The organism is Sphingomonas sp. TX0543 (genome assembly GCF_048565505.1).
Lineage (GTDB): Bacteria > Pseudomonadota > Alphaproteobacteria > Sphingomonadales > Sphingomonadaceae > Sphingomonas.
Map to the genome: position 1 here is coordinate 446,237 of NZ_JBLZUS010000002.1, position 53,775 is coordinate 500,011.

Here is a 53,775-nt window from a genome sequence, read left to right on the forward strand (position 1 = left end):
GCTGCGCGCTTCGAGCTGTGCGAGCTGACTGGCAAGCGCCATGATGCGGGCGGACGGATCAAGCGTCTCATTCAACTGCAACTGTCGCGCATGGAGATCGAGACGCCGCAACAGATCCGGCATCACGTCCGACGGCAGGATGCGGATCGACAGGCCGTGCTTGACGCGCAGCCGCTCGACCAGGGCTGCATAGAGATCCGCGCCGACCAGCCGCAGCTCATCCGCCAGGATTTCGGCCGCCGCATCAAGATCCGGAAAGTGATTGCGCCAGCGCTCTATCTCGCGGCGCACGGCCGTCATCACATCGTCCTGCGCGGATCCGCCGGCCACCGCTCCGGCAACGCCCGCTCGATCGAAGGCGCGCGCGAACGCTTCGGCGCCGCCCGGCGACGTTGCGAGCCATTCCTCCATTTCGTGGCGATCTATTTCCAGATCGGCGAATAACGGGTCCGCCAAACGCCGCCGGATCGCCGCAACACCGCCGCCCGGCTCCCCCGCGGCCAGCGCGCGCGGGTCAAAATCGAACTGCTCCGCCATCTTGACCAGCAGGCCGGCCGGTAAGGCGCGCTGGTTGCGCTCGATCAGATTGAGGTAACTCGGGGAAACGCCTAGCATTTCCGCCATTGCGGCCTGCGTCAGGCCAGTGCGCCGTCGCAAGCGCCTGACCGCGTGACCCGCCAGCAATTTGTCCCGCGCCATCCGTGGTCTTTCTGTCAATTAATTTACAATATTACCGATATTAACTTGTTTCGTGCGACCGCGCGACACTTTTAGCGCGCGAATATGGCTGATCGCACCACCGTTCGTGGATTATCGCACTGCCATCCGGCGAACACGCCGAACGAAGCAGGAGCCACGACATGACGAAGGAACCCCAGCGCAGCCGCGCAGTGTTCTCGACTGAAGATTTCGGGCTGATGAAAGAAGCGGTCGCAAATTACGTGAAGCAGATCGCGGACGATCCGCGTTCGGCCAAATTCTCCAATCTCTATCATCGCCTCGGCCGGCTCGGCTGACCCGCGACTTCCTGGGGAGGAAGGTGTCCGCCGACGTGCCTCGGCACGCCGGCGGACATTCCAGCACCCCCGATTTATCATCCAAGGAGCATCATCCGTGACCTATCAGGAAAAAATCGCCGGCGCCGACGCGCTGATCCGTGGCTTCAACGGCACATGGGACGGCATCGATGCCGAAGCGGTCGCGCGGATGCAATTGCAGAACCGGTTTCGTACGGGCCTTGATATTGCGCGTTACACAGCTGGTATCATGCGGCGCGACATGGCGGCCTATGATGCCGATCCGGCGGCGTACACGCAGTCGCTCGGCTGCTGGCACGGCTTCATCGGGCAGCAAAAGCTTATCTCGATCAAGAAGCATTTCGGCTCGACCAAGGGCAAATACCTCTATCTTTCCGGCTGGATGGTAGCGGCGCTACGCAGCGATTTCGGCCCGCTGCCCGATCAGTCGATGCACGAAAAGACCAGTGTGCCGGCGCTGATCGAGGAACTCTACACTTTCCTCAAGCAGGCGGACGCCCGCGAACTCGGCATGATGTTCCGCGATTTGGATCATGCGCGGGAGACCGGCAACGAGGTCGAGGCGCAGCGGCTCGTCAACGCTATCGACAATTATGAGACGCACGTCGTGCCGATCATCGCGGACATCGACGCGGGCTTCGGCAATGCAGAGGCGACCTATCTGCTGGCCAAGAAGATGATCGAGGCGGGTGCCTGCGCGCTGCAGATCGAAAATCAGGTTTCCGACGAGAAGCAGTGCGGCCACCAGGATGGCAAGGTCACCGTGCCGCATGAGGATTTCCTCCAGAAGGTTCGTGCCTGCCGCTACGCTTTCCTCGAACTAGGGGTGGAGGACGGCATCATCGTCACCCGCACCGATTCGCTCGGCGCCGGCCTCACCAAGCAGATCGCCTATTCGCAAGAGAAGGGCGATCTGGGCGACCAGTATAATGCGTTTCTCGATTGCGAAGAGGTCAGCGACCTTTCCACGCTGCGCGGCGACGTTGTGATCGAGCGCGACGGCAAGCTCATGCGCCCGAAGCGGCTCCCGTCGAACCTGTTCCAGTTTCGCGAGGGCACTGGCGCTGATCGCTGCGTACTCGATTGCATCACCAGCCTGCAGAATGGCGCGGACCTGCTGTGGATCGAAACCGAGAAGCCGCACATCGAGCAGATCGCCGGCATGGTGGATCGCATCCGCGAGGTGATCCCGAACGCCAAGCTCGTCTATAACAACTCGCCGAGCTTCAACTGGACGCTCAATTTCCGCCAGCAGGTCTATGATCGGTGGTCGGGAGAAGGAAAGGATGTGTCAGCCTTCGATCGCGCACGGCTGATGAGCGTCGATTACGACGGCACGGAACTGGCGGCGGAAGCGGACGAGAAGATTCGCACCTTCCAAAAGGATGCGGCGGCGCGGGCTGGCATCTTCCACCACCTTATCACGCTGCCGACCTATCACACCGCAGCGCTGAGCACCGACAACCTGGCGAAAGAATATTTCGGCGAGGCTGGAATGCTGGGCTACGTCAAAGGTGTGCAGCGGCAGGAAATCCGCCAAGGCATCGCCTGCGTGAAGCACCAGAACATGAGCGGCTCGGACATCGGCGACGACCACAAGGAATATTTCGCCGGGGAAGCCGCGCTGAAGGCGGGTGGCGCGCACAACACGATGAACCAGTTCGCGGCCTGATCCCGCGCGCGGATAGCAAAGCTATCCGCGAGGCGGCCAGGCACGGGCGTCGGCGGGTGCTTCATCACCCGCCGACCGCTTACGGCGCGGCATCGCCGCGTCCGTATTCAGGAACGATACTTCTCTCAACATTCCACCACGTTCACCGCCAGGCCGCCAAGGCTGGTTTCCTTATACTTAGAGCGCATATCCTCGCCGGTCTGGCGCATCGTCTCGATCACCTGATCGAGGCTGACGATGTGCCTCCCGTCGCCGTGGAGCGCGAGATAGGCAGCGTTGATCGCCTTGATCGCGCCCATCGTGTTGCGCTCGATGCAGGGAATCTGCACGAGCCCGCCGATCGGATCGCAGGTAAGGCCGAGGTTGTGCTCCATCCCGATCTCAGCCGCATTCTCGATTTGCGCGTTGCTGCCGCCGAGCGCCGCGACCAGCCCGCCCGCGGCCATCGAACAGGCGACGCCAACCTCGCCCTGACACCCCATCTCAGCCGCCGAGATCGACGCGCGCTTCTTGTAAAGCATCCCGATTGCGGCCGCGGTGAGCAGCAGCCGGCGCATGCCGTCGCGCGTCGCACCATGGACGAATGTCTCGTAATAGCGCAGCACCGCTGGAATCACGCCCGCCGCGCCGTTGGTGGGTGCAGTTACCACGCGGCCGCCAGCGGCATTCTCCTCGTTCACCGCCAGCGCCCACAGGCTGACCCACTCGAACACCAGGCCCGGATCGCTGCGCGGCCCCCGCTCCGCCAACTTCTCGCGGATCGCGCGCGCGCGGCGCTGCACCCTGAGGCCGCCGGGCAGTTCGCCGGTCGCTGCGCAACCGCGCTCGATGGAGGCGCACATCGCATCGCGAACGCGGTCGAGGAAGGCGTCGGTTTCCACATCCCCGCGCCAAGCGCCTTCGTTCGCGCGGACGATATCGGCGACGCTCATCGCCTCCGCCATCCCGATCGCAAGCAGTTCAGCCGCAGAACCGAAAGGATGACGCAGCCGGCGGTTGGCACGATCCGGCTCCGCTCCCTCCTGCCGGATCACGCCGCCGCCGATCGAATAATAGCGCCGCGCCAACTCGCTGCCATCGTGAAACGTCGCGGTGAACACCATCGCATTGGGATGCGCAGGCAGGAAGCTGGGGCGAAACAAGAGGTCGCGGGTGACGTCGAACGCGACCGGTGCGCGCGCGTCCAGGGTCAGCCGACCCTCCGCCACGATCGCGGCGATCATCGCGTCGATCATCTCGGGATCCACTGTCTCGGGGGTTTCGCCCGCCAGGCCAAGCAATACGGCACGATCGCTATGATGCCCGCGCCCGGTCAGCGAGAGCGAGCCGAACAGCTCGCATTGCACCCGCACCGGCATAATGCCCGCATCCACCATTTCGCGTGCAAACGCCTTGGCGGCACGCATTGGGCCAACGGTGTGCGAGCTGGACGGGCCGATGCCGATAGTGAACAATTCGGTGATGCTGACCGCTGACGGCTGGTCGGACGACATGAACACTTTTCCTGACGCAAAGCCGCGTCTTAATGACCATGATGCGCCCGGTCTACGCCAGCGGCGTCGGGTCCAGTCGAAGCCGAAGCAGCGCGCCGCCTGCGGCGCTGCGGCCGGTTTCGAGGCTTCCGCCGCAGACGCCGACGATGCGTTCGACGATCGAAAACCCAAGTCCCGCGCTATCGCTTCGCGCCGTGTCGCCGCGGCGGAACCGGCGTGCAGCGGGGTCGCGCGCATCCACGGCCAGGCCCGGGCCGTCATCCTCCACCGTCAGGCTGCCGTCCGCCGCCGCAGACACCACGATAGCCGATCCGGCCGGGGTATGGCGTACTGCATTGTCGATCAGGTTCGTGACCGCGATTGACAACAGTTCAGCCACCCCGCGCACGCGACAGGGCGGCTGCTCCGGCTCCTCGAACGCGATGCTGTGGCCCGAACGATAGACGATCGGCACCATCCCCTCCACCGCTTCGCGCGCAACCGCCGCCGGATCGACCATGCCCAGCTGCGGGTGCAGCCGATCGATCGCGGCGAGATCGATCAGTTGCCGAATGACGTGATTGGCCTGATCGACCGACCGCCCGATCTGCTCGCGTTCCGGCGAGACGGGAAGCTGCTCCAGCCGAAGCGAGATCAGCGCCAGCGGAGTCCGCAGCTCGTGCGCGACGTTGCCGACGAAATCGCCCTGCGCGCGATAGCCCGCCTCCAGCCGATCAAGCGCGCGATTGGTGGCGTGGACGAGCGGCATCGCCTCGCTCGGCATCCTTGCCTCATCAATGCGCCCATCGAGGCGGGAAAGGCCGATCGCGTCGGCATCGGTCGCTGCATCACGGAACATACCCGTCACGTGGCGCAGCACGATAAACGACAGCAGCAGCGAGCCGAGCAGCGCTGCGGCGATCACCCAGGCAAAGCGCCGCAGAAACGAGCGGACGATATCGTCGACGATCTCCTCTGGATGGGTGCGGTCCTGCGCCACCACCATCCAGCCCGATCGGCCGCCTGACAGCTTCACCGGCCGAGTGAGCAGATCATAACGCCCCCAGGTGGCGAAGGTTTGCTTCGCGCCGTGCGGGAGATCGGCGAGATCGAAAGGCAGCACCTGTGGTCGCGCGATCAGCACCGTGCCGCCGCCATCGAACAAGGCGAAGAAGCGGTTGCCACGGTCGCGCAAAACCGGCGGACCATCAGCCATGCTGCCGTTCAGAAAGGTGTTCGCCTCGTGCTCCAGCCGCGCCGCGACGAAGGCGTCCGCCGTATCGTTGAGCATACGGGACAACAGCAGCGGCAGCGCAACCGCGATCACCACCACGATCACGATCTGCCCCAGCAACAATTTGCCGAAAAGGGAGCGGGGAAGTCGGCGCATCATGCGGTGGATAGCATGTATCCGATTCCGCGCACCGTCTGCACCTTTACCGCAGCGCAATCCTCGAGCTTGCGGCGGACGCGGTGAACATAGACGTCGACGGCGTTCGAGCCCAGCGCGTCGCTCGCGCCGAACAGTTGATCCGCCAGCACGCGTTTGGGCACGACATGGCCGGTGCGTCGCATAAGCAATTCAAGCAGCTCGATCTCGCGAACCGACAGCGAGAGCGGCTCGGCACCGGCACGAACTTCTCGGCTGCGCGTATCAAGCGTGAGGTTCGCGGTGCGCAATACGTCCTCGATGTAGCCGCCCTGGCGCCGCAGAATAGCGACGAGCCGCGCGTGCAGCTCCACGAACAAGAACGGCTTGACGAGGTAATCGTCCGCGCCGCTTTCCAGCCCCAGCACGCGCATTTCGCCTTCGCTGCGCGCGCTGAGCACGATCACCGGAAGGTTGCAGCGACGCGCACGCAGCCTTCTCAATAGCACCAGGCCGTCCTCATCGGGCAAGCCGAGATCAAGCACGGCCGCCGCGTAGTCAACCGTCGCGATCAGATGCTCGGCGTCCTGCGCGGTGCCCACGATATCGCAGCGTATATCGCGCCTCAGGAATGCCGCTGCCAGCGCTTCCGCCAGCTCGGCATTGTCATCGACAATCAGCAGGCGCACGGCCAGGCTCCCACCAGTCCGGGCCGCCGCGGAGCGACCGACAAGACGAAAAACAACTCGCGGTAAGCAGCACAGCGGCGCCAAGCGCGGTTTCTCCAGCGAAAGAATGCGCGCCGTAAGCCGTAACCTTCAGCCCGGTGATGATGACGAACGCCACCCACAACAAGTTGGAGGCGCCGTTCAGGATGTGATGGCTGCTGCCCATCGCCGGCGGCATGCCGCCGACCTGTGCCGGCGGCCGCCGCGCGTCGTTGGTCTGCATCGATCAGGCCGGTCCTTTCGTCCACACCAGAACGCCCCGCCCGATCAATGGGGCGCAAAGGTCGCGTTGAGGCTGCCTCCACCCGGCACCTGGCACTGGCCCTCGCCACCGCCGCTCATTCCGCTGGACGGGCGGATCAACGTGAAGCGGCAACGCATCCGCCCGTCAGGCCCGACGAGATTTGCGAGCACCTTGCCCGAATAATGCGTCACGAAATCCTGCGACGGGCCCCAATAACCCCAGCCGCCACCCCAGCCCCAACCGCCGCGCCGCCAGCCGCCACGATAGGGACCGATCGGACCCCAGCCGGCCCACAGCGGCCCCAGATCATCGACCCGTGTTTCCTGGGTGATCTGGAAGAAGGTGCCCGTGTAGGTTTGGCCGTTGCTTAGCTGTGCGGTCATGTCACCGGATCGCGAACCCTGCGCTTTCCAGGTGAAGGTGGCCGTAAGCCCCGATTTGTCCGAATCCCCAACGCCCGTGCCGGTGGTGGTGCATCCTGCCATCAGACCGATGGCCACCAGCGCCATCAACGGGAGGGCCGTTCTCTTTGAAACCGTGGTCATGGCAATTTCTCCTGCAACCCCGGTGACACGCGGATCAGCGCGTCAGCGCAGCCGTTGTTCCAGACGATGCTGACACATGCCTTACGGATAATGGCGCGATCCCGGCATTCGCGATTGCCTCCGCCGGACGCACACCCTAGGCCCGCACGCCGTAACCCCAAGGAGACTTCGCCCATGCGCCCCAGCGGCCGCACCCCCGATCAGATGCGCGCAATCACCATCGAACCTCGCTTCACCCGCCATGCGGAAGGATCGGTGCTGATCGGCTTCGGCGATACCAAGGTGATCGTCACCGCCAGCATCGAGGAGCGCGTGCCACCGTTCCTGCGCGGCAAGGGGCAGGGCTGGGTCACCGCCGAATATGGCATGCTCCCCCGCGCCACCCACACACGCGGCAGCCGCGAAGCGGCGAAGGGCAAGCAATCGGGCCGGACGCAGGAAATCCAGCGCCTGATCGGCCGCTCGCTGCGCGCCGTGACGGATCTCTCCGCACTAGGCGAGCGCCAGATCACGCTGGATTGCGACGTTATCCAGGCCGATGGCGGCACCCGCACCGCCTCGATTTCGGGCGCGTGGGTCGCCTTGCGACTCGCGGTCGATGGGTTGCTGCGCGAGGGCAAGTTGACGAGCGACCCGATCGGCCAGAAAGTCGCGGCGGTGAGCTGCGGCATCTTCAAGGGCAACCCGGTGCTCGATCTCGATTATGACGAGGATTCGAACGCGGACGCCGATGCCAATTTCGTGCTGCTCGAAAACGGCCATATCGCCGAGGCGCAGGCCACCGCCGAGCACGCCACCTACGACGAGGAAGCGCTGCTCCGTCTGCTCCGTCTCGCGCGGATCGGCTGCACCGAAATCTTCGCGGCACAGGCGAAGGCGATCGCATGAGCGGCGAGGGCAACGAGCCGCAGGCAATCCGCAAGCTGGCCGCGGGCAAGCTGGTGATCGCCAGCCATAACCCCGGCAAGGTGCGCGAAATCGCCGCGCTGCTCGAGGGCCATGGGCTGGAAGTCATCTCCGCCGCAGCGCTCGACCTGCCCGAGCCGGAGGAAACCGGCACCACGTTCGTAATGAACGCCGAGTTGAAGGCGCGCGCGGCGGCTGACCTTTCCGGCCTGCCAGCGCTCGCCGACGATTCTGGGTTGTGCGTCGCTGCGCTGGGTGGCGATCCCGGTATCTTTTCCGCGCGCTGGGCGGGCGAGACGAAGGATTTCGATGAGGCGATGCGGCGGATCGAGGACAAGCTGGCCGCGATCGACGGCGCGCCGCGCGACGCGCATTTCGTCTGCGCGCTGGCCCTTGCGTGGCCGGACGGCCATGCCGAGTGGTTCGAGGGCCGCGTGGATGGCACCTTGGTGTGGCCGCCGCGGGGCGACAAGGGTTTCGGCTACGATCCAATGTTCCTCGCCGATGGCGAACGCGAAACCTTTGGCGAGATGGATCAGGCGCGCAAGCATGCCATCAGTCACCGCGCCGACGCCTTTCGGCAATTGGTCGACGCGGTGTTCTGATCCGCTCAGCGCGTCGGCACCGGCGCGCTGCCCGAATAATCGTAGAAACCACGCCCGGTCTTGCGGCCGTACCAGCCCGCCTCGACATATTTCACGAGCAGCGGCGCGGGGCGGAACTTGGGGTCTCCGGTACCCTCGAACAGCACTCGGGTGATTTCCAAACAGGTGTCCAGCCCGATGAAATCCGCCAGTGTGAGCGGCCCCATCGGGTGATTGAGCCCGAGCTGGCACGCCAGATCAATGTCGCGGATGGTCGCGACGCCCTCGCCGAGCGCGAAGCACGCCTCGTTGAGCATCGGCATCAGGATACGGTTGACGATGAAGCCGGGCGCGTCATTCGCATGCACGACCTGCTTGCCGAGCGCCTGCGCGAACTGCTCGACCAGCGCGACCGTCGCATCGGCGGTCGCAAGCCCTCGGATCAGTTCGATCAGCCCCATCACCGGCACGGGATTGAAGAAATGCACGCCGACAAAGCGCGCGGCATCGGGCGCTGCCTGCGCCAGCCGCGTGATAGGGATCGAAGAAGTGTTGGAGGCGAGCACCGCATCCTTGCCTAGCACCTTGCCGACCTCGGCGAAGATGCCGCGCTTGATTTCCTCACGTTCCGTCGCCGCCTCGATCACCAACGCGCAAGGCGCCATCGCCGCGAGCGTACCGACCGGCTCGATCCGCTCCAGCGCGCGATCGCGCCCGTCCGCGTCGATCTTGCCCTTCTCCACATCACGCGCGAGCCGCTTGGCTATGCCGGTCTTGCCCGCTTCGGCGCGCGCCTGATCGACATCGGCAAGCAGAACGCGATAGCCCGCCTGTGCCGCAACCTGCGCGATTCCCGCACCCATCTGCCCCGCACCGATCACGCCAACTGCCTGCATCTATCGCCTCCATGGAATTACGTACGGTCGCATAGCCGCTTTCACGCGTGAAGCCAGCCGCGCAGAAGCACCCCGTGCCAACGATGGGCCGTGATATAAGCTGTGCTGCTGATCGCCGGCGGCTCGAACAAATTGACGGCCGACGTTTTCGCGACCGTTCAGCGGCCGAACACGCCGGCGCGATAGAGCAGCGTGATGGCGACACGGCGATTGCGCGGATCGGCCGGGTCGTTGGCGATCATCGGCTCGCGATCGGCGACGCCCTCGATCCGATTGAAGCGCGCCTCCGGTATTCCGGCGAGCGCGAGCCGGCGGCGGGTCGCCTCGGCGCGGCCGGTGGCGAGCGTCCAGTTGTTCATCGCGCGCGGATCGCCGTAGGGTACCGAATCGGTATGGCCACGGATCATGATCGGGTTGCCGGTGCGCGTGATGCTGTCGCCGACCATCCCGATAAGTTCGGAAGCGGCCGGCTCCAGCACGGTCGTGCCGAGCGCGAACATCGAGTAATTGGCATCGTCGATCAGATCGATGCGCATCCCGTCCTGCGTCATCACGAACCGGATATGGCGCGACAGCTTGCTGAGATCCGCGCGCGCGGCGATCCGCTCCAGCACCTGGCGACGCAGCGCTGCGAAATTCTTGCGATCTTCCGCGGCGACCGATTCCGGACTGCGCAGCGAGCCTTTCTTGCCCGCGCCCATCATCTTGCCGCCCGCCTCGTTATCGATGCGCGCGACGAGCGTCGGGAGCCGCGAATTGCCGTCGTCCGGCCCGGTCTTCTGATCGCTGACGACGGATTTGCCGCCGAACAGCCCCGAGCCGCCGATCCCCAGCGACTTGGTGTTGAGAATCGTGGGCGCGAAATAATCCGCTATGCCCTTGCGCTGCTTCTCGGTCGTCGCCCCGAGCAGCCACAAAAGCAGGAAGAACGCCATCATCGCCGTCACGAAATCGGCGTAGGCAACCTTCCACGCGCCGCCGTGATGGCCGCCGTGCCCCTCGATATAGATTTTCTTGTAGATGATCTTCGGCGGCTGGTTCGAGCCGTGCGGCGCGCGCGCGGCCATGCTACTTGCCCCTCAGGCCGTCGAAAACCTCGGCGAAGCCGGGCTGGTTCTTGTGCGCGATGCCGGAGCGTGCCGCCTCGATCACCAGCGGCTGCGGATGACCGTGCAGCGAGGCGACGATGATCTGCTTCACCACATGATAGATGGCGGCATCGGCCTCGATCACCTGCTTCAACCGGTTCGCGAGCGGATTCACGATGCCATAGGCCAGCAGCACACCCATGAACGTGCCAACCAGTGCCGAGCCGATCATCGCCCCCAGGACCGACGGCGGCTTGTCGATCGAGCCCATCGTCTTCACGATCCCGAGCACCGCGGCAACGATGCCGAGCGCGGGGAGCGCATCGGCGAGGCTGCTCAGCGTGTGCTGCGGCCCCTCAACCTCGTGGTGGTGCGTCTTGATCGCATTGTCCATCACCTCCTCGACCGCATGCACGTCGAGCGTCCCGGATGAGACGACGACGAGCCGCAGCGTATCGGCAATCAGGTTTACGAGCGTATGATCGGCCTGTAGGCGCGGATATTCGGCAAAGACGGCGGAGGATTTCGGATCCTCGACATGCGGCTCCAGCGCGATCGGCCCTTCCATGCGAAGCATCTTCATCAGTTTCGAGACGAGGAAGATCGTGTCGAGATAATCCTGCTTCTTGTACTTCGGGCCCTTGAACACCTTGGCGAGGCCCCCGCCCATCGCCTTGAGTTCCTTGCCCGAATTGCCGATGATCAGCGCACCGGCAGCGGCGCCGCCGATGATGAGCATCTCGTGCGGGATCGCTTCGAACACCGGTCCGAGCGCGCCGCCGGTGATGGCGAAACCGCCGAAAACCATGCCAAGGAGGACAACAAGGCCAATGGCCGGAAACATTTTTGCACCCCCGCGGCAAATCGTGTGTTGGCTTGTGGTTACCGCCCGTTCGTCGCCATCCGGTTAACCACCATTGTTTTTAGTCAGGCGGCATCCGCCATCATCACTTCAGATAATCGAACAGCGACATGCTTGAGAGCTTCGTGAAGCTCGCCTGCGTCGCGGACAGCACCGTCATCGTCTTCTGAAGTTCGGCGATCGAGGTGGCATAATCGAAGCCGTCAACATCGGTGCGCGCCTGCGAGCGATCCACCGTCGCGGAGCTGATCTGCCCCGCGACGATATCGACACGCGCAGCACGCGCGCCGATCGACGCCTGTGTTGTCGTCACCTGATCGGATATCTGCTGAAGCGTATCCTTGGCCGCGGCGGGGACATCGGTGCCGGCGTTGAGCGCGGCCATCATCGCGGTGATCGCCTGCCCCAGGTCACTCGCTCCCGTCTTGAGAAACGTCGACGCGTTGTTGCTAGGCTGAACCGACTGGTTGTCACCGATCGGGATGACGGCCGCATTGCCGGTCGTGAACGATAGCGACCCGTCGGCGTTCTGCGTCACCGCGGTCGTGCCGGTGCTGCCGCCGAACAGCGGGCCGCCGCGCATGTCGGTGGCGTTTGCGGTGGCGAGGATCGAGGTGAGCAGGTCGGAAAGTTGCGTCGCCATCGTCGCGCGGGCGCTGGCCGGCAAGGTGCCGTTGGCCGCCTGCGTGACGAGCGTCGACATCTGCTGAAGCTGGTCGCCGATCTGGCCGAGCGCGCTGTCCGCCTGTTGCAGCACCGATTTCGCGACCGACACATTGCCGCTGTAGGCGGTGTCGTTGGCATCGGCGAGCGACAGCCCCTGCAGCCGCGACCACGCAACGCTGTTGTCCGAAGGCGAGAGGATGTTGCTCTGCACCGTGATCTGCTGATTCAGCCGATCCGCCTGCGCGGTGAGCGATTGCATCGAGGATGCCGCGCGGTTGTAAAACAGGTTGGTGGAAGGTGCGATCGTCATCAGCGGATATCCAGAATGGACTGGAAGGTATCGCGCGCCACCTGAATGACGCGGCTGGAAGCGGAATAGGCCTGCTGGAAACGCAGCAGATCGACCGCCTCCGTATCGAGATCGACGCCGGTCACCGCATCGCGCGCGCTGACCGCGCTGTCGCGGATCGCGCCCTGTGCGGCGGCGACGGTATTCTTGTTCTGCAAAGCGGCGGCGTTGGCGGATACCATCGTCGTTACCTTGGCCTCGAACCCGCCAGTCGAACGCAGCGTATCGAATTGCAGGATATTGCCGTTGTCGCGCGTGCCGCCACCCACCGCCGCTGCTGCGATGCCGCTGGGATCGGTAAGCGCGAGCGAGATATCGGTGGGCGCCGCGCCGACATTGAACATCGGCTGGCCGGCGGCATTATTAAGATCACGGCCCTGTGCCTGGAGCGCGTTGACGCCGTTGACGAAATTGGTCGCCAGCGTGTTGAGCTGATCGCGGGTATCGGCGATCCGCTGCGCACCGTCGACGATGCCGCCCAGCGCGCCGCCGCCGGGGGTAAGCACCGAATAAGTCCCGTTGTTCTGCACCGCGAAAGATACAGTGCCGGCAGCGTTGCGGGCGTAGGTGACGGTCGCGGCGTCATTGCCTGACACCAGCACCGGGCCGCCAGCGCCGCCCGCGCGCACCGTTGCGCGGCCAGCCGCATCGAAACTGACATTCACATCGACCAGCGCGCTCATCTGATCGAGGATCGAATCGCGTTGATCGGAGAGGTTGGCCGACTGTGCACTATTCGACCCCACACGCCCCAGCCCGTCGTTCACCTTGGCGAGCGCGGTGGCGAGCGAACTGAGACTGGCGGTGGCCTGATCTGCGTTGGCATCGAGATCGGCGGTCACCTGCGCCAGTGCATTGCCGGTCGCGCTGAAGGCGTTGGCGGCGGTGGTAGCATTTTCCAGCATCGTGGCGCGGGGCGTGGGAGAGGCTGGATCGGCCGCCACCGATTTGGCGGCGTTGAAGAAATTGGTCAGGCTGGTCGCAAGATCGGGGCCGGTGAGCGCGGACTGAATGCGATCGAGCCACACTGATCCGGCCTGGGTGCGCGCAAGATCGGCGCCGGCGCTGCGCACTGCTTCCGACTTGAACATGTCCGACGCGCGATTGACCCCGGCAGCGATCGAGCCATAGCCGTTCATCGCATTGGCGGCAGTAAAGATCGTGGTGGGCGCCCCGACTTCCTGCACGTTGATCGCGCGGCGCGAGTATGACGAATTGCCGACGTTCGCGATGTTCTCCGACACCGTCGACAGCGCCGTCTGATACGTGCGCACGCCCGAAGCGCCGATGGAGAGCAGGTCAGCCATCAGCTTTCCGTGGCAGAACCGTGGTTAAGATCGGGTTGCGAGCGCGAGAGGAAATCGGTCATCGCCTTGCCGATGCCGAGCGGGGTATGTTCGGCCATCTGCTGCACGACCTTCTGATCCTGCATGTCGCGGAACGTATCGAGCGCCTGGCTCTGGAACAGCGGGTCGGCGAGCTTCGCCTGCCGCATCGATTTGAGCATCATCCCGGTGAAAACCGCTTCGAACTGCTTTCCCGCCTTGGCGAGATTTTCCTTCGACGCGGTGCGCGCGAGGCCGCTATCGAGGCCGGTGGCGCCGGTGATCTGCGTCTTGGCGACGGCGCTGGCGACATCGGCCGTCATAGCACCACCAGCTCGGCCTTCAGCGCGCCGGCCTCCTTCAGCGCCTCCAGGATCGCGACCAGATCGGCCGGCGACGCGCCTATGGCGTTCACCGCCTTGACGATATCGGCAAGCTTCGGTCCTGGCGAAAGCAGGAACATGGGGCGACGCTCCTCATCGATCGCCACGCCCGATTTCTGCTGGAGCGCGGTCTGACCCTGGCTGAACGGGCCCGGCTGGCTGACCCGCTGGTTCTCATCGATGCGCACGGTCAGCTTGCCGTGCGTCACCGCGGCCGGACCGACCCGAACCGCAGAGTTTATAACGACCGTTCCCGTCCGGGCATTAACAATTACTTTTGCGGGCGGCTCGGCGGAGGTGACGTCGAGGTTCTCGATCTGCGACATCAGCGCCGCGCGCACGTCCGCGCCGAGCGGCGCCTTCACCGCGATCGACACGCCATCTTTCGCTTCCGCCGTGCCGAAGCCGAGCCGCTTGTTGATCGCGGTGGCGACGTTCTGTGCCGTGGTGAAATCGGCGCGAGCCAGGTTGAAGGTGAGAAACGGCGTCTGCTCAAATCCCGTGGCCACCGCGCGTTCGACCGTCGCGCCTTCGGGGATACGACCGGTGGAAGGAACGTTGACGACGATCTTCGATCCGTCCGCGCCTTCGGCACCCAGGCCGCCGACCGCGAGATTGCCCTGCGCCATCGCATAGACCTGCCCATCCGCACCGAGCAGTGGCGCCAGCACCAGGCTGCCGCCGCGCAGCGACTTCGCCTTGCCCATCGAGGCGACCGTGATGTCGATCCGCTGGCCGGGCTTCGCGAAGGCGGGAAGCTCCGCCGTAATCATCACCACGGCGGCATTCTTGAGCCCAGGATTCACGTTCGACGGCAGTTGCAGCCCGAAGCGCGAGGCCACCGCCTTCACCGATTGTACGGTGAATTCGAGATTGTCGTCGCCCGTACCGGGCAAGCCGACCACTATGCCGTAACCGGTCAACTGGTTCGATCGGATGCCCTGGAAGCCGCCGAGATCCTTGATGCGATCGGCCGACGCCGGGCTCGCGGACAGTATCGCGACCAACAGCGCGACAAGTGCGAGCCACCAGATTTCGCGATCCGAGCGGATCGATCGGCGCGCGCGCGCGGCAGGGGATGCCAGATTCTGCATCAGAACGGACTCACCACCTGGAAGAAGCGGCTCAGCCAGCCCTGGCGGCTGGCGCGGGCGACATCGCCCTTGCCGGTGTAGGCGATCTGCGCGTCGGCGACGCGTGTCGAGGGCACGCGATTGTCGAGATCGACGTCGGCGGCGCGGACGATGCCCTTGATCTGGACGAATTCATCGCCGCGATTGAGCGTGACGCGCTTCTGCCCCTGCACCAGCATCGTGCCGTTGGGGAACACCTGCGCCACCGTCACGGACATCTCGCCGGAGAGCGAGTTGGCCTGATCGGTCGTCCCCGCGCCGTTGAAGTTGCGGGTCCCGCTGGCCGAGGCATCGGTAGACTTGAACAGCGAGAGCGGGCCGGTGGTCGGCGGCGTGATGCCGAAACCGCCGCCAGAATCTAGCTTCGAGGAGGCGGATTTGGACGCCGCGGTGCGCTCCACGAGCACGATCGTGAGCGGATCGCCCACGCGCCGCGCACGCCATCCTTCGTGCAGCGCGGCATAGCCGCCTGCCACCTGAAAGATCGCGCCATTCGGCTGTGCCGCAGGCTCCGCCGGCGCCATTGGCGCCAGGCGTACTGCGGAAAAGTCCTCGACCGGCGCCTTCTTGCCGAGCAGCTTCGCATCCGCGGCCGGGGCGGCCAGCAGCGCGGCCGCGGCGATGGTGATGGAAAAAGATACGCGCGTCATGTCCGGTCCCGGCATCAGAGGTTCTGGTTGACGTATTTGAGCATGTCGTCGGTGGCCGAGATCATCTTTGAATTGACCTCATAGGCACGCTGCGTCTCGATCATGTCGACGAGCTCCTCGACGACATTGACGTTCGACGCCTCCAGCATCCCCTGCCGCACCGAGCCGCGTCCGTCCTCGCCTGGCACGCCCATATTGGCGGCGCCGGAGGAGGCGGTTTCCTTGACGTAATTGTCCCCGGCGCTTTGCAAGCCCGCCGAATTGGGGAAGTTCGCGATCTGGATCTGCCCCAGCGTCTGCGGATTGCTCGAGCCGGGGACGGTGGCGGAGACGGTGCCGTCGGTGCCGATCGTGATCGATGTCGCGCCCTGCGGCACGGTGATCCCCGGCATCACCTGATAGCCGTCGCTGGTAACCAGCTGCCCTTCCGGCGAGCGCGAGAAATTGCCCGCGCGGGTATAGCCGAGCTGGCCGCCGGGCATCTGCACCTGGAAATAGCCGTCGCCGTCGATCGCGAGATCGAGGCTGTTGCCGGTGGTGTTGAGCGAGCCGGTCGTATCGATCCGCGCCGTACCCTGCACGCGCACGCCGGTGCCCAGGTTCAGCCCGGTGGCATATTGCGTCGATTGCGTCGACTGCGCCCCCGGCGCGGTGACCACCTGATAGCCGAGCGTCGCGAAAGCCGCGCGATCGCGCTTGAACGCGGTGGTATTCACGTTCGCGAGATTGTTCGAAATGACGCGCATGCGCATGTCCTGGGCGTCGAGCCCGGTGCGCGCGATATGCATGGCGGCGGTGGTCATCGTTCAGTTTCCTCAGGCTGGAAGGCGCATGACGGATGCCGCGCCCTCGTCCATATCCTTGGCGTTCTTGAGCATGCTGGCCTGCACCTCATAGCTGCGCTGATTCTCGATCATGTCGACCAGCGCCTGCGTCATGTTGACGTTCGACCCCTCGAGCGTGCCGGACGCGACCTGCGCGTCGAGATTCTCCGGCAGCGATCCGCCGCCGCGCACGTGAAGCAGGTTATCCAGCCCCTTCACGGTATCGGCGCCATTGTCCGAAACGAGCTTTATCTTGTCGATCACCTGCGGCTTGCCCGATGCCTCGCCCTGCGGGACGATCGAGATCGAGCCATCCGAGCCGATCGTCAGCGAATTGTATGGCGGGATGGTGATCGGGCCGGACTGACCCATCACCAGAAAGCCGTCCCCCGTCTGCAATGTGCCAGATGCGGTGACCGACAGATCGCCGCGCCGCGTATAGGCTTCCCCCCCGTCGGGTGCCTGCACCGCGATCCAGTCCTTGCGGTCGGTGACCGCTACATCGAGACTGCGCCCGGTGGAGATCAGCGTGCCCTGCTGGCGATCAGCGTCGGTCACTTCCGACGAGGTCGGCGCGCGCGCCATCAGCGATGCGCCCCCACCCGTCAGCTGGATCTGATCGAACACCACGCGATCGGCGCGAAAGCCGGTGGTGGAGGCGTTGGCCATATTATTGGCGATCGCGGCCTGGGCCTGCATATGCGCCCGCAGCCCCGTCGCCGCCGTATAGACCAGCTTATCCATCTACGCCTCCCGCGCGCTCTTCGCGATCACGACCGGATGTTGAAGATCGTCTGGGAAATCTGATTGTCGGTATCGAGCGCCTTGGCATTCGCCTGGAAGTTGCGCTGCGCCGCGATCAGATTGACCAGCTCTTCGGTGATATCGACGTTCGAGCGCTCGATCGTACCCGTCATCAGAGAGCCAAGGCCGTTCTGGTTCGCCGATCCGGCGACCGGATCGCCCGAAATGCCGGTGGCCTGCCAATAGCTGGACCCGATCTGCCGCAGGCCCGAAGGGTTGGCGAAATTGATGATCGCCACCTTGCCGAGATTGCGGACATCGCCGTTCGAATAGCTCGCCTTGACGAGGCCTGTCTCATCGATGGTCACGCCGGAAATCTGCCCGACGGAGGAGCCGTCCTGCGTCCGCGCCGAAACGTTGAAGGGCGACGCGATCTGCGTGGTGGACGCACCGAAATCGACCGTGACCGTCTGCGCCGCGGTAGCGCCCGATGGCGTGACCGGATCGAACGTGGTGGTGTTGCCGCCGGTGAGCTGGCCCGCGCTGTTGAAGGTCATCGTCGTGCTCGGCGCGCCGCCGGCGGTAAGCTGCTGGTCGCCGATGTAGCTGAACGCGCTCCACGTGCTGTTGCCGGATGCGTCCGGCGTGGTGTCGCGCCGGAAATAGGTGGTCATGGTGAGCGCATTGCCGTTCGCATCGAAAACGGTGCTCGACGTGGAATTGTTGTAGCTGGTCGGATCGAAGCGATCGAACGTCGCGTTGCTGGGCAGGCCGGCGCTGGACGACAGGTTGAGCGTGTATTTCACGTTCGATGTGGCGACCGCGACGCCGCTGGTGGACGGAAGCTGCAGCGACACGGTGGAATCGAGGCCGGATGCGACGACCGCGCCGGAGCCGTCGACCGGATAGACCTGCAGATGGCCGCCGTTCGAATCGACCACATAGTGGTTCGCATCGACGCTGAAGCCGCCGTTGCGCGTGAAGTTCACCTTCGCCGCCTCGGGATCCGGCTTCACCGCGAAGAAGCCGTCGCCGGAGATCGCGAGATCGAGCGCGTTGCCCGACTGCGTGAAGCTGCCCTGCGTGAACTGCTGGATGTTGCCCTTCACGATCGTGCCGGAGCCTACCATCGAGGTGGGCGAGGTGGAGATGTTGCTCGCGATCACGTCGGCAAATTCCGAGCGCGACTTTTTGAAACCGTTCGTTGCGACGTTGGCCAGATTATGGCTGATGACCGACATATCGGTCTGCGCCGCCTGAAGGCCGGTGAGCGAAGTGTAGAAGGCCATGGGGGATTACTCCTGTGAAATTCAGCCGATCTGGCGGACGGCGGAGGCATTGGTATCGCCAAGGCCGGGAAGCGAGAGGACGGTGCTGCCGCTGGTGGTCGACACCGACGTGACCGGCGCCCAGACGAGCCCGGTTGCGGCAACCGTGGCGCCGCTGTTCTGCGCGGAAACCGCGATCGTGAACGGGCCGGTGCCGGCGGCGGCGCCCTGATCGGTCGTGCCGTCCCAGTCATAGGCGACGGTGCCCTTGGACTGCGGCCCGAGCTTCATCGTCTTCAGCACCTCGCCATTGGCGTCGCTGATGGTGACGTTGACGTTGGTGGCATCGCCGCCCAGTTCGATCGATCCGGTGAGGCCGCCGGAGGTGCGGCCATAAGCGACATTGCCAGGCACCAGCACGGTCTTGCCGATATAGCTCACCGCGTCCGATGTGGTGGCGGCGCCGAGCTTGTCGGCGATCGCCTTCAGCGTCGTCGACATGTCCGAAATGCCGGCGAGCGACGAGAATTGCGCCATCTGCGCGACCATCTGCGTATTGTCGACGGGCGAGAACGGATCCTGATTCTGCATCTGCGCCGTCATCAGCTTCAGAAAATCCGCCTGGCCGAGCGTCGTCTGGCCGGTGTTGGCGGTGGAGGAACTGGTGGTCGATCGGGCGATGCCGAGCGATGCCAGCGTAGAATCGAACGTGCTGTCGGTGGTGGTCATCTATCAGCGCCCCAATTTGATGGTGTCGAGGATCAAAGACTTTGCGGTGTTCATCACCTCGACGTTGTTCTGGTAGCTGCGCGCCGTCTCCATCATGTCGACGAGCTCGCGGGTTTCATCGACGGCGGCTTCGTAGATATTGCCGTCCTTGTCGGCGATCGGATTACTGGGATCGTACCGCTTCGTCGGCGTGCTGCCGGCGGTGACGACCTGCACCGCATCGACCGTCGACAGGCCGGAGGCGGCGTCGAAGGTGGTGCGGAACACCGGCTTGATCGTGCGATAGGCATCCGCTTCCGAACCGGCGATGCCGCCTGCGTTGGCAAGGTTCGACGCGGTCGTGTTCATGCGCACGAGCTGCGCGGACATCGCGCGCCCCGCCACCTGGAAGATCGACATCGGCGTGGCCATGCTCACTCTCCCTTCAGCGCGCGGGTGATCTGGCTGATCCGCCCGTTCAGGAAGGAAAGCGTCGTCTGATACTGGACGGCGTTTTCGGCGAAGGCGGTCTGCTCCTGGCTCAGATCGACGGTGTTGCCGTCCATCGAGGGTTGCAGCGGCACGCGATATTTCAGGCTCGCGTCAAAGCCGGTGTCGCCACCTTGCTCGACCGCGCCAAGCGCCTGCTGGAAGTTCACGTCACGCGCCTTGAAGCCCGGCGTGGAAGCGTTGGCGATGTTCGACGCGAGCAGCCCCATGCGCTGCGAGCGCACCGTGAGCGCGGCGCCGTGAACTCCGAACAACGTGTCGCTGGCCATCGGCCGGGTCTCCTGCACGGGAATGTGCGGTGAAGGATCAGCAAGCAGCGTGCCAATTGCCGGCACAGCGCGGGTCAAGCGTCGTCCGCCGCGCCGGGCGGCAAGATCTTGCCGGTTGGCCGGCAACGATTGCCGCCGAGGCGCGCGGTACTGGCAACCCATCGCTCGCCGATCGCAGCGGAAGCGACATAGGCGGAAAACTGGCCCGAGCCTTGCAGAACACGCAGGCATGACCCCAGGCACGTTCCTCGACCCCTATGCCGCGATCATCGTTGGTGGCGGCACGTTCGTCGCGGCGATGCTGCGCACGCCGTCGGCGGATCTTGGCCGCGCGCTGAAGGCGCTCGTCACATTGCCGAGGCGTGATTTTTCCGCAGAACCGCTGATCGAGCAGGTCAACGCCTTGTCCCGCATCGCCAGGCGGCATGGCACGATCGCGCTCGACCGCTCGGTCATCGCCGATGCCGATCTTGCCGCCGGCATCGCGCTGATCGTCGATGGCGAAGGTGCGGACGCGGTGATCCGCGAGATGCGCCATCGCCGGCGCGCGCGGATCGAGCGCCATGCCGCCGCCGCCGAGATGTGGAGCGGGATGGCGGAGGTAGCCCCTGCGATGGGCATGGTCGGCACGCTTGTCGGCCTGGTCGCGATGTTCACCCAGATGCGTGATCCGCGCGCGATCGGAGTCGCGATGGCCGTGGCGCTGCTCGCGACGCTCTATGGCGCGATCATCGCCAACCTCGTCGCCATGCCGATCGCCATGCGCCTGCGCGCCGCCGCGCGGATCGAAGCGTTCGAGCGTGCCCGGCTGGAGGCGCCGCTCGCCGCGCTCGCCATGCGCGAGGCGCCGCGCACCGCCGGCCCGGTCACCTTCTCGCCGATGCGGGAGGAGACGAAGTGACCGGTGAGACTGCCTTCGACGAATTTCCCGCGCGTGCGCCCGCGCGGCCGCTGTGGCTGATGACGCTCGCCGATCTCGCGCTGCTGCTCGTCGGCTTTTTCGTGCTGCTCCAGGCGAACCAGACGCTTGATCCGCACAAGCTGGCCGATGGTCTGCGCGAAGGGTTCGGCGGGAAGGCCGCCGCCGCGCCCGCCGCCCGCCCCAGCCCGCCCGCGATCCCGCTGGCCGCCAATATCGTGGCGGGTTTTGCGCCTGGCTCCGCCGGGCTTCCCGCCGCCCCCGACGCGCTGATCGCTTGGGCGACAGACGTGGCGCGCGATCCACGCGTTGCTCTCACCGTTACGGGCGGCACCGATGGCACGGCTGCCGACGTCGATCCGGATACCGGCAGCGCCGCCGTGCTCGCCACCGATCGTGCCCGCGCGGTCGCCGCCGCGCTGGGAAAGATCGCGCCCGGCCGCATACTGGTGGCCACCACCAATCGCGCTGGCCACCGCCAGGTCACCGTTACGCTTGCGTTCGCAGGCGAAGGAAATCCACAATGATCGCTCTCGCGCTGCTTGCCGCCGCCTCGTTCCAGGATATTGCCGCGCTTGATCGCGGCGTCTCCGCCTTTACCGGACGGCCGATCGGTGAGGAGGGCGGCGCGCGCGCGGCGGTCGATCCGCGCCTGCGGCTCGCGCAATGCCCGATGGTGTCGATGGCGTGGCGGACCGACGCGCATGACGCGGTGGTCGTCACCTGCACCGGGCCGGAATGGCGCATCTTCGTGCCGGTGGTGATGCCCGCGCGCACCACCGTCATCTCGTCGCCCGCCAGTGCGCAGGCCCCGGCACGCAACGCCGAGAAGATCATCAAGCGCGGCGATCCGCTGATGATCGAGGCCGGATCGAACGGCTTTTCCATCATGCGGGAGGGCGTTGCGATGGGCGACGCAGCCGTCGGCGAACGGCTGATGGTGAAGGTCGATACTGCGCGGATGCCCGTCCAGGCGGTCGCCGTGGAGCCCGGCCGCGCGACGCTTCCCGGCTGGGGCGAACAATGATGCTAAAAGTTTCCCGCGCCCGGTCGTTTAAGCCCATGTCAGCGAAACCGGGAAGGTGCGGACATGGTGGATTCTATCGGCTCAAGGCCTGTCACGACGAACGACCTGCCGGTCGCGCCGGTCGTGCGCGTCCAGGCGCCCAGCGCTGTTCCGGCGGTATCGAACCAGTCGGACACGGCGGTATCGCAGAGCCAGCAGTCACCCACGCTCGCCTCCCAGCTAGCGGCGAAGCCGCCCGTCGACGCCGAACGCGTGCGCCGTATCAAGGAGGCGCTGGCGAACGGCACCTTTCCGCTCTCTCCCGCAACGCTGGCCGATCAATTGATCGCGCTTCGCTACGATTGGCTTGCCAATGACAAGGCGTGACGCGCTGATCCGCGTGATCGATTCGCTTCACGCAGAGATCGCGGCGCTGAAAGACAATGACATCGGCGCCCTCGAGCGCGCGACAGCGGAAAAGCTGGCCACGATCGAAACGCTGCGCGCGCTGGGCGACGGCCCCGCCAGCCCCGAATTGCAGGAGCTGGCGAGCGAGGCAAACCGGCTGAACGAAACCTGCCGCATCTATGTCAACCTGATGGCGGCAAATGTTCGCCGCCGGCTGCAGCTGCTTACCGGCGAGGGCGGCAATGCCTATCGCCGCGGGCCCGTCACCGCCTACGCCTGACGGGCGGCCTTCCAGCTTAACCGCTACTGGCACGGTTTTTGCTGAGGTATTCCCGAACAGGGAAACCAACGTAGCTGATGACCGTCAACGCCATCACCGCCAATGCCGGCCGCATCCAGTCCGCGATCCAGCGGGCGGCAGCGCGCACCGGCATCGATTTCGACTATCTGCTCGGCCAGGCGAAAGTCGAAAGCGGGCTGAACGCGACTGCCAGCGCAACCACCTCCTCTGCGCGCGGGCTGTATCAGTTCGTCGAGCAGAGCTGGCTGTCGGTGATGAAGCAGCACGGCAGCGAATACGGCCTCGGCTGGGCCGCGGGCGCGATCGGACGCACTGCATCGGGCAAGCTTTCGGTGAGCGATCCGGCGACGAAGCAGGCGATTCTCGCGCTGCGCAACGATCCCGAGATCGCCGCCGCGATGGCCGCCGAACACGCATCCGACAACAAGGATGCACTGGAAAGCGCGACCGGCCGCACCGCCACCGGCACCGATCTCTATATGGCGCATTTCCTCGGCCTGGGGGGCGCGCGCCGCTTCCTCACCAACATGCAGAACAATCCGGATGCCAGCGCGGCCAGCCTGTTTCCCGCCGCCGCGCGCGCCAATCGCAGCGTGTTCTATAACGGCGACGGCAGCGCGCGATCGCTTTCCGACGTCTACCAGCGTTTCGCGAGCAAGCTTGGCGATGGCGCCGGCAATGCCGGCAACGGCGGCAATAGTTTGCCGCCCATGCAGTTTGCAGCGCAGGCGCTGGACCTGGATGGCGCGACCGTCGTCACCGGCGCGAACCAGACGGCGAGCGACGCGCTCTCATGGGCGAGCAATGCGCTCGGCGCGCGATCGGGCCAGACGCAGGCGGCCAGCCTGCTGCGCCCCACGCCGGATACGGCGCGGCTCGCCTACATGATGCTCGCGCGGATGGGGGGCTAGCACCTGATGAAATTGCTCGCCAACGCCCGCAGCGCCGCGCTCCCGCTCGCGATCCTGCTGCTCGTCGTCGTGATGGTGGTGCCGATCCCGGCGGCGCTGCTCGACGTGTTTTTCGTGGCAAATATCGCGATCAGCCTTGCGGTACTGATGGTGGCGCTGAACGCGCAGAAGCCGCTCGATTTCTCCGCCTTCCCCACGGTGCTGCTGTTCGCGACGCTGTTCCGCCTCGGCCTGAACGTCGCCTCCACCCGCGTTGTGCTGGTGCACGGGCATGAGGGCGAGGCGGCCGCCGGCCATGTGATCGAATCGTTCGGCACCTTCCTGATCGGCGGCGATTATGTCGTCGGCATCTTCGTCTTTGCGATCCTGATGATCATCAACCTGATCGTGGTGACCAAGGGCGCAGGCCGGGTATCCGAAGTGTCGGCGCGCTTCACGCTCGATGCGCTGCCCGGCAAGCAGATGGCGATCGACGCCGATCTCAACGCCGGCCTCATCACGCCGGACGAAGCCAAGAAGCGCCGCGTCGAGGTATCGACCGAGGCGGATTTCTACGGCTCGATGGATGGTTCGTCCAAGTTCGTGAAGGGCGATGCGATCGCGGCGATCCTGATTCTGGCGGCGAACATCATCGGCGGCCTGATCCTCGGGCCGATCAGCCACGGCATGTCGCTGGGCGCGGCGGCCAAGGGCTACACCCTCCTCGCGATCGGCGACGCGCTCGTGGCGCAGCTTCCCAGCCTGATGCTGTCGATCGCCGCCGCCGCGATCGTCACCCGCGTCTCCTCCGAGAAGGATCTCGCCGGGCAGATCGGCAGCCAGTTCGGCGCGGCGCGCACCTGGACGCCGGTGGCCGGCATCCTCGCGCTGCTCGGCGTATTGCCCGGGATGCCGCACATGGTGATCCTGCCCGCCGCCGCCATCGCCGGATTCGCGGCGTGGAAACTGCGCCAGATCGCCAACCGCCCCGCGCCCGTGGTGGAGGTCAAGGCCGAGCCGGTCGATCAATCCCGGATCGGCTGGGACGAGGTGACGGACGGCATGATGGTCAACCTCGACATCGGCTACGGGCTGGTGCCACTGGTCGATGAGCGCAAGGGCAGCCCGCTCATGTCGCGCATCACCGGTGTTCGCCGCCAGCTTTCCAAGGATCTCGGCTTTGTCGTGCCGCAGGTGAAGGTGCGCGACGACATCAATCTTGCGCCTTATACCTATCGGCTGCTCGTCGGCGGCGTGGTTGTTGGCGAGGATCAGGTATCGCCCGACGAGATGCTGGCACTGGATACGGGCACCGGCTTCGGCGAGCTGCACGGCAAGAAGGCGAAAGACCCGACCTTCGGGCTGGACGCGACATGGATCGTGCCGGGGGATGCCGATGCGGCGACCGGCGCGGGTTATCTGGTGGTCGATTCCGGCACCGTCATCGCGACCCATCTCAACCATGTGCTCGGCGCGAACGCTGCCGATCTGCTGAGCGCCGACGAAGTGCAGGCGCTGCTCGAGGGGCTGAAGGAGCGCAATCCGCAGCTCGTTGCTTCGCTGTCTCCGCAACCGCTGTCCGTCACGACGCTGACGACGGTGCTCAAGAGCCTGCTGGCCGAAGGCATTTCGCTCAAGGAATTCCGCCGCATCGCCGGCGCCATCGCGGTTATCGCGCAGAAAACGCAGGACGCCGAAGAAATCGTCGAGCTGATTCGCCCCGAACTCGGGCCGCTCATCATCCAGAAACTGTGCGGCGTGCGCGAGCCGCTGCGCGTGATGACGCTCGAGGGCCAGCTTGAAGGGCTGCTTGGCCAGGCGGTGCGCAGCGATCCGGCGCGACGGCACGTGATCGAGCCTGATCTCGGCCGCCGCATCGTCGACGCGCTGCAACGCGCCGCGCAACCGCTGGTCAACGAAGCGAAACCGTTTGCGCTGGTCGTCCAGCCCGCGATCCGCGTCGCGATCCGCAAACTCGTCAAAACCGTGCTGCCGGATACCCCTGTCATGAGCTTCTTCGAAGTACCGGAAGACAAGGCCGTCGAAGTTGTCGCCGTGATCGGCGCGCAAGAGGCGCTGCCGGCATGAGCGCGGAGCCGCATCGCGATGCCTTCGCGAACGCCGCGCCACTGACGTATACGCCCCGCGCACGCGCGCGGGACGAGACGGCGCTGGTCAAGGAGCATCTGCCGCTCGTCCGGCGGCTGGCGTGGCATGTCCACGGCAGTGTCTCGACCGCGGTGGAGGTCGAGGATCTCGTGCAGGTCGGCCTCGTCGCGCTGGTCGAGGCGGTCGCGACGTTCGAGGACCGCGGACAGGTGACGTTCAAACAGTATCTCGCCACCCGGCTGCGCGGGGCGATGATCGACGAGCTGCGCCGCCATGCGGCCATGACACGGGGCGCGATCCGCCGCCGCCGCGAGTATCGCCGCGTGACCGCGCAACTCGCGACCGAGCTTGGCCGCGCGCCGACCGATGGCGAGGCGGCCGAGCGGCTCGGCGTGACGCTGGAGAAGCTGCGCACCGATTACGTGGCGGCCGAGGCGGTGCGCTTCGACCCGCTCGACGAAGTATATGCCGATGACCAGCCATGGTTCGCCAGCGACGAGCCAGATGCTTTCGACCAGCTCGCGGATGGCGAGCTGCGCGATATGCTGATCGCGGCGATCGAGGCGCTGCCGGAGCGCGAGCGGATCGTGATACACCTCTATCACGTCGAGGAACTGAACCTCGAGGAGATCGGCCAGACACTGGGCGTAGGCGCTGCGCGCGTGTGCCAGATCAAATCGGCCGCCCATGCGAAGCTCAAAAAGGCCCTGCTGCCGCGCTGAGCGAGGCCGCGCGCCGCCCCACGACCGCGAACACCAAAGCGCCGGCCATCGCGCCGGCGCCATCTTTTTGGGAACACGGACAAACGAAACCCCGGTGGCCTGTCGGTCACCGGGGTCCGTAACAGGCTCCGACACCCTGTGGGGGGGCGGCGCCGAAGCCGGGCGGCTGATTACTGAAGCAGCTTCAGCACGCTCTGCTGCGACTGGTTCGCCTGCGCCAGCATCGCGGTCGACGCCTGCGACAGGATCTGCGCCTTGGCGAGGTTCGTCGATTCGGTCGAGAAATCTGCGTCCTCGATCCGGCTCTGCGCGTCGGACAGGTTGGTGACGTTCGAAGTCAGGTTGTTGACCGCCGACTCGAGCTGGTTCTGCGACGCGCCGAGCCCGGCGCGGGTGTTCGCGATCTCGGTGATCGCATCATCGAACTGCGACAGATCGGTGATCGGCGTCGTCGCGCTCGCAGCGGCCGTAACGGTCGTCGTCTTGCCGGCGGCGGCGGTGAGGTCGGTGGACAGGTCGAGCGTCACCGTGTCGGCGCTGTTGGCGCCGGCCTGGATCACGACCTTGCCGTCGCCTGCCGAGCCGGCCGAGCCGTCAAACAGGTTCTGACCGTTGAACTGCGTGTTCTTCAGCACCGAATCGATCTGCGTCGCGAGCGCCTTCTGCTCGGCGGCGATATTCTTCTTGTCGGCCGTCGAATACGTGTCGTTGCCGGCCTGGACCCCCAGTTCACGCATACGCTGCAGCATGTTCGTCACTTCGTCGAGCGAGCCTTCTGCCGTCTGCGCCATCGAGATGCCGTCGTTGGCGTTGCGGATGCCCTGGCTCATGCCGCGGATCTGCGAGGTCATGGATGCGGCAATGGCGAGGCCGGCGGCGTCGTCCTTGGCCGAGTTGATACGCTTGCCGGTCGACAGGCGCTCCATCGCGGTCGACAGCGCGCTGTTGGCGCTGACCGATGCGGCAGTCGCGCGCATCGCGTTGGTGTTGGTTGCGATAACCGTCATGTTCATTCTCCGTCGTGGCTGACGGGTCCGCCGCCCCCCGAAGTGCGGATGGCCGAGCCGTCAACCATCGAAACGACCGGCCGCCGCCGCGTTTTAGTGATCACCGGAAAAATTTCGCGTTCGCCGGGGCCAATGCGTGCGCAGTCGCGCCCGATCGCGCTCGCATGCGCTACGCGCGCGTGCGCCCGGAAAAAATCTGCCGGCCGGCAAATTCCTATACTTGCCGTTAACCTTTTTCTCTCATTCTGGGCTGACCGAAACACCGGGGGGAAAATGCGGTCCATCGTTCCGTCAGCGGCAATCGCCGAACGCCATGTCGCGCTGCTATCGTCGCTGCGCGCGCAGGGCTTCGCGGTTGAGAAGCCCGGCGCCCGCGCCACCGCCGACATGATGTGGCTGGCCGCGCCCGGCGAAATGAGCCCTGCCCCGGCGCGCACCGTGCTGATCGGCGAGGGCGTTCGCGCGGTCGTTCCGGCGAACGATGGTGCACCGGCGAGAATCACCTTTGATCGCGCGGATGCCGTGGTCGGCAACGCTTTCGCCCGCGCGCTGATCGCCGGCCCGGATGCCCCCACCGCTGCCGATCCCGAGAGCCTCGCGCTGTTCGCGCTTGCCGAGCGCGTCGCCGAGGCCGACATCACCGTGCTCATCAATGGCCCGACCGGCACTGGCAAGGAAGTGCTGGCGCGGACCATCCACCAGAATTCCGCACGCCGCGACGGCCCGTTCATCGCGCTCAATTGCGCCGCACTGCCCGAAACCATGCTGGAAGCGATGCTGTTCGGCCATCAGAAGGGCGCTTTCACCGGCGCCTCTTCCGGCGGCGAAGGCTTTTTCCGCGCAGCACATGGCGGCACGATCCTGCTCGACGAAATCGCGGAAATGCCGCTCGCGCTGCAATCCAAATTGCTGCGCGTGCTGCAGGAGCGCGAGGTGGTGCCGATCGGTGCGACCCAGCCGATCGCGGTGGATGTGCGTGTCATCGCCTGCGCCAATCGCGATCTCCAGACCGAGGTAGCGGAAGGCCGATTCCGCGCCGATCTTTATTACCGGCTGTCGGTTTTCCCACTCGCCACCAAAGCACTGGCGGACCGCCCGCAGGATATTCCCGCGCTCGCCGCGACGATGATCCTGCGCCATGCCCGCAACCGCGCGATCGTGCCATGGCCGTCGGCCGAGGCGATCGCGGCGCTTTGCGCGCATGACTGGCCCGGCAACGTCCGCGAGCTGGAGAATGTCATCCAGCGCGCGCTGCTCTTCGCCGGCGGCGACACGATCGAGGCGGGGCATATCGTTTTCGATCGCCCGGCCGCCGCGCCGCGCATCCCTGCTGACGAGGCATCCACGCTGGGCAAGGTGGTGCAGCTTTCCGAGTTCGCCGCGATCCGCGAAACGCTGCGCGCGTGCAACGGCAGCCGGATCGAGACCGCGCGTCGGCTCGGCATCTCCGAGCGCACGCTGCGCTACCGGCTCGCCCGGGCACGCGAGCAGGGCGAGGATATCGCCGCCCCGCATAGCAAGGTGGCGTCGGCATGAGCGGCATCGACAGCGTGGGCGGTATCGACCGCGTGATGGCGCTGCGCGCGCAGATTCTGGAACGCAACCAGGCATTGTCGCGCGCCGGCCAGTCTGTCGCGGCGCCGCAATCCGGCGGCATATCGGGCGCGACGCAGGCGCCAAGCTTCTCGCAATCGATGGAGACCGCGCTCTCCAGGGTCAATGACACGCTGCAGAAGGCGTCCGCCCTTTCCGAAGCCTATGAGCGCGGCGAGACGGTCGACATCGCCAAGGTCATGCTCGCGCGCCAGGAGGCCTCCGTCGGCTTCGAGGCGACGCTGCAGGTCCGCAACAAAATCCTGTCCGCCTACAAGGACATCATGAGCATGCCGGTGTAAGATATGGCCAACGCACTCGCTCCTTCAAACCCGGTGATCCCTGAGCGGTTCGCCAATCCCCTGCGACAGATCCAGGGCGTGTTCGCGCAGCCCGCGGTGCGCCGCGCCGGCCCGATGGCCTTGCTGATCGGGCTGATCGGCGCGGCAGCGCTCGCCTGGTCGATGCTCGCGACGCCGCCGCAGAAAACGCTGTTCTCCGGCCTTGCCGACAGCGACAAGGCGGCGGTCACCTCCGCGCTCACCGCCGCAAACATCAAGAGCCATGTCGATACCGGCACCGATTCGCTCACGGTGGCGGAAGATGATTTCGCCAGGGCACGGATGCTGCTGGCGGGTCAGGGCCTGCCGAAATCCACGCCCGCGGGTTACGCGATCCTGGATCAGCTGCCGATGGGCGTGTCCCGGGCGGTGGAAGGGGAGCGGCTGCGGCAGGCACGCGAAACCGAGATCGCGCGATCGATTCAGGAGATCGATACGGTGGCGGAGGCACGGGTCCACCTTGCCGTGCCGGAAGCCAGCGTGTTCGTGCGCGACAATGCCGCGCCATCCGCTTCGGTGGTGCTGAAGCTCCAGCCGGGACGGTCGCTCAGCGACGCGCAGGTCGGCTCGATCGTCAATCTCGTCGCGTCGTCGGTGCCGGGAATGAAGCCGGACAACGTGACCGTCGTCGATCAGATGGGTGGGCTGCTCTCAAAATCCGGCGGGCAAACGGATAACGGCAGCGAACAGCGCATTCGCGTGCAGCGGCAGGTGGAGGACAAATACCGCCAGCAGCTCATCCAGCTCCTGACCCCGCTGGTCGGCGCGGGAAATTTCACCGCCGAGGTGCAGGCCGACGTCAATCTCGACGAAACGCAGGCGACCCGCGAAAGCTATGACAAGCAGGGCACGCTGCGGGCCGAGGCCGGCAACTGGACCGGCAATCAGGCCGCGAACGGCGCGCAGACACCCGGTGGCATCCCCGGCACGCTGAGCAATACCCCGCCGCCCGCGAGCACCTTGCAGAAGCCGCAGCCGGCGACCGGCGCGAGTGGCCAGCCGCAGCCGGCCGCCTCGCCTTCTCCCGCTGCCGGCGCTCCCGCCCCGGATGCGAACAAGCAGTCGGACCAGTTTCAGCGCGCCTATGATCTGGGCAAGGAAGTGTCGGTCACGCGCGCCGCGCCGGGCGGAATCAAGCGGCTGTCGGTCGCCATCCTGTTGCGTGAGCCGGACAAGGGCCGCCGGACCGCGATGGAGGTGGGCCAGATCACCGATCTCGTGAAATCGGCGGTCGGCTTCGACGCCGCGCGCAACGACAATGTGACGGTCATCAGCAAGAAGTTCGCCGATGCATCGGCAATGGCGAGCGGGCCGAAATGGTATGACAACAGCTGGCTTCCGGTGCTCGCCCGCAACATCACCGCCATCGTGATCGCGCTGCTGGTGCTGTTGCTCGGCGTCCGCCCGCTGGCCAAGGCGCTGATGAAGAAGCGCGATGATGCTTCGACCGCTCCAGCGCTCGCCGGGCCAGGCGGCGCTCAGATGGGCAGCGCCGGTGCGATCACGGGCGAAGGCGGCGGCATCCAGATCGCCGGCCCGGTGGGGATCGACGATCTCGAACGGGCGCAGAGCTATGAGGAGCGGATCGGCGCCGTGCGCGGCTTCACTCGCGACAACCCGGCGCGCGCCGCGCTCGCGGTTCGCGACATGATAAAGGCATAATCCGGTGAACGCCCCAACCACCGCGATCGTCCGCAGCTTCAGCGGAATCGAGCGCGCGGCTGTGCTGATGATGCTCGTCGGTGAGGAAGAGGCTGCCGCGATCCTCCAGAAGCTGGAGCCGGATGAGGTGCGCCAGCTTGGCAAGGCGATGTTTTCCGTCGCGGACGTGAGCGAGGGCGAAGTGGCGGGGGTGCTCGACGATTTCGTCGGCCGTGCCCGCGAGCGCACCGGCATCGCCTTCGACCCGCGCCCGAAAATCGAGGCGGTGATGCATCGCGCACTCGGCCAGGAAAAGGCCGACAGCGTGCTCGCGCGCATCACGCCGACGGACGCGGCGTGCGGGATCGACCTGCTCGACTGGATGGACGCGGCCGAGATCGCCGGCATGATCGAGAAGGAGCATCCACAGATCGCCGCGGTGCTGATCGCCAATCTCGATCCCTCGGTCGGCAGCCAGGTGCTCGAACTGCTCCCCGCAGCCGTTCAGCCTGAAGTGCTGCATCGCATTGCCACGCTCGGCCCGATCACGCCGGAAGCGGTGGAGACGCTGCGCACCATGCTCGCGAACCGCGGCAGCAGCGCGCAACAGGGCGCGCAGATGCAGCTCGGCGGCACGCGCGAGGCGGCGAAGATTCTGCAAAGCGCGCGCAAGGCGACCGAGCAGCGGGTGATGCCCAAGCTGTTCAAGCTCGACAAGGAAACCGCCAAGGCGATCGAGGAGGCGATGTTCGTCTTCGACAATCTTCTCGACATGGACGACAAGAATCTGGGCACGCTGATCCGCAACATCGACGGCGATATTCTCACCCGCGCGCTGAAGGGCGTGGACGAGGCAGCGCGCAACCGTTTCCTCGGCTGCATGTCCGCCCGCGCCGCCGACGGCATACGCGACGACATGGAAGCACGCGGACCGATGAAGCTTTCCGAGGTCCTGGAGGCGCAGAAGGCGATCATCCAGATCGCCCGCAATCTGGCCAAGGACGGCACGATCATGATGGGCGGCGGCGAGGACGATTATGTCTGAGGCCTCGCAGGATTTCGTCGTCGGCCTTTCCGCGCGCGGCAGCGACGCAGCGCTGCGCCTGCAACGCAGTTTCGCCGAACAGACACCGGGCTTCGCCCCCGCCGATCTGATCGCGCGGATCAAGGAAGCGTTCACGGGCGAAGGTGAAAGCCGTCCGCGCGGCTACGCGCCGGCCGATGCCGGCACCAGTCCAACCGAGGGCTGGAACCCGCTCGACGCATGCGCCGAGCCGTCCCCCTTCATCGATCCGGTGCAGGTGGCGCAGCAGGCCGGGTTCGACGCTGGCTATGCCGCCGCGCAGGCCGAGCATAACGAGGCGGCGGAGCGCGATCGCGCGCTGCTGGCCCGGCTGGTCGAGGCAATGCGATCGGATGCGCGAATCGATCGCGAGCGACTGGCCGCGCATCTGCGGCAAACGGTGCTGCATCTCGTAACGCGGCTGGTCGGCGAGACAGGCGTGTCTGGAGAGCTGCTCGCCGCGCGTGTCAAAACGGCGACCGAACTATTGGCCGACGCGTCGGAGAGCGCGATGCTGCGCGTCCACCCGGCCGATATCGCGCTGCTTGAAGGGCATCTGCCGGCGACGGTTTTTGCGATCGGCGATGCGCAGGTAACTCGCGGCAGCTTCGTGATGGAGGCCGCCTCCACGATCGTCGAGGACGGGCCGGAAATCTGGCTCGACCAGCTGGCACGCGCGCTCGACAAGATTGCCGTGCCGAAATTTTCCTCCGACGCGGATTGACGCGGGCGCGATGCTGAACCGTTTCACCGAAGATTATCTGGACGCTCTGGATGCGGGCGACTTCCGCCCCGTACCAAAGGTCTCCGGCCGGCTCGCCTCGTTCGACGGGCTGCTGATGGAAGCGATCGGGCTCAATCTGCCGGTGGGCACGGTCTGCCAGGTCGGGGATCGCGCGAACGGGGTGGAGGCCGAGGTGATCGGCTTCCGCAACGGCCGCACGTTGCTGATGAACCTCGGCGGCCCGGCCGCGCTGCTTCCGCAGGCGCCGGTGCGGCCGATCGGCGAGCCGGGCGCGGCGGAGGTGGGCAAGGCGCTGCTCGGCCGCGTGGTCGATGGCGCTGGCCGCCCGATCGACGGGCTTGGCGCGATACGTGGCGCGGGCGCGTGGCCGCTCGCGGGGAGGCACCAGTCTCCGCTTGATCGCGGGCGCGTGCTGCAACCGCTTGATGTCGGTGTTCGCGCGATCAATGGCCTGCTGACGATCGGCAAGGGCCAGCGCATCGGTATCATGGCGGGCTCGGGCGTCGGCAAATCCGTGCTCCTCGGAATGATGGTGCGCGCGGCGAAAGCCGATGTGATCGTCATCGGGCTGATCGGCGAGCGGAGCCGCGAAGTGGCCGACTTCCTCGAAACCAAGGTCGCGGGGCAGGCGCGCGCAAAAAGCGTCGTCGTCGCCGTCCCCGCCAATCATTCGCCGGTGCTGCGCATTCGCGGCGCGCTGCGCGCCACCGCCATCGCCGAAGCCTTCCGCGCGGAGGGCAAGGACGTGCTGCTCATCATGGATTCGCTCACTCGCGTCGCGCATGCGGGGCGGGAGATCGGCCTTGCTCTGGGTGAGCCGGCGTCGGCGCGTGGCTATCCGCCGTCGGCGATCGCGATGCTGCCCAATCTGATCGAGCGGGCGGGCACCGACGTTACATCGGGCGGCTCGATCACCGCGATCTACACCGTGCTGGCCGATGGCGACGACGGCAACGATCCGGTCGTTGATTCCGCGCGCTCGATCCTGGACGGGCACATCGTGCTTAGCCGCACGCTTGCCGAGCGCGCCGTCTATCCCGCGATCGACATATCGAAATCGGTGAGCCGCGTGATGACCGACATCGCCGCGCCCGCGCATATCCAGGCCGCGCGCGTGCTTCGTCGCCATCTTGCGACCTATGAGGAAAATCGCGATCTGGTGCTGATGGGCGCCTATCGCAGCGGCAGCGATGCGGAGATCGATGCCGCGATCGCCTATCACCCGGCAGTGATGGAATTCATCCGACAGGACGCAGACGCGATCGTGCCGTTAGAGGATTCGGTTGCGGAGCTGACCGGCGTGTTCGGCGATGGCTGATCCAAAGAAGCTCGCTCGCGTACTGCGCGTGCGGACGCTGCAGCTCGGACTGGCGCATGCGGATGAGGCGCGGGCACGCGCGGCGCATCAACAGGAAGCCGCGCTTTCGTCCCGGATCGCGCTGCTGGCGGATGAGGTCGCGCCCGCACCGGTGGGCGCGGCCGGTTTCTCGCTTGCCGCGGCGGCACATTATCGTGAGCGGCTGCACCGGTCGGCCGAAACCGCCGCGAACCGGGTTCGCAGCGCCGAAGCCGACGCCGAGCGCGCCGCTGCGGCCACCCGCGCAGCGAAGCGCGATCAAGGCGCAGTCGAAAAACTGATCGAGCGCGGAATGGCCGATGCCGCGCTGCGCGAAATCCGCGCCCTCCGCGAGACGCCCCCGGTTCGAAAGATCCGGCACGATCCTTGCTGAGTACTGGTCGGGAACAACACCGCCGACGAGCAGGGACTCATGAACGCAGTTTCGAACCTCGCGCCATCCTCGCCTAAAACCGCAAATCCCGCCTTAGCGGCAGGCGGGGCGCCCGCGCGTGCGGCATTCTCCTCGCTGCTCGATCCGGCTGTCAGCACAGGCGACGATGCGGTTGCCGCGCGGCAGGACGATGCCGCAACCGGCAAGGATTTGCCGGACACGGGCGACAGCGCGAACCCGATTGCGTGGCTCGCGCCAGATCTCGTGACGCTTCCACCAAGCATGCCGACGCCCGCGCCGGTCAGCGCGCCAACTTCGGACAGCCGGCCCGCGTCGAGCGCGGCGAATACGCCCGCAGATGCGATCACGCCCGCTGCGATGTCGGTGCTGGCGTCGGATCGCGGGAACAGGATGATGGCGCTCCCTTCAGTCGCCGACCGCGCGCCGATCATCTCGGCCCCGGCCGCAACGACCACTCCACCCGGGCCGCCGCCGCCCGCGGCCGGCGCGGCGCATGTTCCCCTTGAACCGGTCATTATCACGCCGCCCGCCACTGCGCCGGATCAGGCGCCAGCACAGCCCGAAGCCTCCCCGCCCCGGTTGATCGTGCTGCCACCCGTCGGCCCGGCGGAGCCGGAGCCGGCGATCGGCAAGACGCCCGCCGCCGCGGCGCCATCGCCGCCGTCAGCCGGTTCGGTGGCATCGCCAGCGGTCGTGCTGACGCCCGCACCCGCGCAAGCCGAGCCTGAGGTTGCACGGATCGCCCCCGCCGCCCAGGTTTTCGCAGCAGCGATCCAGCGTGCAGCTAGCGAGGATCGTCCCGCCACCGACCAGGCGCAAGCCTCGCTAGCCGTCTTCCCGGCAGGCACCGACAATTCCCTGCATGCAGTGACCGCGTCGGCCGACCCGCGACAGACAGCGCTCGATATGAGGCAGGACAACTGGCCCCACCAGATGATCCAGCGAATCGACGCGCTGCGCGACGCCGCCAATGCCAACGACGCCAGCATCCGCCTGATCCCGGACGCGCTCGGCAAGATCGACGTGTCGCTAAAGCGCGAGGGAGACGGTGTTTCGGTCCACCTGGACGCGCATCAGCCCGAAACGCGACAGATCCTTGCGGAAGCCCAGCCGCGTCTGACGGAACTCGCCGAAGCGCGCGGGCTGAAGCTTTCCGCCACCACCGGCGGCACGAGCGATGCCGGCGGCCAGCCGCTGGCGCAGCAACAGCAGCAGCGCGCCAGCCAGAACGCCGCGAAGAACTCAGCGCCTCCGGGCGCCGCAACCGAGGCGGATCACGCCGCCGACACCGATGAACGCATCGCCTGATGCCCAAGGAAAGAGACATGAGCGACACCGACGCCCAGGCCGCAGCGCCCGCCAGGAAGAAGAAAAAACTGCCCAAGATCATCCTGCTGGTGGTCGGCGCCTTGGTGCTGATCGGCGGCGGGGTGGGCGCCGGTCTGTACGCGGCCGGATCCGGGATCATCGGCGGCAAGAGCACCGCTCATGAGAAGCCCGGCCCGAAGCTCGTACCGAAAAGCGAGCAGAAGCACGCTGGCGAAGGCAAGGAAGAGGGCGGCCACGGCGGCGGCGAAAGCGCCGAGGCCAAGCCGGCGGAGAACCACGGCATGCCCACGCCCGCCGGCGAGGGCGGCGATCGCTACGCCTCCAACTACTACGCGATGGAGAAGGATTTCACCGCGAACCTTCAGGATTCGGTGCATTTCCTGCAGGTCGGTATCGCGATCTCGACGCCTTATGACGATACGGTCATCCGCAACATCAAGACGAATGACATCGCCGTACGCTCCGCCATCCTGATGGCGCTGGGCGATACCGGCGAGGATCAGGTGTTCACCTCCGACGGCAAACAGGCGCTGGCGAAGCGGCTGGCGGTGGCGATCAACAAGGTTCTTAAGGAAAAGGAAGGTTTCGGCGGCGTTGGTAACGTCTACTTTACCAATTTCGTTGTTCAGTGAGCAGGCATGGTTAACGCCGCTTCACCTTCTGACGCCGATCGGCGCGAGCGCACCCGGAGCGAGACCGTCCAGCCGGGCGGGCTCGGCCAGACGAAGCTCAATCCGTTCGGCGATCTGCACACGTTGCAGCATCTTTCCGCGCGGCTCGCACGGAGCCTGCGCGGCGTGTTCGAGCCGGTGCTGCGGCAGGAGGCGAGGACATGGGCGGAGCCGCTGATGGTGCAGCGCTTCGCCGATTATCGGGCCGAGCGCCCGGACCAGCTGACCGCGTGGCTGCCGCTCGGCATGGACGATCGCACCGCGTTGTGCGTGTTCGACGGGCGGTTCGTGCTCGAACTGCTCGATCTGTTCTTCGGCGGCACCGGCCATGTGCCGGCCGAGCTGCCCACCGAATTCTCTCCCGCCGCCGACGCGATGGTGTCGCGCCTTGGCGAGATGATCGCCACGCCGCTGGCCGCCGCATGGGAGCCGCTCACCCACGTCAACTTCACCGTCGGTCGCTGCGAGGCTAATCCGGCGATGCTCAACAACATCGAGGCGGACGATGCGATGATCGTCACGCGGTTTGGCATCGCCGCCGGCCAGGCGCGCCCGGTCTTCGTCGATCTCGTCTATCCGGTCACGGCGCTGAAGCCGCATGGCACCGCGCTGACCGGCAAGGTCGTCGCCAAGCCCGCCGAGCAGGATGCGCAATGGACTGCCGCGCTCACCCGCGCCGCGATGCAGGTGCGTTTCCCCGTCCGCTCGGTGCTGGCCGAGCCGGTCATCAGCCTCGCCCGGCTCATGGAATTGCAGCCCGGGGACGTGATCCCGATCCATTTCACCAACGACGTGCCGGTGATGGTTGGCAACGACCGCCTCGGCACCGGCACTGTCGGCACCGCCAACGGCCATGCCGCCATCCGCCTCACCAAACTCAAGAGCCTTGAAGGACAGTTCGCATGAACGACATGACCGGCACATTCGCGGTGGACCCGGACGCCTCGGGCGCGGTGGCGGCCAACTTCCGGCTGTTGCAGGATGTCGACGTCAAGCTGACGGTCGAGATCGGCTCGACCCAGCTCACGCTGCGCGAACTGCTGGCGCTGGGCGAATCGAGCGTTATCGAGCTGGACCGGCAGGCCAACGAGCTGCTCGAGGTATTCGTCAACGGGACGCTGATCGGGCGCGGCGAAGTCGTGACGGTCGGCGAGCGTTTCGGCGTTCGGATGACCGAGCTGGTCAATCCTGACAAGCGCGGCTGACCCCGCGATGATGTGGACCTATGTTCTGAAGCTGGTCGTCCTGCTGCCGCTCGTCTGCGGGCTGATGATCGGCTCGCTTTATCTGTGGCGGCGGCTGGAAAGCCGGATGCCGGGCAAATCGGCGACGCGGATGATCGCGGTGCGCGAAACGATGATGATCTCCACCGGTGTGAAGCTGGCGGTGGTCGATTTTGAAGGATCGCGGCTGCTCGTCTCGGTCGGGCGGGGCGGCGTAACCCTGGTCGACAAGACGGTGGCGCGGGGCGAGATCGCATGAGCCTGACGCGTATCGGCGAAGGCCCCGCGCTGTTCCGCCAGCGCACCGCCCGACGGACGGATGGCGTTGCATGGGGCAAGGTCGCGCTCGCGCTGATCGCGATCGTACTGGCGCTGGCGATCGCCCTCCCCGCCTTCGCCCAGGTGGCACCACCGGCAGCACCGGCTGCACCGGGCGTGGGCGATGCCGTCGACCGTGCGCTCGGCCAGCTTTCCAGCGGCGCGGCATCGGGGCAGACCGGCAACGGATCGCTCTCGCTGTCGTTGCAGGTCCTCATCATCATGGGGCTGCTGACGATCCTGCCGGGCATCATCCTGATGATGACCAGCTTCACGCGGATCATCATCGTGCTGTCGATCCTGCGCCAGGCGATGGGCCTGCAACAGACCCCGCCCAATCAGGTGCTCATCGGGCTGTCGCTGTTCCTGTCTTTCTTCGTGATGGCGCCCGCGATCAACCAGATCAACACGCAGGCGATCCAGCCATATGCCGCCGGGAAACTTGCCGGCACCGACATGATAAGGACGGCCGGGGAGCCGCTCCACGCCTTCATGGCGAAACAGACGCGGGTGAAGGATCTGACGATGTTCGCCGAAATGGCGAAATCGGGCCCCTATGCCAATCCGAAGGACGTGCCGTTCTCGGTGTTGCTGCCCGCGTTCGTGACGAGCGAGCTGAAGACCGCCTTTCAGATCGGCTTCCTGATCTTCCTGCCGTTTATCGTGATCGATCTCGTGGTCGCGACCGTCCTGATGTCGCTCGGCATGATGATGCTGTCGCCATCGATCATCTCGCTGCCGTTCAAGCTGCTGTTGTTCGTCCTGGTGGACGGCTGGGCGCTGACGATGGGCAGCCTCGCCAACTCCTTCGCGACGTGAGCTCATCATGGCTGATGCTGATTATTTCCTGACCGTTGCGAACCAGACGATGTGGGTGCTGGCGCTCGCCGCCGCGCCGATTCTGATCCCGGCGCTCGTATCCGGCCTGATCTTCGGCATGATCCAGGCGGCGACCTCGATCAACGAACAGACGCTGACGTTCGTGCCGAAGCTGATCATCGTTGCGATCTCGATCATGGTGTTCGGCGGGCTGATCCTCGGCCTGCTGAGCGATTTCACGGTCAGCATCTTCGATCGGATCCCGGATCTGGTGCGTTAGACGATGCTGGGCTTCGGCCTTTCGATCGAGCCGCAGCTCTGGGCGCTCATCTTCGTGATGGTGCGCGTCGGCTCGGCGTTCATCGCCGCGCCGGTGTTCGGTAACGTATCGGTGCCGCTGCAGGTGCGCGTGGCGCTGTCCGGCGCGATCGGCGTGCTGGTGCTGGGCAGCCATCCGATTCAGCCGCCCGCGCAGATATTCGCGGTGACGACCTTCCTCGCGGTCGCCGCCGAGGCGCTCGTCGGCCTCGCGCTCGGCTTCATCCTGCAGATCGCCTTCGCCGCGCCGCTGGTGGCGGGTGAGATCATCGGCGGCTCGATGGGCATCGGCTTCGCCAACATGATCGATCCGGGCTCGGGGCGCTCGTCTCCGGCGATCGGCCTGTTTCTTTCGGTGATGTTGACGCTGCTGTTCCTGTCGCTCGACGGGCATCTGATCCTCGTCGACATGATCCTCAAAAGCTATACCGCGCTGCCGCCCGGCGCCGCGTGGCTGGCGACCGGGCAGATGCGCGATATCGCGATGTTCGGTGGCTACGCGTTTCTTGCGGGGCTGTTGCTGGCGCTGCCTGTCGGCTTCCTGCTTTTGTGCCTCAATCTTGTCGTCGGAATGCTGTCGCGCTCCGCCCCGGCGCTGAACCTGTTCGCGATCGGCCTGCCAGCCAGCCTCGGCGTCGGTGTGGTGAGCCTCGCCATCGCCTTCCCCGCGATGGGCGATTACATGCAGGTGATCGTACGCGAGGCGCTGGCCGCCACCTCATCGCTGGTGCTCGGCTGATGGCGGAGCAGTTCGGCGAACGGACGGAAGCACCAACCCAGAAGCGGCGGAAGGATGCCCGCGAACGCGGCGAACTGCTCAAGAGCCGCGACCTTGCCACCGCGCTGGTGATGCTGGCGGGGGTCGCGTGGATCGCCTTCTTCGGTTCGTCGCTGCTCAACGCGTGCAAGGCGGTGATGGCAGCCGCGTTCCGCTTCGATCGCGGCGATGTGGAGGATTTTCAGCCGTGGCGGCCGCTGGTGGAGGCGGGGTGGAAGCTCGCCCCCGCGATCGGAGCGTTGTTCGCGATCATGATCGCGGCGGCGATCCTGAGCCAGGCGACGCTTGGCTCGCTCGGCTTCAACGCGACGTTGCTCGCACCCAAGGCGTCGCGGGTCAATCCGGCGTCCGGACTGAAGCGCATCTTCGGCCCGACCGGCTGGATCGAGCTGGGCAAATCGCTGCTCAAGGTGGTGCTGCTCGGATCTATCGGCGCGTGGCTGCTCATTTCCTCATCGCGGATGATGTTCGGCCTCGCCTCGTCGGATATCGAGACGGCGGTCAGCGCGCTCGGCGGCACGCTGACGCATATTCTGATCGTGATGGCGCTGGGGCTGGTGGCGATCGCGCTGGTCGATGTGCCGGTGCAGATCATGCAATTGCTCGGCAAGCTGCGCATGACCAAGCAGGAAGTGAAGGACGAGCACAAGGAAAGCGACGGCAATCCCGAACTGAAGGGCCAGATCCGTGCCCGGCAGCGCGCGATCCTGTCGCGTTCTACCAAGAAGGCGCTTGCCTCCGCGCATGTCGTGCTCACCAACCCGACGCATTTCGCGGTCGCGCTGCGTTATGATCGCGGGCAGGATCAGGTGCCGGTAGTGGTCGCCAAGGGCCGCGGCGCGACCGCGCTCGCGATCCGCGAGATGGCGGGCGAGATGGCAGTGCCGGTGCTCGAATATCCGCAGCTCGCCCGCGCCGTCTATTACACCAGCCGCGAGGGGCAGGAGGTGCGCGACGACCTCTATCTCGCGATCGCGACGGTGCTGGCGTTCGTGTTCAACCTCAACCTTGCGATGGGCGGCAAGGCGCCCCCGGCGATCGAGGTGCCGCCGACCGCGCGGTTCGACGAAAATGGCGTGAATCAGGGGTAAAGATCGGCCGCATCCGGTCGTTTGGAGAGTCGTTATGACCACCACGAGCAGCACCAGCGGATCGACCTCAACGACGACCGCTACGTCGACGACGGCGGCGGCCTCCACCGCAAGCGTCAACGCATCCGCCGCCCAGCAGCTTCTGAGCTCGCTGAACAGCGGCTCTGGCGTCGATACGAGTTCGCTCGTCACCTCGCTGGTCAACGCGCAGTTCGCCACCAAGGTCGCGGCGCTACAGGCAAAGTCGGACGCGCTGACCACCAAGATTTCCGACGTCGCGACGCTCAAGGGGCAGATTTCCGATTTCGCCAGCGCGCTCGAAGGGCTGGTGAAAGGTGGAACGCTGGTTGCGCAACCGGCAAGCTCGAACACCGCGGTTCTTGGCGTTACGCCGCTGGTCGGCGCGCAACTCGACGGGTTGAGCGGCAGCATCACGGTGAGTCAGCTTGCCAGCGCGCAGACGGCGGTTTCAACGACCCCCGTGGCGAGCCGCAGCGCCGCGATCGGCACCGGCCAGTTCACGCTGACGCTCGGCACCGCGGGTTACAATCCCGATGGCTCGATGGCCTCGTTCGTGGCTGGTGGCGGTACGCCGGCGACGATCACGATCGACAGCAGCAACAATTCGCTCGCGGGGCTTGCCGACGCGATCAACAAGGCGGGGGCCGGCGTCAGCGCCTCGATCGTAACCGATGCCGATGGAAGCGCGTATCTGTCGCTCAAGGGCGCGAGCGGCGCGGCACAGGCGTTCACGCTGACCGCGACGACCGATGACAATGGCACGCTATCGGCGTTCAACGTCGGCCCCGGCGCCGGAATGAAGATTTCGAGCCCCGCTCAGAACGCCAGGCTGACGCTGGACGGCGTGCAGGTGGAGCGCACCAGCAATACGATCAGCGATCTCGTGCAGGGGCTGCAGATCAATCTGACCAGTACCTCGGCCACGCCGGTGACACTCTCCTCGACGACGCCGACGACCGCGCTGACCAATGCGGTCAATGATCTGGTGGACACCTATAATCAGGTCTTCGCCGCACTTAAGGCGCAGATCGACCCGATCAACGGCGATCTGCGCGCGGACAGCGCCGCGCAGAGCCTCTATCGCTCGATGCGCGGGCTGACGACGAAGACGCTGCTCAGCAACGCGGCGCCCGGAGCGCCCGCCACGCTTGCCGACCTCGGCGTCACCACCAACCGCGACGGCTCGCTCTCGGTCGATGCGACCAAATTGACGAACGCGATCAGCGCAAATCCCGCCGCGGTGGAGGCGATGTTCTCCTATGCGACGATCGGCACCGACGGCATCAACGCCGCGATGCAATCGATCAAGCTCAACGCGACGAGCACGCTATACGGTCTGGGCGCGTCGACCACGACCTACACCAAGGCGCAGAGCGATCTGACGACGCAGCAGCAGGATCTCACCACCAAGCAGCAGCAGATGACGGACCGGCTGACGCAGCAATTCGCCGCGATGAACGCAAAGGTGGCGGCATATAAGTCCACCCAGGCCTATATGACGCAGCAGATCGCCATGTGGTCCAAATCGGGCAATTGACGGTGGCTTATGCAAGCGCGCTGCTGCGCAATCCGGCACAAACCTATCGCGACATCGATCTGGCCGGACGCACCACCAATGCGGACGGCCCGGCGCTGGTGTCGCTGCTCTACGAGGAGCTGATCCAGGCGCTGCGTGTCGCTGCCTGGGCCGCCGAGCGGCGCGAGCAGGCGACCAAGAGCGAGCGCGTGATGCGCGCCACCGCGATCCTCTTCGCCCTGGAAGCGAACCTCGATTTCGACAAGGGCGGCGACGTTTCGGCCACGCTGGCGCGGCTGTATGCCGGCGCGCGCGCGCAGGTCGTTCGTGCGAGTATCGGGCATGACGGCGCGCCATTCCGCGCCGTGGCGGACAATCTTGCCGAAATCGCCGCCGCCTGGTCGCAGGCGCGCGCGGCCTGACCGCGGACTCACGGAGATTTCGCGCCGCCCGTCGCGCAAGATGTGAAAGCGGACGGGATCGACACTTGACCGCGCGATTCCGCCTCTGTCATCATGCCGTCACAGCAATCGCCGAAAGGCGATCGCGACACGGTATCGAAGGGGCAGAGGCTTGTTCCATCCCGATCTGATCCGCCATCCGGACAGCTGCCCGACGCTCGTCCTGAATGCCGATTACACGCCGCTTTCCTATTATCCGCTGTCGATCTGGCCCTGGCAAACGGCAGTGAAAGCAGTGTTTCTCGATCGCGTCGATATCGTCGCGCATTACGAGCGGGAGGTGCACAGCCCGAATTTCGCGATGAAGCTGCCGTCGGTGATCGCGCTGAAGCAATATGTGAAGCCATCGCAATTCCCGGCGTTCACCCGCTTCAATCTGTTTCTGCGCGACAGGTTCGCGTGCCAATATTGCGGCACCACGCATCGCGATCTGACCTTCGATCATGTCGTGCCACGCGCCTACGGCGGGCGCACGACGTGGGAAAATGTCGTCACCGCCTGCGCCCCGTGCAACCTGCGCAAGGGTGGGCGCACGCCGAACGAGGCGAAGATGCCACTGCATATCGAGCCGATCCGCCCGACGAGCTGGCATCTGCAGGAGCATGGCCGCGCGTTTCCGCCCCATTACCTGCACGACACCTGGCACGACTGGCTTTACTGGGACATCGAACTGGAGGCGTGAAGCGCCGATCCGATCCGGCCTGCTCGACGCTGCGCGACTAGCGTTCGCCGCGCCGGTAACGATCGATCCCGAGGCCGGCGGGATCGATCGCAGGTGGCGTGCCCCCGATCAGGCTGGCGATCAGGTGGCCCGATCCGCACGCCATCGTCCAGCCGAGCGTGCCGTGGCCGGTGTTGAGGAACAGTCCGTCCACCGGTGTGCGCCCGATCACCGGCGGGCCATCCGGCGTCATGGGGCGCAGCCCGCTCCAGAAATTCGTCTCGCCGTCGATCCTCGCGCCGCCGGGGAACAGATCGGTCAGCGAATGGAGCAGCGTCGCCCGCCGCCGGTCGGAAAGGCTCCGATCGAACCCCGATATCTCCGCCATGCCGCCGACACGGACGCGATCGCCAAGCCGGGTGATCGCGATCTTGTACGTCTCGTCAAGCAGCGTAGAGACCGGGGCGCGGGCCGGATCGGCGACCGGCACGGTGATCGAATAGCCCTTTACCGGATAGACCGGCAGCGTCATCCCGAGCGGCTTGAGCAAGGCTGGCGAATAGCTCGCCATCGCGACGAGACAGGCATCCCCGCGCACCACGCCCGCGTTGGTCCGCACGCCAGTCACGCGACCGCCCTGCTGCTCCAGCGCCTCGACCGTGGTGGCATAGCGGAAATCGACGCCATTCGCGGCCAGCCACTCGGCCAGCGCGCGGGTGAACATCTGGCAATCGCCCGTCTCGTCGCCGGGCAGGCGAAGGCCCCCGACGAACTTGTCGCTGGTCGCCGCGAGGCCCGGCTCGGCCGCGACGCAACCCGCGCGGTCGAGCAACTCATAGCCTACCCCGAAATCATCGAGCACCGCCATGTCCTTCGCGGCGCCAGCGAGCTGCTTTTCCGTACGGAACAGCTGAAGCGTGCCCTGCGCACGCTCGTCATAAGCGATGCCGAGCGTCTCGCGCAGGCGCTTGAGTTCATCGCGGCTGAATTCGGCCAGCCCGACCATCCGGCTCTTGTTGAGCGCGTAGCGCGCCTCGGTGCAGTTGCGCAGCATCATCGCCAGCCAGCGCAGCATCGCCGCATCCGGCTTCGGCCGCAGGATCAGGGGGGCGTGGCGCATCAACAGCCAGCGTACCGCTTTCTGCGGAATGCCGGGCGCGGCCCAGGGGGAGGCATAGCCGGGCGAAACCTCCCCGGCGTTGGCTAAACTGGTTTCGAGCGCCGGGCCGGACTGGCGGTCGATCACCGTCACCTCATGGCCGGCCTGTGCCAGATAATAAGCCGATGTAACACCGATCACGCCAGCGCCAAGGACGATCACTCTCATTGCTGCGCTCCATCGACGTAACGGCGGCTATGCCGCCGCCCGAGCTGTGTGAGGATTTCATACGATATCGTGCCGGCGTCGGCCGCGACGTCGTCGAGCGATTGCGAGGGGCCGAGCAGTTCGACGAAATCGCCTTCCGCCAGCGCATGATCGGGGAGCGACGAGATATCGATCGTCATGCTGTCCATGGATACGCGGCCGACGATCGGCAGCCGCCGCCGCTGATGCCACGCAGCGCCGTGGCCGCTCAAATGGCGCGGCCAGCCATCCGCATAACCGATGCCGATCGTGGCGATCCGGCGCCGCTCCTCCGCAATATAGTCCAGCCCGTAGCCGACGCCCGTGCCGGTGGCGATGTCACGGATCTGGATGATGCGCGCCGACAGCGTCGCAACCATGCGCAGCCCGATGGCCAGGGCGCTCGGCGGCGCCCCGTAGAGCGCGATACCGGGGCGCGCCACATCGCCATGAAACGTCGCCGGCAGAAACGCCCCGCCGCTGTTGGCGATCGACGCCGGGACGCCGGGAAACAGCGCGCGTGCCTGCTCGAACCGGGCACGCTGCGCGTCGTTGGCGGGGTTGCCCGGCTCGTCGGCGCAAGCGAGGTGCGTCATGACGAGGCGCAGTGACACCTCGCGCGCGAAAGTCGCATCGCCGGAAAGCGCGGTCGCCGCATCCATGTCCAGCCCGAGCCGCGACATGCCGCTGTCCACCTGCAGCGCCGCCGGCAGCGCCACGCCGCGCTCGCGCGCATGACGACGCCATCGTTCGACTTGGCTCGCCGAATTGAGCACTGGAACGAAGCCGAGCTCGGCACACGGCGTTTCGCACCCCGGGTCCAGGCCGTTGAGGATCAGAATGTCGCTGTCCAGGCCAAGCGCCTCGCGCAGCGTGATCGCCTCGACCAGCTGCGCGACGAAAAAGATGCGGCAACCGGCCTCGCGCAGCGCCGGGGCGACCTGCGCCGCGCCCAGCCCATAAGCGTCCGCCTTGACGACCGCCGCGCAGGCCGCTGGCGCCACTCGTGCCGCTATCAGCCGGTAATTGGCGCGTATCGCGTCAAGATCGATCGTAAGCCGGCTCGAACCGGGCTGGCAGACCTCACTCACCATCGGCATCCTCCACGACAAAATCATACCGGCGATCTGTTCAAATCTTTGGCCGAATCGCGATGCATTGCTGCTCGAACTATGCGAATGACGCAGAATATTCGACTAAATGGCAGATATAGCATGTCGGGGCTTGACGAGTTCGATCGCCGTATCCTGACGCAGCTTCGCCTCGATGCGCGCATTACGAACAGCGCGCTTGCCGCGTCGGTGGGGCTTTCCGCGTCCGCCTGCCTGCGCCGGGTGAAGCTGCTGGAGCAATCGGGGGTGATCCGGGGATATACGGCAATTGTCGCCGGGACGGGACCGGACGAGGGAACGGTGGCGATCGTCCAGGTCGAACTTGAGCGCCAGACCGAGGAATATCTCCTCCGCTTCGAACACGCGCTGCGCCGGTATCCAGAGGTCCGCGAATGGTATCTGATGACCGGCGCGGGCGATTATCTGCTGCGCGTGCAGATCGCCGGCATGGAGGAATATGCAGCCTTTCACCGCGACGTCCTGACGCGGCTTCCCGGCGTCAACCGAATCACCTCCAGCTTCGCGATGCGCAGTAACCGGCGCGGCTGAACTCCGGCAGCACGTCTCCGGCCGCTGACGCTTGCGCCAGCGGCCGGATGACCCGCTTACCAGTAGAAGTTACGGATCACGTCGAGCACGATGCCGCGCCGGTAATCGATCAGCAGCACGTCGTTATAGTGCCGTACCCAGCGCGTGTTCGGGCGAGCGGGCGGCAGGTGATAGCGCCAGGGATCCGCGATCCAGTAGCGCTGGCCGTAGAAAGCCGGGGCGATGCGGACGCCGGCCCGGAAATTCTGGTAGCGGAACGGGGCATTCCAGTTGCCGCGCGCATAGAGATTGCGGTTGTTGTCCCGCCAGCCGCGCCAGTCGTCACGCGCCCACGTCCGGTTGCGATCTTCAGCTAGATTCTGGCGGGCATCACGCAGATCGCGGCGCTCGCGACGAACGTCGCGATTGTCGCCGTAGCGGCGGGCCTGATCCAGCTCATACTGCTGCTGGCGGACATCCTGACGATCGCGGCGCAGATCGTCATTGGACTGGGCCGTCGCAACCGCCGGAAAGGCGGTGGCCGCCATGAGCGCCCCAATGATAAGCTTACGCATCTGTTTCTCCTTTTCCCGCAGTGACGGGGCGATAATGCCGCGCCACCAACGATCGACATATCGATCGGTGCCGCTGAACCGATCGCGAACGCGCCGGTAAGGAACGAGAAAGGTTGAAGCCGGCGTTACGGGGTATCGCGGCCGCCGCCGGTTCCGCCGCCGCCCATGCCCGCGGTGCCCACTGCGCCGATGTTGCCGAACAGATCGGAGAAGAAGCTGCGCTTGCGACCCAGGGTCGGCGTCGACTTCTTCATCGGCGTGATCGACGCGACCTGATCCGCGCCCGAGCGGCGAATCGCCGTCACCGTGCCCTTGGCGTCGAAGCTGATCTGCATCGTGAGCTGATCCTTCACCTTCGGCAGGTTGAAGGAGAGATTGCGGCTGTCGCGCGACAAATAATACCAGTCGCCCTGGTTGAACTGCGCCGCGAAAGTGGGGTGCCCCAGCGTTGCGAGCACCGATTCGCGGTTGTCGATGCCAGGCTGGATCGCGTTCACCAGATCGGCATCGACGATATAGCCCTGATGCGACCGGAGCGGGGTGCAGCCCGCAAGGACGATCCCGGCGAGCGCGGCGATCAGGATGGGTTGGCGCATGGATACTCCGCGAACAGGGGCTTGCTTGCGCGGTACATTGCGTCCGCGGCCGAACGCCTCAATATGCCGGGCGACACAACGATACAAGGTAAGGACGAGCGTGGGTTTTCTGGACAGGTTCCGCAAGGCGCCGGACGCCGAGGCGGCGCTGCCGCTGTACCAGGCGGTGGTGGCGCGCGCGCGGCAGCCGCATTGGTATCTCGCCGGCGCGGTGCCCGATACGCTCGACGGGCGGTTCGACATGGTCGCGGCGATCACCGCGTTCGTGCTGATGCGGCTGGAGGACGATCCGGCGGCGGCGGCGCTCGTGGCGCATCTCACCGAGCGCTTCATCGACGATATGGACGCGCAGGTGCGCCAGATCGGCTTTGGCGACATGGTGGTGGGAAAGCATGTCGGCCGGATGATGGGGATGCTCGGTGGCCGGCTCGGCGCCTATCGCGAGGGCGTGGCGGAAGGCTCGCTGGACGCGGCGCTGGCGCGCAACCTGTATCGCGGCGATCCGCCCGCGCCGGAAGCCGTGGCGCATGTGCGCGAAGGGCTGCTCGCCTTTCACGCCGCGCTGAAAACGGCGCCGCTCGAGGCGCTGGAGCGGGGGGAATTGCCTTGACGCCGGAATTCTCCCGCCCCGAACGGCTCGACACGATCGGCGGCGAGGCGCGCACCGTCTCGATCACCGCCGACGCGGAGGAGCGGCGTCGTCTCGCCGGCCGCTTCGGCCTGCTCTCGATCGAGCGGCTGGATGCGACCTTCGCCGTTCGCCGCGATGCGGCCGCGATCCATGCCGAGGGGCGGGTCACCGCCGATGTCACCCAGGCCTGTTCGGTCACCGGCGATCCCCTGCCCGCCAGCGTCGACGAGGCAGTCGCGCTGCGTTTCGTCCAGCCGAGCGAATCGGGCGAGGAGGTGGAACTCGGCGAGGACGCGCTCGACACGATCGAGATAGAAGGCGGGGCGATCGATCTGGGCGAGGCGGCGGCGGAAACGCTGGTGCTGGCGCTCGATCCCTTCCCGCGCGGCCCGCGCGCGGCAGAATTTCTCCGCGAGGCGGGTGTGGTGAGCGAGGATCAGGCCGGGCCGTTCAGTGCGCTCGCGGCGCTCAAGGGCAAGCTCGGCAAGCGATGAGGCTCAGTCGCGCTCCGGCCCGAGCGCGGCATCCACATCGCGCGGTCGCACGAATCGGGTGAGGGTCGCGCCCGCCGGCGCGGCGTCGGCCCAATCGTCGATATCGAACGTCAGCTCGGCGAGAGTGGCGGTGGGATATTTCTCCTCCACTTCGTCGCGCAGCGCACCGCCATCGTCGGGCACCAGCAGCAGGACGAGATCCTCCAGCCCCGGATTATGCCCCACCAGCAGCAGCAGCCCCGCATCGGCGGGCGTTTCGCGCACCACATCGAGCAGCATCCCCGCGGAGGCGAGATAGACGCGCCGGTCCCACGCCGGCGCGATCGTCTCGCCATAGCCACCAGAGAGTTCGTCCAGCGTCTCGACGACTCGAGTCGCCGGCGACGCGACGACATGATCGAAGGCAAGGCCGAGCGTCCGCATATGCCGCCCCATCGCCTTTGCGGCGCGGCGGCCCTTGGCGTTGAGCGGACGATCGAAATCGCGCGCGACCGGATCGTCCCACCCGGATTTGGCGTGGCGCAACAGCGTCAGCGTCTTCACGAGCGGGCATTCTCCGTAAGGCCGTTCGGGCGGGGAGCCGCCTCATGCCCCAGACGCGCGTCGGAGGAAAGACGTTGCCGCACCCGCGCGATGGCCGTGTCGAGCGGAACGCGCGCGATTTCCACCCCCGGGGGGAAAGCGGTGAGCAGCCGCGAGGGCATCGCCGACGACAGGAGCACAAACGCCCCCCGGTCGCTCGCGGATCGGATAAGCCTCCCGAAGGCCTGCGCCAGCCGCGCACGGACGATACGATCGTCATAGGCACTGCCCCCGCCCGCCAGCCGCCGCGCGGCATGAAGCACGCTTGGCTTGGGCCAGGGCACGCCCTCCATCACGACCAACCGCAGTGATTCGCCCGGCACGTCGACGCCGTCCCGCAGCGCATCGGTGCCGAGCAGCGAGGCGTGCGGATCGTCGCGAAAGATATCCACCAGCGTGCCGGTGTCGATCGGATCGACGTGTTGCGCATGGAGCGGCAACCCGGCGCGCGCCAGTCGGTCGGCAATCGCGGCATGAACGCCGCGCAGCCGGCGGATCGCGGTGAACAGGCCAAGCGTTCCGCCGCCCGCCGCCTCGATCAGCCGCGCATAGGCGTTGGCGAGCGCGGCCTGATCGCCGCGCTTCACGTCGGTGACGATCAGCACCTCGGCCTGGGCGGCGTAATCGAACGGGCTGGCCGCCTCGAACCTTTCGGGCGGCATCGCGAGATGCGGCGCGCCCACCCGCGCCTCCGCGGTATTCCAGTCGCCCCCGGCGGTGAGCGTCGCCGAGGTGACGAGCGCGCCATGCGCCGGTTTGAGCACCACCTCCGCGAACGGGCGCGTCGGATCGAGCCAGTGGCGGTGGAGGCCGATATCGAATTCGCGCCCCTCGATCCGGTCCACCGCCAGCCAATCGACAAAATCCGCGTCCGCCGGCCCCCCTACGCGCGCCAGCAGCGATAGCCACGCCGCCACCGTCTCGGCACGCCAGCCCAGCGAGGCGATCGCCCCTTCGATCCGCGCGCGCGCCTGCCCGTCCATCCAGTCGGGCGCCCCCGCCAGCACGGCCTCCAGCCGCTTGCCGAGCGTGACAAGCGGGCGGAGCAGCGCATCCAGCGCCTGCGCGGCGGGGCCGGCGGCCTCGATCAGTGCCGGGGGCGGCTCCGCGATCTCGGTTTCCAGGCCATAACCCGCGTCACCCGCCTGCTCGGCGCGCGCATAGACCACGCCCCGCACCGCCCCCAGCAGCGCCTCGAGCGGCCCGAAGGGCGAACTCTCTGCCAGGCGGGAAAGCCAGCCATCGCTCACCAGCGCCTGCGCCGCCGCCACCGCATCGCCGATCGCGCGACCGCCAGCCTCGTCATAGCTCGCGACATCGGAAAGCCGCGCCGCCAGCCCGCGCCGTCGCCCGCGTCCGCCGCTTTCCGGCCCGACGATCCAGCGTCGCAGCTCGATCGCCTCCTGTCCGGTAAGCGCGGTGGCGAACATCCCGTCTGCCGCGTCGAACAGGTGATGGCCCTCGTCGAACACGTAGCGCGTCGGGCGGGTCGCCGTTTCGCGCCCGCGCGCGGCGTTGACCATCACCAGCGCGTGATTCGCGATGACGATGTCGGCTTCGACCGAATTGCGCGCGGCGCGCTCGATGAAGCATTTCCGGTAGTGCGGGCAGCCTGCATAGACGCATTCGCCGCGCCGGTCGGTCAGCGCCGCCGGTCCGTTGCGACGGAACAGCGTGACAAGCCAGCCCGGCAAGTCGCCGCCCACCATGTCGCCATCCGCCGTATAGGCAGCCCAGCGCGCGACCAGTTGCGCCAGGATCGCCGCACGGCCGGCGAAGCCGCCCTGGAGCGCATCCTCGAGATTGAGCAGGCACAGGTAATTCTCGCGCCCCTTGCGGGTAACGACACGCGCCTTGCGCACCGCCGGATCGGGGTGCAGCCGCATGGTTTCATAGGTGAGCTGGCGTTGCAGCGCCTTGGTGTAGGTGCTGATCCACACCGCGCCCTGCGCCTGTTCCGCCCATAACGAGGCCGGGGCGAGATAGCCCAGGGTCTTGCCGATCCCCGTCCCCGCCTCGGCCAGCACGAGATTGGGCGATTCGCGTGCGACGCGCGGCGCGAATGCATCCGCCGCCGCTCCGGCATAGGCGCGCTGCCCGGGTCGCGACTCGCGCCCATCGCCGGTAAGCCGCGCCAGTCGCTCCTGCACGTCGTTCCCGGCGAGCGCTATCGTGCGCGGCATCGGGCGTGGGGCGATCTCCTCCCATTCCGGCAGGCGCGAGAACAGCCAGCGCTCGGCCGCCAGCGGGCGCGTGACGCGATCGGCGAGCAGCGGCGCCCACGGCCAGCGCAGCCGGAACAGCGTCTGCGCGGCGGTCCATGCGCCCTCCCGCTCGGGCCAGTCGCCATCGGGAATCGCCAGCAGCCGCTTCGCCGCCGCGAGCAGGAAAGGTGCCACTGCACTTTCGTCAGCCGGCATCTTCAGCCCGGTGACGGCGGCGAGGCCTTTAGGCGTTGGCACCATGAACTGCGCCGGTTTCAGGAATGCGAACAGCTCGAGCAGATCCAGCCCCGACAGCTCGGCATAGCCCAGCCGCTGCCCGATCAGCGGCGCGTTGAGCAGCACGACCGGCGTGTCGGCGGCGATGCGGATCGCCTCGCCGCGCCCGATCGCGCGGGTTTCGCCGTCATGGGCGATCCACGTGCCCGAATGGCTCGCATGAAGGGCGGGATAAGGGAACGCCGTCACGCCCATCGCCATGCGCCGGGCAGAACAGATTGGCAACCGATCGCAACCGGCGGAGCCCTTCTTCTTGCCCCTGGGGCAATCGCGGGGTGGATTCCCCTGCCCCCCTGTGCTTTAGGCGCGCGTGATTTCCCTTATGGTGAGGCCGCGCATCCCATGAACATCCACGAATATCAGGCCAAGGAACTGCTCGCGAAGTTCGGCGTACCCGTCCCCGCCGGCCATGCGGCGATGACCGTCGAAGAAGCGGTGGAAGCGTCGAAGAAGCTGCCTGGGCCGCTTTACGTCGTGAAGGCGCAGATTCACGCGGGTGGGCGCGGCAAGGGCAAGTTCAAGGAATTGCCGCCGGAAGCCAAGGGCGGCGTTCGCCTCGCCAGGACGGCAGAGGAAGTGCGCGCGGCGGCAACCGACATGCTCGGCAACACGCTGGTGACGATTCAGACCGGCGAGCACGGCAAGCAGGTGAATCGCCTGTACGTGACCGACGGCGTGGACATCGCGAAGGAATTCTACCTCGCGCTGCTGGTCGACCGCGCCACCGGCCGCGTCGCCTTCGTCGTCTCCACCGAGGGCGGCATGGATATCGAAACGGTCGCGCATGACACGCCCGAGAAGATCCACACGTTCGATGTCGATCCCGCGACCGGCTTCATGCCGCATCACGGCCGCGCCGTCGCCAACGCGCTGGGGCTGACCGGCGATCTCGCCAAGCAGGCGCAGAGCCTCGCCGGCAAGGTCTATGACGCCTTCCTCGGCACCGATGCCTCGCAGATCGAGATCAACCCGCTCGCCGTCACCGACGACGGCAAGCTGATGGTGCTCGACGCCAAGGTCGGCTTCGACGGCAATGCGATGTTCCGCCACAAGGATCTCGCCGAGCTGCGCGACGAGACCGAGGAGGATCCGGCCGAGCTCGAGGCATCGAAGTACGACCTGGCCTATATCAAGCTGGATGGCGATATCGGCTGCATGGTCAACGGCGCCGGGCTCGCCATGGCGACGATGGACATCATCAAGCTGAACGGCATGTTCCCGGCCAATTTCCTCGACGTCGGCGGCGGCGCCACGAAGGAGAAGGTGACGGCGGCCTTCAAGATCATCCTTTCCGATCCGGCGGTGAAGGGCATCCTCGTCAACATCTTCGGCGGGATCATGCGCTGCGACATCATCGCGGAGGGCATTGTGGCCGCGGCGAAGGAAGTGAACCTGTCGGTGCCGCTCGTCGTGCGCCTCGAAGGGACGAACGTGGAGCAGGGCAAGGCGATCCTCGCCAATTCCGGCCTCGCGATCG

At 66.3% G+C, this 53,775-nt stretch carries 62 protein-coding genes (2 of these 62 only partly in view); 35 read left to right on the forward strand and 27 right to left on the reverse strand.

The features are described 5' to 3' along the window. A protein-coding gene (locus tag ACM61V_RS02725; protein ID WP_137788374.1) for a helix-turn-helix domain-containing protein crosses the window boundary here: on the reverse strand, positions 1-699 show its start. The gene continues 705 nt to the left of window position 1, outside the view; 699 of the gene's 1,404 nt are visible here — the first part of the coding sequence; its start codon is at positions 697-699; its stop codon lies off the left edge, out of view. Positions 700-860: 161 nt separating this feature from the next. Here ACM61V_RS02725 and ACM61V_RS02730 point away from each other — a divergent pair, with 161 nt between their 5' ends. Continuing rightward, entirely contained in the window at positions 861-1,016 is a 156-nt protein-coding gene (locus ACM61V_RS02730) for a hypothetical protein (RefSeq protein ID WP_171007692.1), read from the forward strand. A gap of 97 nt (positions 1,017-1,113) precedes the next feature. Then, positions 1,114-2,709: an isocitrate lyase gene (locus ACM61V_RS02735; protein WP_137788373.1), complete on the forward strand. Its 1,596-nt coding sequence runs from the start codon at positions 1,114-1,116 to the stop codon at positions 2,707-2,709. Between the two features lie 125 nt (positions 2,710-2,834). On the opposite strand, the gene ACM61V_RS02740 is transcribed toward ACM61V_RS02735, so the two are convergent. From ACM61V_RS02740 to ACM61V_RS02760, 5 genes are read right to left on the reverse strand one after another with little or no spacing between them, the layout of a single operon-like run. Then, on the reverse strand, positions 2,835-4,202 hold the full coding sequence (locus ACM61V_RS02740) for an L-serine ammonia-lyase (protein ID WP_419713791.1): 1,368 nt from the start codon (positions 4,200-4,202) through the stop codon (positions 2,835-2,837). A gap of 52 nt (positions 4,203-4,254) precedes the next feature. Beyond that, a complete protein-coding gene (locus tag ACM61V_RS02745; protein ID WP_137788371.1) occupies positions 4,255-5,574 on the reverse strand; it encodes a sensor histidine kinase in 1,320 nt (439 codons plus the stop codon). Then, positions 5,571-6,239, reverse strand: coding sequence for a response regulator transcription factor (locus ACM61V_RS02750; protein ID WP_137788370.1), 669 nt, complete (start codon positions 6,237-6,239; stop codon positions 5,571-5,573). The genes ACM61V_RS02745 and ACM61V_RS02750 overlap by 4 nt, the downstream gene beginning before the upstream one ends. Then, positions 6,217-6,501: a hypothetical protein gene (locus ACM61V_RS02755; RefSeq protein ID WP_137788369.1), complete on the reverse strand. Its 285-nt coding sequence runs from the start codon at positions 6,499-6,501 to the stop codon at positions 6,217-6,219. The genes ACM61V_RS02750 and ACM61V_RS02755 overlap by 23 nt, the downstream gene beginning before the upstream one ends. Positions 6,502-6,545: 44 nt before the next feature. Further along, complete coding sequence (locus ACM61V_RS02760) at positions 6,546-7,067, reverse strand: hypothetical protein (RefSeq protein WP_419713792.1); 522 nt, start codon at positions 7,065-7,067, stop codon at positions 6,546-6,548. 174 nt (positions 7,068-7,241) lie between these two features. Here ACM61V_RS02760 and rph point away from each other — a divergent pair, with 174 nt between their 5' ends. Together rph and rdgB are read left to right on the forward strand one after the other, a co-directional pair. After that, positions 7,242-7,955, forward strand: a complete 714-nt coding sequence (gene rph, locus ACM61V_RS02765) for a ribonuclease PH (RefSeq protein WP_137788452.1) — start codon at positions 7,242-7,244, stop codon at positions 7,953-7,955. Further along, the gene (gene rdgB, locus ACM61V_RS02770; RefSeq protein WP_419713793.1) at positions 7,952-8,578 is read left to right on the forward strand and encodes an RdgB/HAM1 family non-canonical purine NTP pyrophosphatase; all 627 of its coding nucleotides are present in this window, start codon (positions 7,952-7,954) and stop codon (positions 8,576-8,578) included. The genes rph and rdgB overlap by 4 nt, the downstream gene beginning before the upstream one ends. A gap of 5 nt (positions 8,579-8,583) precedes the next feature. Here the strand turns inward: rdgB and ACM61V_RS02775 are convergent, their stop codons facing one another. The 14 genes from ACM61V_RS02775 to ACM61V_RS02840 form a co-directional block, all read right to left on the reverse strand. Further along, positions 8,584-9,453 carry a 3-hydroxybutyryl-CoA dehydrogenase gene (locus ACM61V_RS02775; protein ID WP_137788450.1) on the reverse strand — a complete coding sequence of 290 codons (870 nt, stop codon included), beginning with the start codon at positions 9,451-9,453 and terminating at the stop codon, positions 8,584-8,586. A 158-nt stretch (positions 9,454-9,611) separates the two neighbouring features. Then, positions 9,612-10,520 (reverse strand): flagellar motor protein MotB, encoded by a 909-nt coding sequence (locus tag ACM61V_RS02780; protein WP_137788449.1) that lies wholly within the window; start codon positions 10,518-10,520, stop codon positions 9,612-9,614. A 1-nt stretch (position 10,521) separates the two neighbouring features. Continuing rightward, entirely contained in the window at positions 10,522-11,385 is an 864-nt protein-coding gene (motA, locus tag ACM61V_RS02785) for a flagellar motor stator protein MotA (protein WP_137788448.1), read from the reverse strand. A gap of 103 nt (positions 11,386-11,488) precedes the next feature. Beyond that, positions 11,489-12,379: a hypothetical protein gene (locus tag ACM61V_RS02790; protein WP_137788447.1), complete on the reverse strand. Its 891-nt coding sequence runs from the start codon at positions 12,377-12,379 to the stop codon at positions 11,489-11,491. After that, positions 12,379-13,725 carry a flagellar hook-associated protein FlgK gene (gene flgK / locus ACM61V_RS02795; protein WP_137788446.1) on the reverse strand — a complete coding sequence of 449 codons (1,347 nt, stop codon included), beginning with the start codon at positions 13,723-13,725 and terminating at the stop codon, positions 12,379-12,381. The genes ACM61V_RS02790 and flgK overlap by 1 nt, the downstream gene beginning before the upstream one ends. After that, positions 13,725-14,066 (reverse strand): rod-binding protein, encoded by a 342-nt coding sequence (locus tag ACM61V_RS02800; RefSeq protein WP_137788445.1) that lies wholly within the window; start codon positions 14,064-14,066, stop codon positions 13,725-13,727. The genes flgK and ACM61V_RS02800 overlap by 1 nt, the downstream gene beginning before the upstream one ends. Further along, positions 14,063-15,220: a flagellar basal body P-ring protein FlgI gene (locus ACM61V_RS02805; RefSeq protein ID WP_249341749.1), complete on the reverse strand. Its 1,158-nt coding sequence runs from the start codon at positions 15,218-15,220 to the stop codon at positions 14,063-14,065. Before ACM61V_RS02805 ends, ACM61V_RS02800 begins: the two co-directional genes overlap by 4 nt. Beyond that, the gene (locus ACM61V_RS02810) at positions 15,220-15,909 is read right to left on the reverse strand and encodes a flagellar basal body L-ring protein FlgH (protein WP_137788444.1); all 690 of its coding nucleotides are present in this window, start codon (positions 15,907-15,909) and stop codon (positions 15,220-15,222) included. Before ACM61V_RS02810 ends, ACM61V_RS02805 begins: the two co-directional genes overlap by 1 nt. A gap of 14 nt (positions 15,910-15,923) precedes the next feature. After that, positions 15,924-16,712: a flagellar basal-body rod protein FlgG gene (flgG, locus tag ACM61V_RS02815; protein ID WP_137788443.1), complete on the reverse strand. Its 789-nt coding sequence runs from the start codon at positions 16,710-16,712 to the stop codon at positions 15,924-15,926. Between the two features lie 12 nt (positions 16,713-16,724). Beyond that, entirely contained in the window at positions 16,725-17,477 is a 753-nt protein-coding gene (locus ACM61V_RS02820; protein WP_137788442.1) for a flagellar basal body rod protein FlgF, read from the reverse strand. Positions 17,478-17,503: 26 nt separating this feature from the next. Next, positions 17,504-18,766 (reverse strand): flagellar hook protein FlgE, encoded by a 1,263-nt coding sequence (locus ACM61V_RS02825; RefSeq protein ID WP_137788441.1) that lies wholly within the window; start codon positions 18,764-18,766, stop codon positions 17,504-17,506. Positions 18,767-18,787: 21 nt separating this feature from the next. Beyond that, positions 18,788-19,474 (reverse strand): flagellar hook assembly protein FlgD, encoded by a 687-nt coding sequence (locus ACM61V_RS02830; protein ID WP_137788440.1) that lies wholly within the window; start codon positions 19,472-19,474, stop codon positions 18,788-18,790. A gap of 3 nt (positions 19,475-19,477) precedes the next feature. Next, positions 19,478-19,885: a flagellar basal body rod protein FlgC gene (gene flgC, locus ACM61V_RS02835; protein ID WP_137788439.1), complete on the reverse strand. Its 408-nt coding sequence runs from the start codon at positions 19,883-19,885 to the stop codon at positions 19,478-19,480. Between the two features lie 2 nt (positions 19,886-19,887). After that, entirely contained in the window at positions 19,888-20,232 is a 345-nt protein-coding gene (locus ACM61V_RS02840) for a flagellar basal body rod protein FlgB (protein WP_419713794.1), read from the reverse strand. A 229-nt stretch (positions 20,233-20,461) separates the two neighbouring features. Here ACM61V_RS02840 and ACM61V_RS02845 point away from each other — a divergent pair, with 229 nt between their 5' ends. From ACM61V_RS02845 to ACM61V_RS02880, 8 genes are all read left to right on the forward strand, one after another. Then, positions 20,462-21,133 carry a motility protein A gene (locus ACM61V_RS02845; RefSeq protein WP_137788437.1) on the forward strand — a complete coding sequence of 224 codons (672 nt, stop codon included), beginning with the start codon at positions 20,462-20,464 and terminating at the stop codon, positions 21,131-21,133. Continuing rightward, positions 21,130-21,678, forward strand: a complete 549-nt coding sequence (locus ACM61V_RS02850; protein ID WP_419713795.1) for a flagellar motor protein MotB — start codon at positions 21,130-21,132, stop codon at positions 21,676-21,678. The genes ACM61V_RS02845 and ACM61V_RS02850 overlap by 4 nt, the downstream gene beginning before the upstream one ends. Further along, positions 21,675-22,178 (forward strand): flagella basal body P-ring formation protein FlgA, encoded by a 504-nt coding sequence (locus tag ACM61V_RS02855; RefSeq protein WP_137787082.1) that lies wholly within the window; start codon positions 21,675-21,677, stop codon positions 22,176-22,178. The genes ACM61V_RS02850 and ACM61V_RS02855 overlap by 4 nt, the downstream gene beginning before the upstream one ends. A gap of 63 nt (positions 22,179-22,241) precedes the next feature. Next, positions 22,242-22,544, forward strand: a complete 303-nt coding sequence (gene flgM / locus ACM61V_RS02860) for a flagellar biosynthesis anti-sigma factor FlgM (RefSeq protein WP_137787081.1) — start codon at positions 22,242-22,244, stop codon at positions 22,542-22,544. Continuing rightward, a complete protein-coding gene (locus tag ACM61V_RS02865; protein WP_137787080.1) occupies positions 22,531-22,845 on the forward strand; it encodes a flagellar protein FlgN in 315 nt (104 codons plus the stop codon). The genes flgM and ACM61V_RS02865 overlap by 14 nt, the downstream gene beginning before the upstream one ends. 77 nt (positions 22,846-22,922) lie before the next feature. Then, positions 22,923-23,777: a lytic transglycosylase domain-containing protein gene (locus ACM61V_RS02870; RefSeq protein WP_137787079.1), complete on the forward strand. Its 855-nt coding sequence runs from the start codon at positions 22,923-22,925 to the stop codon at positions 23,775-23,777. Between the two features lie 6 nt (positions 23,778-23,783). Then, positions 23,784-25,844 carry a flagellar biosynthesis protein FlhA gene (gene flhA / locus ACM61V_RS02875; RefSeq protein ID WP_137787078.1) on the forward strand — a complete coding sequence of 687 codons (2,061 nt, stop codon included), beginning with the start codon at positions 23,784-23,786 and terminating at the stop codon, positions 25,842-25,844. Further along, positions 25,841-26,587 (forward strand): sigma-70 family RNA polymerase sigma factor, encoded by a 747-nt coding sequence (locus ACM61V_RS02880; RefSeq protein WP_137787077.1) that lies wholly within the window; start codon positions 25,841-25,843, stop codon positions 26,585-26,587. The genes flhA and ACM61V_RS02880 overlap by 4 nt, the downstream gene beginning before the upstream one ends. A 170-nt stretch (positions 26,588-26,757) precedes the next feature. Here ACM61V_RS02880 and ACM61V_RS02885 read toward each other — a convergent pair whose 3' ends face one another. Beyond that, the gene (locus ACM61V_RS02885; RefSeq protein ID WP_137787076.1) at positions 26,758-27,594 is read right to left on the reverse strand and encodes a flagellin; all 837 of its coding nucleotides are present in this window, start codon (positions 27,592-27,594) and stop codon (positions 26,758-26,760) included. A 273-nt stretch (positions 27,595-27,867) separates the two neighbouring features. Here ACM61V_RS02885 and ACM61V_RS02890 point away from each other — a divergent pair, with 273 nt between their 5' ends. From ACM61V_RS02890 to ACM61V_RS02980, 19 genes are all read left to right on the forward strand, one after another. Further along, positions 27,868-29,130 (forward strand): sigma-54 interaction domain-containing protein, encoded by a 1,263-nt coding sequence (locus ACM61V_RS02890; RefSeq protein WP_137787075.1) that lies wholly within the window; start codon positions 27,868-27,870, stop codon positions 29,128-29,130. Beyond that, on the forward strand, positions 29,127-29,489 hold the full coding sequence (fliE, locus tag ACM61V_RS02895; protein ID WP_419713796.1) for a flagellar hook-basal body complex protein FliE: 363 nt from the start codon (positions 29,127-29,129) through the stop codon (positions 29,487-29,489). Before ACM61V_RS02890 ends, fliE begins: the two co-directional genes overlap by 4 nt. 3 nt (positions 29,490-29,492) lie before the next feature. Continuing rightward, on the forward strand, positions 29,493-31,190 hold the full coding sequence (gene fliF / locus ACM61V_RS02900) for a flagellar basal-body MS-ring/collar protein FliF (protein WP_137787073.1): 1,698 nt from the start codon (positions 29,493-29,495) through the stop codon (positions 31,188-31,190). Between the two features lie 4 nt (positions 31,191-31,194). Further along, positions 31,195-32,214, forward strand: a complete 1,020-nt coding sequence (gene fliG / locus ACM61V_RS02905; RefSeq protein WP_283214563.1) for a flagellar motor switch protein FliG — start codon at positions 31,195-31,197, stop codon at positions 32,212-32,214. Further along, entirely contained in the window at positions 32,207-32,956 is a 750-nt protein-coding gene (locus tag ACM61V_RS02910) for a FliH/SctL family protein (RefSeq protein ID WP_137787072.1), read from the forward strand. The genes fliG and ACM61V_RS02910 overlap by 8 nt, the downstream gene beginning before the upstream one ends. Positions 32,957-32,966: 10 nt before the next feature. Beyond that, positions 32,967-34,295, forward strand: a complete 1,329-nt coding sequence (locus tag ACM61V_RS02915; RefSeq protein ID WP_137787071.1) for a FliI/YscN family ATPase — start codon at positions 32,967-32,969, stop codon at positions 34,293-34,295. Then, positions 34,288-34,707: a hypothetical protein gene (locus ACM61V_RS02920; RefSeq protein ID WP_137787070.1), complete on the forward strand. Its 420-nt coding sequence runs from the start codon at positions 34,288-34,290 to the stop codon at positions 34,705-34,707. Before ACM61V_RS02915 ends, ACM61V_RS02920 begins: the two co-directional genes overlap by 8 nt. Positions 34,708-34,746: 39 nt before the next feature. Continuing rightward, positions 34,747-36,036, forward strand: a complete 1,290-nt coding sequence (locus ACM61V_RS02925; RefSeq protein WP_137787069.1) for a flagellar hook-length control protein FliK — start codon at positions 34,747-34,749, stop codon at positions 36,034-36,036. Between the two features lie 17 nt (positions 36,037-36,053). Continuing rightward, entirely contained in the window at positions 36,054-36,689 is a 636-nt protein-coding gene (locus ACM61V_RS02930) for a flagellar basal body-associated FliL family protein (protein ID WP_137787068.1), read from the forward strand. A 6-nt stretch (positions 36,690-36,695) separates the two neighbouring features. Continuing rightward, on the forward strand, positions 36,696-37,634 hold the full coding sequence (locus ACM61V_RS02935; protein WP_137787067.1) for a flagellar motor switch protein FliM: 939 nt from the start codon (positions 36,696-36,698) through the stop codon (positions 37,632-37,634). Further along, the gene (gene fliN, locus ACM61V_RS02940; protein ID WP_137787066.1) at positions 37,631-37,933 is read left to right on the forward strand and encodes a flagellar motor switch protein FliN; all 303 of its coding nucleotides are present in this window, start codon (positions 37,631-37,633) and stop codon (positions 37,931-37,933) included. The genes ACM61V_RS02935 and fliN overlap by 4 nt, the downstream gene beginning before the upstream one ends. A gap of 7 nt (positions 37,934-37,940) precedes the next feature. Continuing rightward, positions 37,941-38,210: a flagellar biosynthetic protein FliO gene (locus tag ACM61V_RS02945; protein WP_137787065.1), complete on the forward strand. Its 270-nt coding sequence runs from the start codon at positions 37,941-37,943 to the stop codon at positions 38,208-38,210. Further along, entirely contained in the window at positions 38,207-39,088 is an 882-nt protein-coding gene (gene fliP, locus ACM61V_RS02950) for a flagellar type III secretion system pore protein FliP (protein ID WP_137787064.1), read from the forward strand. The genes ACM61V_RS02945 and fliP overlap by 4 nt, the downstream gene beginning before the upstream one ends. 7 nt (positions 39,089-39,095) lie before the next feature. Then, positions 39,096-39,368 (forward strand): flagellar biosynthesis protein FliQ, encoded by a 273-nt coding sequence (gene fliQ / locus ACM61V_RS02955; protein ID WP_137787063.1) that lies wholly within the window; start codon positions 39,096-39,098, stop codon positions 39,366-39,368. Positions 39,369-39,371: 3 nt separating this feature from the next. Then, positions 39,372-40,145 (forward strand): flagellar biosynthetic protein FliR, encoded by a 774-nt coding sequence (fliR, locus tag ACM61V_RS02960; protein WP_137787062.1) that lies wholly within the window; start codon positions 39,372-39,374, stop codon positions 40,143-40,145. Then, positions 40,145-41,275 (forward strand): EscU/YscU/HrcU family type III secretion system export apparatus switch protein, encoded by a 1,131-nt coding sequence (locus ACM61V_RS02965; protein ID WP_137787061.1) that lies wholly within the window; start codon positions 40,145-40,147, stop codon positions 41,273-41,275. Before fliR ends, ACM61V_RS02965 begins: the two co-directional genes overlap by 1 nt. Positions 41,276-41,309: 34 nt before the next feature. Then, positions 41,310-42,833 (forward strand): flagellar filament capping protein FliD, encoded by a 1,524-nt coding sequence (gene fliD, locus ACM61V_RS02970; protein WP_137787060.1) that lies wholly within the window; start codon positions 41,310-41,312, stop codon positions 42,831-42,833. A 2-nt stretch (positions 42,834-42,835) separates the two neighbouring features. Continuing rightward, on the forward strand, positions 42,836-43,234 hold the full coding sequence (locus tag ACM61V_RS02975) for a flagellar protein FliS (protein ID WP_137787059.1): 399 nt from the start codon (positions 42,836-42,838) through the stop codon (positions 43,232-43,234). A gap of 151 nt (positions 43,235-43,385) precedes the next feature. Further along, on the forward strand, positions 43,386-43,955 hold the full coding sequence (locus ACM61V_RS02980) for an HNH endonuclease (protein WP_137787058.1): 570 nt from the start codon (positions 43,386-43,388) through the stop codon (positions 43,953-43,955). Between the two features lie 37 nt (positions 43,956-43,992). Here ACM61V_RS02980 and ACM61V_RS02985 read toward each other — a convergent pair whose 3' ends face one another. Together ACM61V_RS02985 and alr are read right to left on the reverse strand one after the other, a co-directional pair. Further along, positions 43,993-45,261, reverse strand: a complete 1,269-nt coding sequence (locus ACM61V_RS02985) for a D-amino acid dehydrogenase (RefSeq protein WP_137787057.1) — start codon at positions 45,259-45,261, stop codon at positions 43,993-43,995. Beyond that, positions 45,258-46,373, reverse strand: coding sequence for an alanine racemase (gene alr, locus ACM61V_RS02990; RefSeq protein WP_137787056.1), 1,116 nt, complete (start codon positions 46,371-46,373; stop codon positions 45,258-45,260). Before alr ends, ACM61V_RS02985 begins: the two co-directional genes overlap by 4 nt. Before the next feature lie 120 nt (positions 46,374-46,493). Between alr and ACM61V_RS02995 the strand changes: the two genes are divergently transcribed. Further along, positions 46,494-46,940 carry an Lrp/AsnC family transcriptional regulator gene (locus tag ACM61V_RS02995; protein WP_137787055.1) on the forward strand — a complete coding sequence of 149 codons (447 nt, stop codon included), beginning with the start codon at positions 46,494-46,496 and terminating at the stop codon, positions 46,938-46,940. A gap of 56 nt (positions 46,941-46,996) precedes the next feature. Here the strand turns inward: ACM61V_RS02995 and ACM61V_RS03000 are convergent, their stop codons facing one another. Both ACM61V_RS03000 and ACM61V_RS03005 read right to left on the reverse strand, forming a co-directional pair. Next, positions 46,997-47,494 (reverse strand): RcnB family protein, encoded by a 498-nt coding sequence (locus ACM61V_RS03000; protein ID WP_137787054.1) that lies wholly within the window; start codon positions 47,492-47,494, stop codon positions 46,997-46,999. A gap of 125 nt (positions 47,495-47,619) precedes the next feature. Continuing rightward, a complete protein-coding gene (locus ACM61V_RS03005; RefSeq protein WP_137787053.1) occupies positions 47,620-48,090 on the reverse strand; it encodes an outer membrane protein assembly factor BamE in 471 nt (156 codons plus the stop codon). Positions 48,091-48,190: 100 nt separating this feature from the next. Here ACM61V_RS03005 and ACM61V_RS03010 point away from each other — a divergent pair, with 100 nt between their 5' ends. Next, the gene (locus ACM61V_RS03010) at positions 48,191-48,700 is read left to right on the forward strand and encodes a ubiquinol-cytochrome C chaperone family protein (RefSeq protein WP_249341563.1); all 510 of its coding nucleotides are present in this window, start codon (positions 48,191-48,193) and stop codon (positions 48,698-48,700) included. After that, on the forward strand, positions 48,697-49,215 hold the full coding sequence (locus tag ACM61V_RS03015; protein WP_137787051.1) for a YceD family protein: 519 nt from the start codon (positions 48,697-48,699) through the stop codon (positions 49,213-49,215). The genes ACM61V_RS03010 and ACM61V_RS03015 overlap by 4 nt, the downstream gene beginning before the upstream one ends. Before the next feature lie 3 nt (positions 49,216-49,218). Here the strand turns inward: ACM61V_RS03015 and ACM61V_RS03020 are convergent, their stop codons facing one another. Together ACM61V_RS03020 and ACM61V_RS03025 are read right to left on the reverse strand one after the other, a co-directional pair. After that, on the reverse strand, positions 49,219-49,758 hold the full coding sequence (locus ACM61V_RS03020; protein WP_137787050.1) for a SixA phosphatase family protein: 540 nt from the start codon (positions 49,756-49,758) through the stop codon (positions 49,219-49,221). Then, a complete protein-coding gene (locus ACM61V_RS03025) occupies positions 49,755-52,493 on the reverse strand; it encodes an ATP-dependent DNA helicase (RefSeq protein ID WP_137787049.1) in 2,739 nt (912 codons plus the stop codon). Before ACM61V_RS03025 ends, ACM61V_RS03020 begins: the two co-directional genes overlap by 4 nt. A 147-nt stretch (positions 52,494-52,640) precedes the next feature. Here ACM61V_RS03025 and sucC point away from each other — a divergent pair, with 147 nt between their 5' ends. Then, positions 52,641-53,775: the 5' portion of an ADP-forming succinate--CoA ligase subunit beta gene (sucC, locus tag ACM61V_RS03030; protein ID WP_137787048.1), read on the forward strand. It continues 65 nt past the right edge of the window; 1,135 of the gene's 1,200 nt are visible here — the first part of the coding sequence; its start codon is at positions 52,641-52,643; the stop codon falls past the right edge of the window.

What these genes read in the sequence shown, in the direction of transcription:
- ACM61V_RS03005 (WP_137787053.1), bottom strand. Translation starts at nt 48,090, where the DNA reads ATGCGCCAACCCATCCTGATCGCCGCGCTCGCCGGGATCGTCCTTGCG.
- fliR (WP_137787062.1), top strand. Translation starts at nt 39,372, where the DNA reads ATGCTGGGCTTCGGCCTTTCGATCGAGCCGCAGCTCTGGGCGCTCATC.
- flgG (WP_137788443.1), bottom strand. Translation starts at nt 16,712, where the DNA reads ATGACCACCGCCGCCATGCATATCGCGCGCACCGGGCTCGACGCCCAG.
- ACM61V_RS02845 (WP_137788437.1), top strand. Translation starts at nt 20,462, where the DNA reads ATGACCCCAGGCACGTTCCTCGACCCCTATGCCGCGATCATCGTTGGT.
- ACM61V_RS02825 (WP_137788441.1), bottom strand. Translation starts at nt 18,766, where the DNA reads ATGGCCTTCTACACTTCGCTCACCGGCCTTCAGGCGGCGCAGACCGAT.
- ACM61V_RS02780 (WP_137788449.1), bottom strand. Translation starts at nt 10,520, where the DNA reads ATGGCCGCGCGCGCGCCGCACGGCTCGAACCAGCCGCCGAAGATCATC.
- ACM61V_RS02790 (WP_137788447.1), bottom strand. Translation starts at nt 12,379, where the DNA reads ATGACGATCGCACCTTCCACCAACCTGTTTTACAACCGCGCGGCATCC.
- ACM61V_RS02830 (WP_137788440.1), bottom strand. Translation starts at nt 19,474, where the DNA reads ATGACCACCACCGACAGCACGTTCGATTCTACGCTGGCATCGCTCGGC.
- ACM61V_RS02890 (WP_137787075.1), top strand. Translation starts at nt 27,868, where the DNA reads ATGCGGTCCATCGTTCCGTCAGCGGCAATCGCCGAACGCCATGTCGCG.
- ACM61V_RS02995 (WP_137787055.1), top strand. Translation starts at nt 46,494, where the DNA reads ATGTCGGGGCTTGACGAGTTCGATCGCCGTATCCTGACGCAGCTTCGC.
- ACM61V_RS02805 (WP_249341749.1), bottom strand. Translation starts at nt 15,220, where the DNA reads ATGCAGAATCTGGCATCCCCTGCCGCGCGCGCGCGCCGATCGATCCGC.
- flgC (WP_137788439.1), bottom strand. Translation starts at nt 19,885, where the DNA reads ATGGCCACGCCGATGTCGATCTTCCAGGTGGCGGGGCGCGCGATGTCC.
- fliP (WP_137787064.1), top strand. Translation starts at nt 38,207, where the DNA reads ATGAGCCTGACGCGTATCGGCGAAGGCCCCGCGCTGTTCCGCCAGCGC.
- flgK (WP_137788446.1), bottom strand. Translation starts at nt 13,725, where the DNA reads ATGGCTGACCTGCTCTCCATCGGCGCTTCGGGCGTGCGCACGTATCAG.
- ACM61V_RS03025 (WP_137787049.1), bottom strand. Translation starts at nt 52,493, where the DNA reads ATGGGCGTGACGGCGTTCCCTTATCCCGCCCTTCATGCGAGCCATTCG.
- flgM (WP_137787081.1), top strand. Translation starts at nt 22,242, where the DNA reads ATGGTGGATTCTATCGGCTCAAGGCCTGTCACGACGAACGACCTGCCG.
- fliD (WP_137787060.1), top strand. Translation starts at nt 41,310, where the DNA reads ATGACCACCACGAGCAGCACCAGCGGATCGACCTCAACGACGACCGCT.
- ACM61V_RS02925 (WP_137787069.1), top strand. Translation starts at nt 34,747, where the DNA reads ATGAACGCAGTTTCGAACCTCGCGCCATCCTCGCCTAAAACCGCAAAT.
- fliQ (WP_137787063.1), top strand. Translation starts at nt 39,096, where the DNA reads ATGGCTGATGCTGATTATTTCCTGACCGTTGCGAACCAGACGATGTGG.
- ACM61V_RS02840 (WP_419713794.1), bottom strand. Translation starts at nt 20,232, where the DNA reads ATGGCCAGCGACACGTTGTTCGGAGTTCACGGCGCCGCGCTCACGGTG.
- rdgB (WP_419713793.1), top strand. Translation starts at nt 7,952, where the DNA reads ATGAGCGGCGAGGGCAACGAGCCGCAGGCAATCCGCAAGCTGGCCGCG.
- ACM61V_RS02740 (WP_419713791.1), bottom strand. Translation starts at nt 4,202, where the DNA reads ATGTCGTCCGACCAGCCGTCAGCGGTCAGCATCACCGAATTGTTCACT.
- flhA (WP_137787078.1), top strand. Translation starts at nt 23,784, where the DNA reads ATGAAATTGCTCGCCAACGCCCGCAGCGCCGCGCTCCCGCTCGCGATC.
- fliN (WP_137787066.1), top strand. Translation starts at nt 37,631, where the DNA reads ATGAACGACATGACCGGCACATTCGCGGTGGACCCGGACGCCTCGGGC.
- fliF (WP_137787073.1), top strand. Translation starts at nt 29,493, where the DNA reads ATGGCCAACGCACTCGCTCCTTCAAACCCGGTGATCCCTGAGCGGTTC.
- ACM61V_RS02920 (WP_137787070.1), top strand. Translation starts at nt 34,288, where the DNA reads ATGGCTGATCCAAAGAAGCTCGCTCGCGTACTGCGCGTGCGGACGCTG.
- ACM61V_RS02810 (WP_137788444.1), bottom strand. Translation starts at nt 15,909, where the DNA reads ATGACGCGCGTATCTTTTTCCATCACCATCGCCGCGGCCGCGCTGCTG.
- alr (WP_137787056.1), bottom strand. Translation starts at nt 46,373, where the DNA reads ATGGTGAGTGAGGTCTGCCAGCCCGGTTCGAGCCGGCTTACGATCGAT.
- ACM61V_RS02915 (WP_137787071.1), top strand. Translation starts at nt 32,967, where the DNA reads ATGCTGAACCGTTTCACCGAAGATTATCTGGACGCTCTGGATGCGGGC.
- fliE (WP_419713796.1), top strand. Translation starts at nt 29,127, where the DNA reads ATGAGCGGCATCGACAGCGTGGGCGGTATCGACCGCGTGATGGCGCTG.
- ACM61V_RS02910 (WP_137787072.1), top strand. Translation starts at nt 32,207, where the DNA reads ATGTCTGAGGCCTCGCAGGATTTCGTCGTCGGCCTTTCCGCGCGCGGC.
- ACM61V_RS02755 (WP_137788369.1), bottom strand. Translation starts at nt 6,501, where the DNA reads ATGCAGACCAACGACGCGCGGCGGCCGCCGGCACAGGTCGGCGGCATG.
- motA (WP_137788448.1), bottom strand. Translation starts at nt 11,385, where the DNA reads ATGTTTCCGGCCATTGGCCTTGTTGTCCTCCTTGGCATGGTTTTCGGC.
- ACM61V_RS02885 (WP_137787076.1), bottom strand. Translation starts at nt 27,594, where the DNA reads ATGACGGTTATCGCAACCAACACCAACGCGATGCGCGCGACTGCCGCA.
- ACM61V_RS02865 (WP_137787080.1), top strand. Translation starts at nt 22,531, where the DNA reads ATGACAAGGCGTGACGCGCTGATCCGCGTGATCGATTCGCTTCACGCA.
- ACM61V_RS02870 (WP_137787079.1), top strand. Translation starts at nt 22,923, where the DNA reads ATGACCGTCAACGCCATCACCGCCAATGCCGGCCGCATCCAGTCCGCG.
- ACM61V_RS02930 (WP_137787068.1), top strand. Translation starts at nt 36,054, where the DNA reads ATGAGCGACACCGACGCCCAGGCCGCAGCGCCCGCCAGGAAGAAGAAA.
- ACM61V_RS02985 (WP_137787057.1), bottom strand. Translation starts at nt 45,261, where the DNA reads ATGAGAGTGATCGTCCTTGGCGCTGGCGTGATCGGTGTTACATCGGCT.
- ACM61V_RS02775 (WP_137788450.1), bottom strand. Translation starts at nt 9,453, where the DNA reads ATGCAGGCAGTTGGCGTGATCGGTGCGGGGCAGATGGGTGCGGGAATC.
- ACM61V_RS03000 (WP_137787054.1), bottom strand. Translation starts at nt 47,494, where the DNA reads ATGCGTAAGCTTATCATTGGGGCGCTCATGGCGGCCACCGCCTTTCCG.
- ACM61V_RS02730 (WP_171007692.1), top strand. Translation starts at nt 861, where the DNA reads ATGACGAAGGAACCCCAGCGCAGCCGCGCAGTGTTCTCGACTGAAGAT.
- ACM61V_RS02945 (WP_137787065.1), top strand. Translation starts at nt 37,941, where the DNA reads ATGATGTGGACCTATGTTCTGAAGCTGGTCGTCCTGCTGCCGCTCGTC.
- ACM61V_RS02880 (WP_137787077.1), top strand. Translation starts at nt 25,841, where the DNA reads ATGAGCGCGGAGCCGCATCGCGATGCCTTCGCGAACGCCGCGCCACTG.
- ACM61V_RS02855 (WP_137787082.1), top strand. Translation starts at nt 21,675, where the DNA reads ATGATCGCTCTCGCGCTGCTTGCCGCCGCCTCGTTCCAGGATATTGCC.
- ACM61V_RS02745 (WP_137788371.1), bottom strand. Translation starts at nt 5,574, where the DNA reads ATGATGCGCCGACTTCCCCGCTCCCTTTTCGGCAAATTGTTGCTGGGG.
- rph (WP_137788452.1), top strand. Translation starts at nt 7,242, where the DNA reads ATGCGCCCCAGCGGCCGCACCCCCGATCAGATGCGCGCAATCACCATC.
- ACM61V_RS02760 (WP_419713792.1), bottom strand. Translation starts at nt 7,067, where the DNA reads ATGACCACGGTTTCAAAGAGAACGGCCCTCCCGTTGATGGCGCTGGTG.
- ACM61V_RS02935 (WP_137787067.1), top strand. Translation starts at nt 36,696, where the DNA reads ATGGTTAACGCCGCTTCACCTTCTGACGCCGATCGGCGCGAGCGCACC.
- ACM61V_RS02820 (WP_137788442.1), bottom strand. Translation starts at nt 17,477, where the DNA reads ATGGATAAGCTGGTCTATACGGCGGCGACGGGGCTGCGGGCGCATATG.
- ACM61V_RS02800 (WP_137788445.1), bottom strand. Translation starts at nt 14,066, where the DNA reads ATGACGGCCGATGTCGCCAGCGCCGTCGCCAAGACGCAGATCACCGGC.
- ACM61V_RS02965 (WP_137787061.1), top strand. Translation starts at nt 40,145, where the DNA reads ATGGCGGAGCAGTTCGGCGAACGGACGGAAGCACCAACCCAGAAGCGG.